Source organism: Roseicella sp. DB1501 (assembly GCF_013112485.1).
Lineage (GTDB): Bacteria > Pseudomonadota > Alphaproteobacteria > Acetobacterales > Acetobacteraceae > Paracraurococcus.
This window is the reverse complement of record NZ_JABFHG010000019.1, coordinates 1-55,414: the sequence shown is the minus strand read 5'-3', so window position 1 is coordinate 55,414 and position 55,414 is coordinate 1. Positions and strand designations below refer to the sequence as shown.

Here is a 55,414-nt window from a genome sequence, read left to right as displayed (position 1 = left end):
CCATCAAGAAGACCTCGATGGAGCTCGGCGGCAACGCTCCCTTCATCGTCTTCGACGATGCCGATCTGGACGCCGCGGTGCAGGGGGCGATGGCCTCGAAGTACCGCAACACCGGCCAGACCTGCGTCTGCGCCAACCGCATCCTGGTCCAGGACGGGGTCTACGACGCCTTCGCCGCCAAGCTGAAGGCGGCGGTCGAGGCGCTGAAGGTCGGCGACGGCATGGAGCCGGGCGTGACCCAGGGGCCGCTGATCAACGCCGATGCGGTGAAGAAGGTGGAGGAGCACGTCTCCGACGCCCTCGCCAAGGGGGCGAGCGTCGTCACGGGTGGCAAGCGGCACCCGCGCGGCGGCAATTTCTACGAGCCGACGGTGCTCGCCAACGTCCCGGACAACGCGCTGATGTTCCGCGAGGAGACCTTCGGCCCGGTCGCGCCACTCTTCCGCTTCAAGACGGAGGAGGAGGCGATCGCGCTGGCCAACGACACGCCCTTCGGCCTCGCCGCCTATTTCTACGCCCGCGATGTCGGCCGCATCTTCCGGGTGGCCGAGGCGCTGGAGAGCGGCATCATCGGCATCAATGAGGGGCTGATCAGCACCGAGGTGGCGCCCTTCGGCGGCGTGAAGGAGAGCGGCCTCGGCCGCGAGGGCAGCCATTACGGCATCGACGAGTATCTCGAGGTGAAGTACCTCGCCCTCGGCGGCATCGGCACTTGACGTTCATGGCCCCCAGGCGCCGGGCGCGAACCTTCGGTTCGCTTGGCTACGCGACGTAAGTCGCGGGTCCCGCTCGGGGCCTCGGACCGGTCAGGAGACCGGTCCGCTGGCATAGCGATAATCCGATATGGGGGCGTGGTTCACAGCCATGCTCCCAATCGATGTCGGGGTTACGCCTGACGCGCGTGGTTCTGCGGTGAAACGCGCGGTCCGGCGGCGTACATGACCGATCCAGCACTGCCGGCCCACCGGCACACCCCTCGGATCGGGAGACGTCTCCGGCATGTCCGCCACCACCCTCACCGCCTTGCCCGCCGTCGCACGGGCCGGCGGCATCCAGCGTCCGGCCGCGCTCGGGGCCGCGGCCCTGCTCGCGCTCGGCGCCCTCGGCATCGGCCAGGCGGTGGGGTCGCGCCAGGCCGCGCTCTACCTGCTCGGCGCGGCGCTCGGCCTTGTCCTCTACCATGCCGCCTTCGGCTTCACCTCGGCCTGGCGGGTCTTCATCGCCGACCGGCGCGGCGAGGGGCTGCGCGCCCAGATGGCGATGCTCGCCATCGCCGTGCTGCTCTTCTTCCCGGCGCTCGCCGCCGGGCAGTTCTTCGGCCAGCCGGTCGCCGGCAATGTCTCGCCCATCGGCGTCTCGCTGCTGGTCGGCGCCTTCCTCTTCGGCATCGGCATGCAGATCGGCGGCGGCTGCGCCTCCGGCACGCTCTACACGGTGGGCGGCGGCTCGGTGCGGATGCTGCTGACGCTGGCCGCCTTCATCGCCGGCTCGGCCATCGGCGCGGCGCATTTCCACTGGTGGCAGGCGCAGTGGCACCTGGCGCCGGTTTCCTTGGTGAAGGCCTGGGGCGTCGGCCCGGCCCTCGCGGCCAATCTCGCCCTGTTCGGCCTGATCGCCGGCGGCACGCTCTGGCTGGAGCGGCGGCGGCATGGCGCAGCGGCTCCTGCCCGGCCGGTGCCCCCCTTGGCGCCACGGCAGGGCCTGGCGCGGCTGCTGTGCGGCCCCTGGCCGGTGCTCGCCGGGGCGGTGGCGCTGGCGCTGCTGAACTTCGCCACCCTGGCGCTGGCGGGAAAGCCCTGGGGCATCACCTCCGCCTTCGCCCTCTGGGGCTCCAAGGCGGCGCTGGCGCTCGGCATCGATGCCGCCGCCTGGCCCTACTGGCAGGCCCCGGCGGCCCGGGCGGCGCTCGAGGGCAGCGTGCTGCGCGACGTCACCTCGGTGATGGATGTCGGCATCGTCCTCGGCGCCCTGCTCGCCGCCGCCCTGGCCGGCCGCTTCTCCCCCGGCCTGCGGGTGCCGCTGCGCTCGGCGCTGGCGGCGGTGATCGGCGGTCTGATGCTCGGCTACGGCGCCCGGCTGGCCTATGGCTGCAACATCGGCGCCTATTTCTCCGGCATCGCCTCGGGCAGCCTGCATGGCTGGGTCTGGATGGCCATGGCCTTCGCCGGCAGCGTCATCGGCACCCGGCTGCGGCCGCTCTTCGGCCTCGAGGTCGAGCGGACGCCGCGCCAGACCGGGTGCTGAGGCCGGCTGCCGGAGAAGGACTGCCGAGCGCCGGCCGCATCGCTGCCGGGACGCCGGACGGGTACCCATCCGCCTGGCCGCGTCGCATATAGGGTGCAACGGGCCGGCACCGGCCGGCCGATGAAAGGGGCACCCCGCATGGCCAGCAGCCTCCATCCCCGCGCCCTCGCCACCCCGATCGCCGGGGCGCGCGGCCGATGAGCGCCTCCATGAGCCGCTACGACTTCGATCTCTTCGTCATCGGCGGCGGCTCGGGCGGCGTGCGCTGCGCCCGCATCGCCGCGACGCATGGCGCCCGGGTCGGCATCGCGGAGGAGCGCTTCTGGGGCGGCACCTGCGTCAATGTCGGCTGCGTGCCGAAGAAGATCATGGTGAACGCCGCCGAATACGGGCAATGGGCGGAGGACGCGGCCGCCTTCGGCTGGAGCATCGAGACCCGCGGCTTCGACCTCGCCACGCTGGCCGCGGCGCGGGATGCCGAGGTGGCGCGCCTCAACGGCATCTACGGCCGGCTGCTGAGCGGCGCCGGCTGCACCATCTTCGAGGCCCGCGCCACCTTCATCGACGCCCACACCCTCGATGTCGGCGGCCGGCGGGTGACGGCCGAGCGGATCGTCGTCGCCACCGGCGGCCGGCCGGTGCGGCCGGAGATCCCGGGCGCCGAGCTCGGCATGCTCTCGGACGACGTCTTCGGGCTGAAGGCGCTGCCGCGCCGCGTCACCGTGGTCGGCAGCGGCTATATCGGGCTGGAATTCGCCTGCATCCTGCGCGGCCTCGGCGCCGAGGTGGATCTCGTCTACCGCGCCGACCTGCCGTTGCGCGGCTTCGACCAGGACATCCGCGTCGCGGTGAAGGAGGCGATGGAGCAGCAGGGCATCCGCCAGCATTGCGGCCACCATCCGGGACGGCTGGACCGGCTGGGCGACCATCTCTGCCTCAACCTTCGCGGCGGCGAGGCGATCGAGACGGATGCCGTGCTCTTCGCCACCGGCCGGGTGCCCAACACCGCCGGGCTGCATCTCGATGCCGCGGGCATCGCCTGCACCGCCAAGGGCGCGATCGAGGTGGATGAGGAGCACCGCACCACGGCGCCGAACATCTACGCCATCGGCGACGTGCTGGACCGGATGAACCTGACGCCGGTGGCGACCGCGGTCGGCCATGCCCTGGCCGATACCCTGTTCGGCAACAACCCGCGCCGCGTCAGCTACCGCAACATCCCGACCGCGGTCTTCACCTCGCCGCCGATCGGCACGGTCGGGCTGACCGAGGCGGATGCGGCGGCGCTCGGGCCGGTCGATGTCTATCTCGCCCGCTTCACCCCGATGCGCCACACGATCAGCGGCCGGCCGGGGCGCAAGACGCTGATGAAGCTCATCGTCTGCCAGGAGACGCGCAAGGTGCTCGGCGCCCATATGCTGGGCGAGGATGCCGGCGAGATCATGCAAGGCATCGGCATCGCGGTCGCGGCCGGCCTGACCAAGGAGGATTTCGACCGCACCATCGGCATCCACCCGACCGCGGCGGAGGAGTTCGTGACGCTGCGGACCCGGACGCGGGAGGCGGGGGTGCAGGCGGCGGCCGCGGAATAGGGTGCGTCCTGGCGGGTTCACCCGCCCCGCGCCCTCGGCTATGGTCCGCGATCCGGGCAACCGTCCCGGAACAGGAAGGAACGTCCCGCCCGGTTCGTCGGCAGGGTGTGCCCAGCGGGGCGTACAAGGAGAATGCAGTGATGTCCGTGCGCGGGTGGCACCCCGGAAGCTGGCGGGACATGCCGATCCGGCAGGTGCCCGACTATCCCGACCAGGCCAAGCTGGCCGAGGCGGAGGCGCGCCTGGCCCAATGGCCGCCCCTGGTCTTCGCCGGCGAGGCGCGGCGCCTGCAGGCGGCGCTGGCCAAGGCGGGGGAGGGACAGGCCTTCATCCTGCAGGGCGGCGACTGCGCCGAGAGCTTCTCCGACTTCACCGCCAACATCATCCGCGACACCTTCCGCGTGCTGCTGCAGATGGCAGTGGTGCTGACCTTCGGCGGCGGCACGCCGGTGGTGAAGCTCGGCCGCATGGCCGGGCAATTCGCCAAGCCGCGCAGCAGCGATGTCGAGACGAAGGACGGCGTGACCCTGCCCTCCTATCGCGGCGACATCATCAACGGGCCGGAATTCACCCCCGAGGCGCGCATCCCCGATCCGTCGCGGATGGATTTCGCCTATATGCAATCGGCTGGCACGCTGAACCTGCTGCGCGCCTTCGCAACGGGCGGTTATGCCGACCTGCACCAGGTGCATCGCTGGAATCTTGGCTTCGTCGCCCGCAGCCCGCTCGCCGACCGCTACCAGGACCTGGCGCACCGGATCGACGAGACCCTCTCCTTCATGCAGGCCTGCGGCATGTCCGACCTGCCGCAGGTGCGGGAGACGGATTTCTACACCAGCCACGAGGCGCTGCTGCTGCCCTATGAGCAGGCGCTGACCCGGGTCGATTCCACGACCGGCGACCACTATGCCTGCTCGGCGCATTTCCTCTGGATCGGCGACCGCACGCGCCAGCCCGAGGGCGCGCATGTCGAGTTCATGCGCGGCGTCCGCAACCCGATCGGCATGAAGGTCGGCCCGTCCATGGACCCGGACGAGCTGGTCCGGCTGACCGAGATCCTGAACCCGGCCAACGAGATGGGGCGGCTGACCCTGATCTCCCGCATGGGGGCGGACAAGGTCGAGGCGAAGCTGCCGCCGCTGCTGCGGGCGGTGAAGCGCGCCGGCCGCCGGGTGGTCTGGCTGTCCGACCCGATGCACGGCAACACCACCACCGCTGGCGGCTACAAGACCCGCCCCTTCGATGCGGTGCTGACCGAGGTGCGGCGCTTCTTCGACTGCCACGCGGCGGAGGGCACCCAGCCCGGCGGCGTGCATGTCGAGATGACCGGCCAGGAGGTGACGGAATGCCTCGGCGGCGCGCATCGCCTGGGCGAGGCGGATCTCGGGCTGCGCTACCAGACCTTCTGCGACCCGCGGCTGAATGCCGAGCAGTCGCTGGAGCTGGCCTTCCTGATCGCGGAGGAGCTGAAGGCCCGCCGCGGCGGCGCCGCGGCATCGCCGGCGCGCGCCGCGGAATAGAATAAGAAAAACGGCGCGACAGGAGGAAACAGCGCATGGACGGATCGCCGCCGATCGAGCCGGAGGACGCGGCGATCTCCGCCCGCACCGACGCCTATTTCAACCGCACGCGAGCCATCGTGCAGCGCTTCGGCGACTGCCAGGTCACCTATGCCGTCTTCCTGCGCCGCCCGGTGGTGAGCGCGCCGCGGCTGGCGGTGGCGTGGCTGGAACGGGTGGCGCAGGAGCGCGGCACCCGCTTCGACATCGACCTGCTGCATGCCGAGGGCACCTGGGTCGGCGCGGGCGACCCGCTGCTGACCATCACCGGCTCCTTCGCCGAGCTGGCCGATCTCGAGACGCTCTACCTGCAGAAGCTCGGCCCGCCCTGCGTCGCCGCGCACAATGCCTACCAAATGTGCCTCGAACTGCCGGAGGTCGCCTTCCTGGCGATGGATGCGCGGCACTGCGCCGGCTTCGAGATGCAGGACATGATGGCCTATGCCGCCAGCGTCGGCAGCGCCGCCGCGCGCAAGGAGGGGGCGAAGGGCTTCATCGGCAACGCCACCGACGCGACCGCCCACTGGTTCGGCGCGGCGCGCGGCTTCGGCACCATGCCGCATGCGCTGATCGGCTATGCCGGCAGCACGCTGCGCGCCGCCGAGATGTTCCAGGAGGCCTTCCCGGAGGAGAACCTCACCGTCCTGACCGATTACTTCGGCCGCGAGGTGACGGACGGGCTGGCGGTGTGCCGCCGCTATCCCGAGCTCGCCGCGGCCGGCAAGATGGCGGTGCGGCTCGACACCCATGGCGGCCGCTTCCTCGAAGGCCTCGACCCGGCCGAGAGCTACGCCGTGCTGGAGCGGCACGCGCCGGGCGCGATCCGCCGCTACCGCTCGGAGACCGAGCTGCGCCACCTCGTCGGCACCGGCGTCTCCGCCGCCGCCATCTGGCGCATGCGCGAGGCGCTGGACGAGGCCGGCTTCCCGAAGGTGCGCATCGTCGCCTCCTCCGGCTTCAATGTCGGCAAGTGCCGCGTCATGGCCGATGCCAAGGCGCCGATCGACGTGGTCGGCACCGGCAGCTTCATCCCCGACCTCTGGTCGGAGACCTACGCGACCGCCGACATCATCGCCTATGACGGCGTGCCGCGGGTGAAGATCGGGCGCGAATTCCTGCTGCAGCGGAATGGCGGCCGCAAGCGGGGCGGCCCCGGCGCCTGATGCCGCGGCGCCCGGGGCGGCGGCCTTGCCGCCCCGAGCTTGTCACCCCGGCCTTGCCACCCCGGCCTTTCCCTGGCCCTGCCTCCCGGCCGGGCCGTCGCGCCGGCGGGCGATCCGCTGTAGAAGCCCGTCCTCGATCGGCGTGCCCTTCCGGCCCGGCCGGCGTTGGTCCAGGCAGATCGCCACCGCGGATCGGCCAGGGACCAACCAGGGAAGCAGCCAAGGGGTCAGGCAGCATGAATGCATTCGATACCGGCCTGTTCGGCCAGAAGGGCGGCTATGCCGTCCGCATCCTCGACCTCTCCGGCGGCAACGGCGCCGATCCGGTCGAGACGATCCGCGGCTTCCAGACCCTGGAGCATGCCAACGCCTTCGCCCGTCGCTACGTCCGCGACAGCCTCGAGCGCTGCCGCAGCCGTGGCATGGCGCCCGCCGATGTGGTGACCGCCTGGTTCGCCTTCGGCGAGGATGCCGAGGTGGTCGGCGGTGCCGAGCAGGCCTGGCGCAGCGCCGCCGAGCTGAAGGATTTCGCCGCCCGCCCGCCCGGCGATGCCGAGGAGCGCAACTGGCGCGCCCTCGACCCCCGGCGCGACGAGGACGAGGCGGAGGAGGAGGAATGAGCCGGGCCGCTATCATCCCCCCCATCGCCAGTCCCGCGACGCGCCGGCCAGCCGCCGATGACGCCGCGCCGGAGCCCGGTTCGTGAAACTCCGCTTCGCCCCCTCGCCGACCGGCTACCTGCATGTCGGCAATGCCCGCGCCGCCCTGGTCAACTGGCTGCTCGCCCGCCAGCGCGGCGGCAGCGTGCTGCTGCGCCTCGACGACACCGATACCGAGCGCAGCCGCGCCGATTATGCCGAGGCGCTGGAGGAGGACCTCCGCTGGCTCGGCCTCGACTGGGACGAGCAGTTCCGCCAGTCCGACCGGCTGCCGCTCTACCAGGCGGCGGCGGAGCGGCTGAAGGGGGCCGGCCGGCTCTATCCCTGCTTCGAATCCGAGGAGGAGCTGCGCTACAAGCGCGAGCAGCAGCTCCGCCAGAAGCGGCCGCCCATCTACGACCGCGGCGCGCTGCGCATGACGCCCGAGCAGTACGAGCGGGCGCTGGCCAACGGCAAGGTGCCCTATTGGCGCTTCCTGCTCGAGACCCGCGAGGTCACCTGGCAGGACGGCGTGCTCGGCCCGCGCCGGGTGAAGCTGCCGAGCCTCTCCGACCCGGTGCTGATCCGCGCCGACGGCACGCCGCTCTACACCTTCACCAGCGTGGTGGACGACCTCGAGAGCGGCATCACGCATATCGTCCGCGGCGAGGACCATGTGACGAATACCGGCGTGCAGATCGATCTCTGGCAGGCGCTCGGCGGCGATCCGGCGCGGCTCGCCTTCGCGCATCTGCCGCTGTTGACCGATGCGGATGGCGGGCCGCTCTCGAAGCGCCTCGGCTCGCTCTCGCTGCGCCAGCTCCGCCGCGACGGGATCGAGCCGGCGGCGCTCGCGGGCTATCTCGCGGCGCTCGGGACGGCGCAGGACCCGGTGCCTGGCCTGCCGCGCGACCTGGTCGCCGGCTTCCGGCTGGAGGCGATCTCGAAATCCCCGGCGCGCTTCGATATCGGCCAGCTCCTGGCGCTCAACCGGCGGCACCTGCACGGCGCCTCCTTCGAGAGCGTGCGGGCGCAGCTTCCGGAGGGCGCGGACGAGGCCTTCTGGCACGCCATCCGCGGCAATCTCGACCTGCTCTCCGAGGCGCGGGGCTGGTTCGAGGTGGTGCGCGGCACCGTCGTGCCGCCGCCGCAGCCGGGGGAGGAGGGGTATCTCCGCGACGCCCTCGCCGCCCTGCCGCCCGCCCCCTGGGACGCGACGAGCTGGGGCGCCTGGACCGGCGCGCTCAAGGCCTCGACCGGCCGCAAGGGCAGGGCGCTCTTCCTGCCGCTCCGCCTCGCCCTCACCGGCGAGGAGCACGGGCCGGAGATGCAGGCGCTGCTGCCGCTGATCGGGCCGGAGCGCGCGGCGCAGCGGCTGCGGATCGCTGCTGGAAATTAAACTCGGTACCGGCGATCCCGGCTATGCTGTGGCACGCTGTCCTGGTGCCACCGCATGTCCTGGCCCTGCCTGTCCGCCCTGCTGCTCGCCGGCGCCCTCGCCGCCTGCGCGCCGCGCCCGGCCTTCGTCTGGGACGGCCGCCGCGGCTATGACGGCAACGGCGATTACGGCTACGACCTCGACGTCTCCCGCGCCGAGGCGCGCGTCTACCGCGCCCGCAGCGCTACGGCCTATGCGGTGCCCGGCCCGCCGGGCGATCCCTGGGGGCCGCATATCCGCGAGGCGGCGAACCGCTTCGGCGTGCCGGAAGGCTGGATCCGCGCGGTGATGCGGCAGGAGAGCGGCGGGCGGCTCTATGACGGCAGCGGCCGGCCGATCACCTCGCCGGTCGGCGCCATGGGGCTGATGCAGGTGATGCCGCGCACCTACGACGCGCTGGCGGCGCGCCACGGACTCGGGCCCGACCCCTATGAGCCGCGCGACAACATCCTGGCCGGGGCCGCCTATATCCGGGCGATGTACGACCGTTTCGGCGCGCCAGGCTTCCTCGCCGCCTATAATGCCGGGCCGGAGCGGGTGGAGGCGGTGTTGGACGGCGCCACCGTCCTGCCGGACGAGACGCTGAACTACCTGGCCAGCGTGGCGCCCCGGCTCGGCGGCGCCGTGGCCCTGACCGGGCCCTTCGCCACCTATGCTGCCGCCCCGGCCGGCCGCGCGGTCGAGACCGCCGATCTGGCTTATGCCGGGGGCGGGATGCGCGGCAGCGACTATTACCAGCCGGTGGCGGACGACCCGTCCCGGCGCGCCTTCGATGGCGGCGGGCTGGTCACCCGGGATGCGCCGACCGGCGTGCTGACCTCGCGCATCCGGTACTGAGCGGCAGGCGGGGAGGCGGCCGGGCGCGTCCGCCTGGACCTCCCCGCCGCTCGGTCATACCTGGCGCGCGCAGTAACGACTACGGCCCGCAGGGCCGAGCGCCCGAAGGAGCGCCGCTGCTTATGCAGCGAAGCCAAGCAAACCGGAGGTTTGCGCCCGGCGTTTGAGGGGCGCGAAGGTTTCACCTTCGCGCACGTAGTATCAGCGGGTGGTCGTCGATCCGTTCATATCCTTGTGCTGGCCGGTATGCTTGCCCTCGCGCGCCCGCTCGCGGCTGGCCGGGGTGCTGCGGCTCGGATTGGCGCCGCTGATGTTGGAGCCGGTCGCCCTGTCCACGGCGCGGCCCGCGGCGGTGCCGGGCGGGTTGCCGGGGGTGCCGTCGGCCGGCGTCGGCGCGGCGCCGGTGGCGCGGTCAAGCCCGCGCTGGACGGCGGTGCTCGGCGGATTGCCGGGGGTGCCGTCGCGCTGGGCGAGGGCCGGGGCGATGGCGAGGGTGGCGGCGAGGCCGATGGCAAGGCTGCGGAGCATGGCGTGTTCTCTCCTACCGTGAGCAGCCCCTAACGTCCCCCCGTCGCCCGGTTCCCCGCTCGGCCCATCGCGGCTGGGTGAGGCGCCCGGCATGACGCATCTCATCGCGCGTCCCATCGCGCATCCCGGCGAATCGCTGCCCGCCGGGTGGTGCGTTCTGGCCGCGACCGCATTATGGATGCGCCGTGATGACCACCGACCTCCTGCTGCACAACAGCCTGACCCGCGCGAAGGACCGCTTCGCGCCGATCGACCCCGGTCATGTCCGGCTCTATGTCTGCGGGCCGACGGTCTACGACCTGGCGCATCTCGGCAATGCCCGCCCCGTCGTGGTCTTCGACCTGCTGGCGCGGCTGCTGCGGCGGCTCTTTCCGCGCGTGACCTATGTCCGCAACATCACCGATGTCGAGGACAAGATCACCGCCCGCAGCCTGGAGACGGGCGAGCCCATCGCCGCCATCACCGCCCGCACCACGGCGGATTTCCACCGCGACATGGCGGCCCTCGGCGCCCTGCCGCCGGATGAGGAGCCGCGGGCGACCGACTCCATCGCGCCGATGATCCAGCTCATCGAGCGGCTGATCGCCAACGGCCATGCCTATGCCGCCGAGGGGCATGTGCTGTTCAGCGTCCCCTCCTTCCCCGATTACGGCCAGCTCTCGGGCCGCAGCACGGAGGAGATGCTGGCTGGGGCGCGGATCGAGGTGGCGCCCTACAAGCGCGACCCGGGCGATTTCGTGCTGTGGAAGCCGAGCACGCCGGAGCAGCCGGGCTGGGACAGCCCCTGGGGCCGCGGCCGGCCGGGCTGGCACATCGAGTGCTCGGCCATGTCCTGGCGGGCGCTGGGCGAGGTCTTCGACATCCATGGAGGCGGGCACGACCTGATCTTCCCGCACCACGAGAACGAGCTGGCGCAGAGCCGCTGCGCCTTCGGCACGCCGCGCATGGCCAATATCTGGCTGCACAACGGCATGCTGCGTGTCGATGGCGAAAAGATGTCGAAGTCGCTCGGCAATTTCCTCACCGTGCGCGACATCCTGGCGCGCGGCGCCTGGGCCGGCGAGGCCTTCCGGCTGCTGCTGCTGCGCACGCATTACCGCGCCGATCTCGACTTCACCTTCGCCGGGCTGGAGGAGGCGAAGGCGGAGCTCGACGACCACTACGCCATGCTGGCGCGCGCCGTGGAGCCGGCCGACGGGCATGAGACGGTGCTGGCCGAGATGGCGGACTGGGCGCTGGCGCCGCTGCTGGACGACCTCAACACGCCGCTGGCGCTGGCCCGGCTGCGCGACCTGCGGACGATCGAGAACGTCGCCTCGGTCGGCGGCAGCGCGACCGCGGTGCTGCACCGGATCGGCAAGTCCTGGCCGGTGGTGGCCGGCCTCGCCGCCGCCGCCTTCCGGGAGGCGGCCGGGGTGCTGGGGCTGTGCAGATCGGAACCGCGAGAGTGGCTTAGGGGGCGTCCATCTGCGGGCTCTGCTACGGTAGACGGCCAAACCTTAACGACCACATGGCACCTCGACACAGCGTCTCCAGCAGCTTTCGCAAGCGAGGACGCAGAAATTGATCGCGCAGTTGACCAGCGTTTGGCGGCCCGCAAGGCACGCAATTTCGCCGAGGCCGACCGCATCCGCGACGAGTTGAAGGCGAAAGGCATCGTCCTCGAGGACGGGCCGCAAGGCACCAGTTGGCGACGGGCGTGAGCGGCGCACCCTCGCCGGAGGACTGGCTCGACGCCATCAAGCGCATCGCGCTGACGGATGCGAAGCGCGCCTGGCTGCGGGCGCATCTGGAGGCGCCGGACTGCACCGCGACGGAGGCCGCGCTCGCCGCCGGTGCCGGCCAGGAGATCGGCGCCTATCGGGCGCTGGCCGGCGAGCTGGCGGCGGCGCTGGAGGCCGATCCGCCCTCCGATCCGCTGGCCCTGCTGGCCGAGCCGGACGGGCAGGGGGCGTGGCGGCTACGCCCGGCGCTGGCCTTCGCCCTCGGCGCCCACCGGCTGATGCCGGAGGCCTGGACGCGCGGCGGCAAGCCCGCCGCCGATCTGCACCCGCCCCCGGGCGAGAGCCCCATCGTTGTCCTGGTGCGGCCGCAGCTCGCCGAGAATATCGGCGCCGTGGCCCGCGCCATGGCCAATGGCGGGCTGTTCCACCTGCGGCTGGTGGCGCCGCGCGACGGCTGGCCGCAGGACCGCGCCTGGCGCACGGCCTCGGGCGCCGACCCGATCCTGGAGGCAGCGCAGCTCTTCCCCGACACGGCCAGCGCCGTCGCCGATTGCCAGCGGGTCTTCGCCACCTGCCCGCGGCCGCGCCACATCGTCGTGCCGCTGCGCACCGCCCGCGCCGCCGCCGAGGACCTGTGGGAGATCAACGCGCGCGGGCTGCGCGCCGCCGTGCTGTTCGGCCCGGAGCGGGCGGGGCTCGAGAATGACGACGTCGCCTGCGCCGACACGCTGGTGCGCTACCCGCTGAACCCGGCGCATATGTCGCTGAACCTGGGGCAGGCGGTGATGATCCTCGCCTATGAATGGTGGACGGCGGCCGAGCCAACGCCGCCGCGCCAGCTCCAGACGCATGAGACGCAGGTGGCGACCAAGGGCCAGCTCGAGGGCTTCCTCGGCCGGCTGGTGGCGGAGCTGGATGCCAGCGGCTTCCTCGACAACCAGCCGAAGCGTCCCGGCATGGTGCGCAACCTCCGCCACTGGTTCGAGCGGGGCGAGGTGACGGAGCAGGAGCTGCGCACCCTGCATGGGGTGGTGACGGAGCTCTCGCGCGGCCGGATGCGGCGCGGGCGGCCCGATCCGGAGGATGCGGAAGGGGGCTAGACCAGGGAGGGGCTAGTGTCCTGATCTCGAAATCCTGCAGACTTCGAGATCAGGACACTAGCCTTTGTTTTCAGTGGCCTGCTGGTCCGCGAGGTCCGTGGGTGAACCCACGAACTTCGCGGGCAGGACACTAGACCAGTCTGGGTGCCGCCCTCAGAGCCGCGTCGCCGGCAGCCGCTTCGCCAGCCGCCGCGCCAGCAGGTAGCCGAGGATGCCCGCCACCGGCGCCGCCGGCAGCGCCAGCAGCCAGCCGATATGCGCCCCGTTCACGGCGAGGCCGAGCCCGACCCCGAGCATCAGCCCGCCCACCAGGGCGCCCATCACGCCGGCCGTCAGGCCGAGCACCAGGATCTCTTCGCGTGTCACGCCCATGCGGGCGATTAAGCGGTGCCGCCCGGGTTTGACAAGCGGGGCCGCCGCCGCCTATAGGCCGCACCTCTTCCTGGGAACGTGGACGTACCTTCGGGGTGCGCGCCCGCCCTGACCCATGCCGGGCCGGGGCCTACCGGGACAACACAGCGAAGAAGGGCCGCCCGCAACGGGGTGGCGAAGCACGCCGCATGACCAAGCGCGTCGAAGCCAAGTACAAGATCAACCGCCGCCTCGGCGTCAACCTCTGGGGCCGCGCCAAGTCTCCGATCAACAAGCGCGAGACGATCCCGGGCCAGCACGGCGCCCGCCGCAAGCAGAAGCCGACCGACTTCGGCGTGCAGCTGATGGCGAAGCAGAAGCTGAAAGGCTACTACGGCAACATCGGCGAGAAGCAGTTCCGCAAGTATTACGAGGAGGCCGTGCGCCGCAAGGGCGACACCTCCGAGAACCTGATCGAGCTGCTGGAGCGCCGGCTGGACGCCGTTATCTACCGCATGAAGCTGGCGCTGACGCCCTTCGCGGCGCGGCAGTTCGTCAACCACGGCCATGTGCTGGTGAACGGCAAGCGGCTCAACATCCCCTCCTACCAGGTGCGCGACAACGACCTGATCGAGGTGAAGGAGCGCTCGAAGCAGCTCACCTCCGTGCTCGACGCGGCGCAGAATGGCGAGCGCGACGTGCCGGAATATATCGAGATCGACCACCGCGCCATGCGCGGCCGCTTCGTTCGTGCGCCGAAGCTCTCCGACGTGCCCTATCCGGTGCAGATGGAGCCGAACCTGGTCGTCGAGTTCTACTCGCGCTGATCGGCCGATCCCGGACGGGATGGCAAGGAGGCCGGGCCCGCGAGGGTCCGGCCTTTTTTCATGCCTGGGCGATCGCCTATCCCGGATAGGCCACGAAGGGTCCGTGCAGCGCCCGCGGCAGCATCGGCAGGGCATGCGCCGCCGCCAGCAGCAGCGCCCGCCGCGGGGTTGGCGCCTGCGCCACCGAGGCCCGCAGCCGCTCCAGCCCGGCGGCCCGCTGGCCGTCGCGGATCAACTCCTGGCCGATGGTCCAGGCGGCCTCTGCCTCCGCCCGCCGCTGCAGGGTGAGGAAGCGCGCCCGGCCGAGCCGCGCCTCGAGCGCCGGATTGCCCCAGATCGCCAGCATGGCGGGCGCGATGGAGGCGGGGTCGCGCGGCATGCGGTGCCCCGCCCGGCCGGCGCGCCGGCGCAGATGCAGCACCGGACCCCCGCCGGGCACCGCCGCCCAGGGGCCGAGCAGGGAGAGCCGGATCCAGTATTCCCAATCCTCGCCGAGCCGCAGATGCGGCAGGAAGGGCCCGGCCTGCCGCACCGCCTCCCGCCGCAGCAGGAGCTGGCCGCCATCGGCGAAGGGATTGCCGACCAATAGCTGCTCCAGCAGGTCGCCATGGGGCAGGGCGGGCTGCCTTCCTCGCAGCGGCCGGTCGCCGGGCCGCGCCGTCTCGGCCATCACCGCGCAGCCGCCATGCGCACCGACCGCCTCGGGCGCCGCGGCGAGGGCCTCGGCGAGGCGGGCAAGGGCGCCGGGCGCCAGCCAGTCGCGGGTGTCGAGGAGGAGCATGCCCTCGCCGCGGGACTCGGCCATGGCCCGGCTTCGGGCGACGGCGGCGCCGGCCCCCTCCAGCCGCAGCAGGCGGAGGCGCGGATCGCGGCGCCGGGCGAGGGCGGCGGCGAAGGCCGCGCTCGCCGCCGCGGCCTCGCCAATATCGATCAGGATCAGCTCCCAGTCCCGCATGTCCTGGGCCAGCACGCTGTCCAGCGCCGCATCCACCGGATGGGCGGCATCGCGGACCAGGGCGAGGATGGAGATGGCCGGGGCCGGGGTGGCGAACTCGCGCAGCATGACCCTGCCTGCCACGAACGCCGGCTTTCCGGGGTCAAACAGGCGAGACATGACTTCAAAAGAACGAAAAAGCTGATCAGACCCGCATGCCCGCAGCCAAGCCGGGATCAGGCATAGACGGCCTTCATCGCTCCCGGCGGGTAGCGCAGGCCGGCGGCGGCGCCGGCCGGCATCGCGGCGCTGATCCGCCCGACCTCCTCCGCCGTCAGCGTCACGGCGAGCGCGCCAATATTCTCCTCGATCCGGTCGAGGCGGCGGGTGCCAGGGATGGCGACCACATCCTCGCCCTGGGCCAGCAGCCAGGCGAGGGCGAGCTGCGACGGGGTGCAGCCCTTCTCCGCCGCGATCGCCTCAAGCTTGGCGACGAGGGCGCGGTTGGCGGCGAAATTCGCCTCCTGGAAGCGCGGATGCGCGGCGCGACGGCCATCGATCTGGGCGAAGTCCCGGATCGCCCCGGTCAGGAAGCCGCGGCCGAGCGGGCTGTAGGCGACGAAGCCGATGCCGAGGTCGCGCGTCGTCGCCCGCGTCTCCTCCGCCTCCTGCCGGTAGAGTAGCGAATACTCGGTCTGCACGGCGGCGATGGGATGCACGGCATGGGCGCGGCGGATGGTCTCGGGCCGTGCCTCCGAGAGGCCGAGGAAGCGCACCTTGCCCTGCTCGACGAGGCGCTGCATGGCGCCGACCGTCTCCTCGATTGGGACGTTGGGATCGACGCGGTGCTGGTAGTAGAGGTCGATCACCTCGACGCCGAGGCGCATGAGCGAGGCCTCGCAGGCCTGCTGGACATAGTCGGGCGAGCCGTTGACGCCGTTCGGTGCGCCGGGATTCTGGGTCTGGCCGAATTTCGTGGCGAGCACCACGCGGTCGCGCACCCCCTTCAGGGCGGCGCGCAGCACCTCCTCGTTATGGCCCCAGCCATACATGTCGGAGGTGTCGAAATGATCGATGCCGCGATCGATGGCGGCGCGGACGAGATCGACGGAGGCGCCGTCCTCCGCCTCGCCATAGGCGCCCGAGAGGGACATGCAGCCGAGGCCGATGGCCGAGACCGAGAGGCCGGTCCGGCCCAGGCTGCGATGCGGCAATGTGGCCATCTGCGGATCCCCCGTCCTCGCCCGGTCGGGGAAGCCTAGCAGGACCGCGGACCCGCGCCAGGGTGGCGCGAGGGCTCAGCCCTCGGCCGAGACCGGTACGCCCTTCTCCTTCAGCAGGCTCTGCAGCTCGCCCGCCTGGAACATCTCCATGACGATGTCGCAGCCGCCGACGAACTCGCCGTTGACGTAGAGCTGCGGGATGGTCGGCCAGTTGGTGTAGGCCTTGATGCCGTCGCGGATCTCCATGTCGTCGAGGACATTCACGCCCTTGAAGGGCACGCCGAGATGCGAAAGGATCTGCACCACGCGGGCCGAGAAGCCGCATTGCGGGAAGACCGGGGTGCCCTTCATGAAAAGCACCACGGGGTTGGCCTTGATATCGGCCTCGATGCGCTCGAAGGCGGGGTTGGTCATCTGGCTCGTCGTCCCTGCTGGTTCGGTCCGGGGTAGGGTTGCTCAGGCCGGGGCGGTGGTCTGCAGCGCCAGGGCGTGCAGCTCGCCGCCCATCCGGCCGCGCAGCGCGGCATAGACGATCTGGTGCTGCTGCACGCGGCTCTTGCCGCGGAAGGCCTCGGAGACGACGGTGGCGGCGTAGTGGTCGCCATCGCCCGCGAGGTCCTCGATGGTGACCTGGGCATCGGGCAGGGCCGCCTTGATCAGCGCCTCGATCTCCGCCGGCTGCATCGCCATCCGCCACCATCCCCTTCGCACGCCGCCCGGCGCCAGGAATGGCGGCTGGGCACACCCCCGATATGGCGCGTCGCGCCGATGGAACCAAGCCCCCTGATGGGGCCGGCGGGCCGGCGATCAGCCCTGGTCGCGCATCAGCGCGGGCAGCGTCGCCTCATGCGCGGCGGCGAGGGCGGCGACCGGCAGGGTCTCCCCGCCGGGCAGGACGAGGTCGCGCCCGCCCGAGCGGCCGAGGCGCATCGCCGGCACCCCCGCCGCGGCCGCATCGGCGAGGAGCGGCGCGGCATCCGCCACGGCCAGCACGTAGCGGGCCTGGTCCTCGCCGAACCAGAAGGCGTGCGCCGGCAGGCCGGGGGGCGGCGTGGCCAGGGTCGCGCCGGTGCCCGAGGCCATGGCCATCTCCGCGACCGCGACCAGCAGCCCGCCATCGGCGGCGTCGTGGCAGGCGGCGACGCGGCCCTGCCGGATCTGCGACCGCACGAAGTCGCCGTTGCGCCGCTCCGCCGCGAGATCGACCGGCGGCGGCGCGCCCTCCTCGCGGCCGGCGATCTCGCGCAGCCAGAGGCTCTGGCCGAGCCAGCCCCGCGTCTCGCCGATCAGGACCAGGTCAAGCCCCGGCGGCAGGGCGAGCCCCACCGCCTGCGCCACGTCGTCGAGCACGCCGACGCCGCCGATCGCCGGGGTCGGCAGGATGCCGCGCCCCTCGGTCTCGTTGTAGAGCGAGACATTGCCGGAGACGACGGGGAAGTCGAGCGCGGTGCAGGCGGCCGCCATGCCCCGCACCGCGGCGGCGAATTGCCCCATGATCTCCGGCTTCTCGGGATTGCCGAAATTCATGTTGTCGGTGATGGCGAGCGGCAGGCCGCCGGTCGCGGTGATGTTGCGCCAGGCCTCGGCCACCGCCTGCTTGCCGCCCTCCTCCGGATCGGCGAGGCAGTAGCGCGGGGTGCAGTCGGTGGTCATGGCGAGGGCCCGGGCGCCGCCCTGCTCCAGGCTCTCCTCCACTCGGACGATGGCGGCATCGGCCGCGCCGGGGCGCTTCGCGGTCTGGCCGCCGACCATGCTGTCATACTGGTCCCAGATCCAGCGGCGGGAGCAGAGGTCGAGGCTGCCGACCAGCCTCGCCAGGGCCGGCCCGATCCCGACCGGATCGGCGACCGCGCCGGCCTCGATCACCGGCTGCCGCGGCGTTTCGGCGGTCGGGCGGCGATAGAGCGGCGCCTCGGATTCCAGCGGGGCGAGGGGGATGTCGGCCTCGAGCCGCCCCTGGTGCCGCAGCACGATGCGGCCGGTATCGGTGAGATGGCCGATGACCGCGAAATCCAGCTCCCACTTGGTGAAGATCGCCTTGGCCACGGCCTCGCGGCCCGGCTTCAGGATCATCAGCATGCGCTCCTGGCTCTCGGAGAGCATCATCTCGTAGGCGGTCATCCCGGCCTCGCGCTGCGGGACGTGGTCCAGCACCAGCTCGATGCCCATGCCGCCCTTGCCGGCCATCTCGACCGAGGAGGAGGTGAGCCCCGCCGCGCCCATGTCCTGGATGGCGACGATCGCATCGGTCGCCATCAGCTCCAGGCAGGCCTCGATCAGCAGCTTCTCGGCGAAGGGGTCGCCGATCTGCACGGTCGGGCGCTTCTCCTCGCTGTCGGCACTGAACTCGGTGCTGGCCATGGTGGCGCCGTGGATGCCGTCGCGGCCGGTCTTGGAGCCGACATAGACCACCGGATTGCCGATGCCGGTGGCGGCGGCGGTGAAGATCCGGTCGGCGCGGGCGATGCCGACGGTCATGGCATTGACCAGCGGGTTGCCGTTGTAGCGGGGGTGGAAATTCACCTCGCCGCCCACGGTCGGCACGCCGACGCAATTGCCGTAGCCGCCGATGCCGCGCACCACGCCGTCGATCACCTGCTTCATCCGCGGCGCGTCCGGCATGCCGAAGCGGAGGGCATTGAGGTTGGCGATGGGCCGCGCCCCCATGGTGAAGACGTCGCGCAGGATGCCGCCGACCCCGGTCGCCGCGCCCTGATAGGGCTCGATGAAGCTCGGGTGGTTGTGGCTCTCCATCTTGAAGACGGCGGCGAGCCCGTCCCCGATATCGATCACCCCGGCATTCTCCCCCGGCCCCTGGATCACCCAGGGCGCCCTGGTCGGCAGCTCGCGCAGCCAGACCCGGCTCGACTTGTAGGAGCAGTGCTCGGACCACATGACCGAGAAGATGCCGAGCTCGGTCAGCGAGGGCTCGCGGCCGAGGATGGCGAGGACGCGGTCATACTCATCCGGCTTCAGGCCGTATTCCCCGGCGAGTTGGCGGGCGCGGTCCGGGGCGAGGAGGGTCGGGGTCGGGCGGCCAGCGCCAGTGGAGGGTCCAGTGGAGGGGCCAGCGGAGGTGGGGGCAGGGGGATCGATGCTCACGCGGTCAGGATTCCCTTGGGGGCAAGGCCCCGTGGATGGCATCTGTGGCGCTGGCGGCGCCGCCTCAGGCGGCGGCGAGCGCCTCGGCCAGACTCTCGAAGAGCGGCAGCCCGTCCGTGCCGTCGATCTGCGGGTCCACCTGGTTCTCCGGATGCGGCATCAGCCCGAGCACCCGGAGATTGGGCGAGAGGATGCCGGCGATGTTCCGGGCGCTGCCGTTGCGGTTGGCCGCCGCCGTGACCTCGCCCGCCGGCGTCGCGTAGCGCAGCGCCACCAGCCCCTCGCCCTCCAGCCGGTCGAGCGTCGCCTCGTCGGCGAAGTAGTTGCCGTCGCCATGCGCCATGGTGGCGCGGAAGACCGCGCCGCGCTGGAAGCGCCCGGTATAGGGCGTGTCGGCCCGCTCCACCCGCATGTGGCAATCCATGGAGAGGAAGCGCAGCGTGGCGTTGCGCAGCAGGGCGCCGGGCAGCAGCCCCGCCTCGGTCAGCATCTGGAAGCCGTTGCAGACGCCGAGCACATGCCCGCCGCGGCCGGCGAAGTCGGCGACCGCCCGCATGATCGGGCTCTGCGCCGCCATGGCGCCGCAGCGGAGATAGTCGCCATAGGAGAAGCCGCCCGGCAGCACAACGAGGTCGGTGCCCGGCGGCAACGCCGTGTCGCGGTGCCAGAGCATGGCGGGCCGGCGGCCGGTCGCCCGCTGCAGGGCGAGCGCCATGTCGCGCTCGCGGTTGGTGCCGGGAAAGAGGACGATCCCTGCCTGCATCACGCCATCACCCCTGCTGCAACACCCGGAGCCAGTGGAGCCCGCCGAGGACCAGGATGGTCGTCAGCGTCGCCAGGCAGGCGGCGGTCACCCAGCGATTCAGGCTCCGCTTCTGCGCCGCCAGCCAGCCGCCGCGCCGCACCGTGGCGGCGCGGATCGCCACCCGCCGCTCCTCCCGCCAGCGCAGGCCCGTGCCGATCAGCACGGTCAGCACCACCAGGATGACGAGCGAGAGCTTCACCATGCGATCAGGCGAGCTCCACCCGGAAGCTCTCGATCACCGTATTGGCCAGCAGCTTGCGGGCCATCGCCTCGGCGGCGGATTTCGCGCGGCCGGGATCGCTCTCCGCCAGCTCCAGCTCGATCACCTTGCCCGCCCGCACCTCGCCGACGCCCTCGAAGCCGAGGCCGGCGAGTGCGTGCCCGATCGCCTTGCCCTGCGGGTCGAGCACGCCGGCCTTCGGCATCACCGTCACCAGAACCTTCATGTCACCTCACCGCCCAGCAGACGCCGCCCGTAGCGGCCATAGAGGTAGCAGCCATAGCTGGCCAGCACCGCCAGCAGCAGCGACCAGGTGGAGCCGGGGAAGAGGCCGAGCACGGAGCAGACGGCATAGAAGCCGATGACGGCGCAGAGCACCACCACTGCTTCGACGATCCGCGCCACCATCGCCGCGCCTCCGCCCTATTGCATCATCTCCGGGCCCTTGAGGTCCCGGACCCCCGCCTCCGGCAGGATGCCGAGGCGGCGCGCCACTTCCTGGTAGCCTTCCTCGACCTTGCCGAGGTCGCGGCGAAAGCGGTCCTTGTCCATCTTCTCGCCGGTCTTGGAATCCCAGAGCCGGCAATTGTCGGGGCTGATCTCGTCGGCGAGGACGATGCGCATCTCGTCATTGTCGTAGAGCCGGCCGAACTCCACCTTGAAGTCGACCAGCGTGATGCCGACGCCGAGCAGCAGCCCGCTCAGGAAGTCGTTGATCCGCAGCGTCAGCGCGACGATGTCGTCGAGATCCTGCGTGCTGGCCCAGCCGAAGGCGGTGATGTGCTCCTCGCAGACCAGCGGATGGTTGAGCGCCGCGTTCTTGTAGTAATATTCGATGATCGAGCGCGGCAGGCGGGTGCCTTCCTGGATGCCGAGCCGGGTCGAGAGGCTGCCGGCGGCGACGTTGCGCACCACCACCTCGAGCGGGATGATCTCCACCTCGCGGATGAGCTGCTCGCGCATGTTGAGCCGGCGGATGAAATGCGTCGGCACGCCGATATCCATCAGTCGCATCATCAGGTACTCGCTGATGCGGTTGTTCAGCACGCCCTTGCCGGTGATGGTGCCCTTCTTCTGGGCGTTGAAGGCCGAGGCGTCGTCCTTGAAATACTGCACGAGGGTGCCCGGCTCCGGCCCCTCGAAGAGGATCTTGGCCTTGCCCTCGTAGAGCTGACGGCGTCGCGCCATGGTCTCGGTAATCCTTCCAACAGCGGCGCGCAGCCCGCCCGGCGCGAGGCGCCCCGGCGGGCCGGGCACCCCGGCGGCGGTCCTCCGGCACCGCCTCCCGCCGCTCGACCGGCGGGAGGATGCCCCGGGGCATTGATCAGGCGAGCCGATTCACGCCTCCGGGCAGGTCCGCCCCGCGGCGATCGGCTCTTGCGGCGTCCCTATAGCAAGGGGGGCGCCGGGCCGCCACGGGCGGGGGTGAGTCGACCACTGGAAGGAATGCTCAGCGGGAGGCCCGCCTGATGTCGATCGCCTGCCGGCAGGCGCTTCGCAACCGTGGGTTCGCAGACCGGCTGCACCGTTCCGCCTCCTGCTGTGCCATGGCTTGGTTCCCAGCCGCGCGGTGGAGAGCGATCCGTTCCGGGGCTAGCTCGTCAACGGCATCGAAGCGCCGTCCTGCCGTATCCAGCACCGCCAACGCCGCTCGCGGATCGCCGAGTTTGGCCTCGGTATGCGCAAGGAGGAGGAAGGCGATCAGCGGCGCGCGGTTATCGGCCGTCACGCGGCGCAACTCGTCCCGTGCCTGGCGGATCTGGCCTGCCTCGAGCTGGGCGAGAGCGAGCTGCAACCGCGCTGCCGGCAGCCAGGGCGCCGCCGCCATGGCCGAGCGGGCGCGTTCCATGGCCGAGCGTGGATCGCCGCGCGACAAGGCGTCTTGGGAGGCCTCAACCTCTTCCAGGGCCTGCCGCGCATTGCGGATCACGGCCGAGCCGCGGATCTGGGTGAGTTCCCCAGCGGAGTCGGGGCGCAACGGATCGTCGCCGTGGATGCGGTCACGGTAGTCGTCAAGCCAGCGGCGGCGTTCGGCGGGGTCCGGATGCCGCTCGCGCATCCATCCCTTCAGCTCGCGCCCCATGGAGTTGAGCATGGTGGAGGCGCCCTTCATTGCCGCCCGCCAGGCGCCATTGATGTCGCCGCGGCCCAGCTGGGTCCCCAGCTGGCCCTCGACGGCCTCGGCGACGGCCTTCAGCCTGGCCTGCGCCGCCCCCTGGCTGCTCTCCAGCGCGTTCAGGGAGACGATGGCATAGCGTGGGTCGAAGCCGGCGGCAGCCATGATGTCCATGCCGAAGACATCTGCCTCGGCCTCCTGCCGACGCGCCCAGGCCGGCTCCACCAGCGTGTCCAGCCCTTCGCTCAGGACGGTGCCGCCGAGGGCGGCCAAGCTGGCGCGGTTCTGCGACTCCGCACCAAAGCTGAGCTGGCCGCCGCTGCCCATGCGCGCGCTGGATAGGGCGGCGCCGAGGGCGCCAAGCCCTGTCGTCACCTCACGCAGGTTCTCGAGGTCATCATGCTCATCCTCGCGCAAGCCGGTGTGGCGGAGGAAGAGGTGCCCCATCTCATGGCCGATGACGAAGGCCAACTCGTCCTCGGTACCGGCCTGCACCAGCGTGCCGAGATTGAGGCGGATGCTGCCGTCGGTGAGAGCCGCCGCGCCATAGGATCGGTTGGCAACGAGTTGCACGCGCGGCACGACGGGCGGGCGGCCATGCGGCCAGGCACGGGCGAGCCGAGCCGTCAGCCGCTCCAGATAGGCATCCGCGGCACGGTCCGGCACGGTCGTCCGCTCCGCGCCGTAGCGCCGTCGCTCGTCCCGCGCATTGCCGCGGATGCCGCTGCCGGCATAGTCCACGGCTTCGCCGGTGCGGCGAGGGACGAAGCGGACGGCGACCTGCTGCATGATCGATGGTTGGTCGATCAGGCGGCCCTTCAAATCGCCACTGACCCGGCTGGGGTCGGCGGTGCTGCAACCGATGAGGAGGGCCGGCAGCGTGGCGAGGACGCGGCTCAGCATTTCCGTCCCGTCCCCATACCCTGCTCGCTGCGGCCGGCGTCGCGCTGGTTCGTGGCCCTCGGCGTTCCGACTGTCGTTCCGGGGCGACTGGGTGCCTCGGGGCAAACCCCCTTGACCGGGACCGTATCGGTGATGACATCGTCGCGCAGGACATAGCGCCTGCGGCCGTCGCGGCCGTCGAAGCCAAGCACGCCGTCCGGGGTCACCTCCTGCACCTTTGGCCGTACCGGCAGGTCCTGCGCAGCGGTCTGCACCCCAGCGGCGTTCGGGGCAGGGCGGATGCGAACCGGGTCGCGGCGCCATTCCAGGATCGTCTGCGGCTGCTGCTGCGCCGCCGCCAAGCCGGGCCATAGCGCTGTGAGCGCGAGGCAAGTCAGCCATCGGGCCAAGGATCGATGGGCGTCACCTTCTGAGCTTGGCGTCATCGGTGTTTCCTCCTGGGACGGGCCTTAAGCCTATGGCGGGAGACTGCGGGGTGCCGGACCGTGCAACGACGTGACGCTCCGGAGAATGCTCGAGCTTCCCGTGAAGATAATTCATGAATTTCAAAAATTGCTCGCTGATGGAAAGAATAAATAAAGTTATCATAACATCAACGGCACTTATTCTAAGAAGAACAATAAAAATAATAAGAATGAAGGTGACCATCGCCAAGGGCGGCACAGGCCGAAGCCAAGTATGACTCAAAAGGGCTGTTATTACCATGGCGGCGCTGGAAACAATATCGGACCAATCTATCTCAGAAATAATTTTTGTTCTCTTAAATCCCCAATAGTTGTCGGGGCCGAAGCGAAGCAAGTTGTCGAGTGCCATGGCGTGCAGCATCACGCCCGGCACCTCGGCGCCGGACGGCATGTGGACCACATCCGGATCGCCCTCGCCGCGTCCCGAGCCGATCAGCACGATGCGGCCGGCAAATGGGCTGGGGCGCTCGGAATCAGGCCCGCCCATCTCCGCCGTATCCGCCTCAAGCTGAGATGCCGTGATGGAGTCGACCGGCAGGCAGGGCTCGAACGGCACGATCCACTTGGAGGACGGGCTGGCGAAATGCTGCTCCGCCCGTGGGATCAAGGCGCCGAGGATGGCCAGGAAGGGGGGATCGGTTCGGTCGCACGTGCCCTGGATGCGGGCTCGCTCCATCGGCGACCCTCGGGTCTGCCAAGCGACGAGCATCTTGTCGTCTTCGTCGGCCGCGGCGAGGTCGCGCGACGCTCCATGGCCGAAGACGACTCTGTAGAGGGCCGGGGCCGGTGTAAGCACCGCCGCCGGCGGATCGGCACCGTGCTGCGATGACGCTTGCTCGCCGTTCGCAGCGGGCGAGAGGACTGCGAGTGGATAGTGCGAGGCATATTCCTCGGCGTCCCAGCGGATCGACGCCGTATCGCGCGCTGCGCAGGCGATATCCGGATGCGTCCGGCCAACAGGCCGGTCATCCGCAAGTTGCTGCTTCGATCTTGGTTCGGCGCAGGGACGTCGGGTGAGGCCGCTCGGCAGCGGCGGTCTCAGGATCTCACCCAGCAAGATCGGAACCTTCGCTTCCTCGAGTGTTGTCTTGAGGCTGTCGAAGTCCTGATCGCTGCGTGGCGTCTCGAAAACGAAATCAAGGAACACTGCGCGCGGTCCATGCTCCAGCACCTGCCGAAGGAGGTGTGCATGCATGTGCCAAGCGATAGGCCAGAGCCCTTGGCGGTCGCCGCCCTGGACGTAAGCCTCGTCGATGAGCAGGACCGCGACATTCGTCCCTGGGTTCCTGTCGCTTGTGATGCCCAGGCGGGTCGAAAGCCCATAGAGATGCCCGATTGTCCGGCTGACGAATTCACGGCCATGCAGGCGCAACGCACCGTCGATGCCGAAGGGGTCCAAGAGGGCGAAACACAGATACAGGCCGGCATAGAACAGCCAGCGGCGCTTGCGGGAGAGGCCGGTCGATGCGGACGGTGCGCCCATGTCTCTCCACCCCTTGTGGGACGGATTAGCGCATGCGTTATGTTATATTCGCAATTCTAACAAAGTTTAGAGACAAAGCGTTTTCGCAATCGTGATGCTGGCCCAGCCGGAGCGCCAGACAGTGTGTTGAGCGTGGCGCGTTTGTCGGTTGCAGGAAATGGCGGCCCGCCTCAGCGCGCCAGCGCCCCCGGCAGCACCCCCGCGACGACCTCGCTGCCGGCGGCGAGCAGCACCAGGTCCGTCCCGACCGCGCGATACCGGTAGCCGGGAAAATAGGGCAGGCGCATCGCCAGCTCCGGCGGCAGCGGTGCGCCGCCCGCATCCTGCGGCAGGGCCCGGCCGCGCACCAGCGGCCGGGACGGCGGTTCGGGCGGCGTCCAGTCCGGATTGGCCTCGAGCCAGGCGCGGACCTCCTGCCGGTCGACCGGGTTGAGCACCGGTCCCGCCGCCGTCCCGCCGCCCGTCTGGGCCGCCGGCTTCGCCGGGCGCCGTGCGGCGGGCGTCGCCGCATGCGTCGGGGCCTTCGCGCGCGCGGGCTGGCGGCCCGGCCGGGCCGGCTCGGCGCCCGCCGGCGCGCCCGCCAGGGCGGGCAGCAGCAGGGCGAGCGCCAGCAAGGCGCGGCGCCGGCCGCTCATGCCGGCGCCGCCTGCAGCGCCACCGGCCGGAAGGGCGCCAGGCCGGCCGGGCCAGCGGCGAATTCCCAGCGCAGCCCGCCCTTCGCATCGATCGCCAGCAGGCTGGCGCAGACCGTCCCGAAACCGTCCGCCGGCGGCACCCGCAGCGCATCGGCCCGGCTGGCGGCGAGGCTGTCATCGGCGAGCAGCGCCGCCCATCCCGTCCAGTCCCCCTGCTCCGGCATGGGCGGCGGGGCGGCGCGGAAGCGGGGCAGGTGGCGGGCGGTGCGCGGGCTGTCCAGGTCGTTCGGGTCGTGTGCCGTGACCATGGAGATGCCGGAGGGCAGCAACTCGGCCACCGGATGGCCGTGTCCCTCGCCGCGCAGGAAGATCCCGCCCCGCTGGTCGGCGAGCACCATGTTGAAGGGGCGCCACTCGGCGGCCGGCAGGGCGGTGATGGCGCTTGCCGCCGCGGCGGCGCTGTCGGCGGCAAGCGCCAGCAGCGGCAACTCGCCGCGGCTTCGCTTGCCGGGGGCGGGGCCGAGGCTACCTGGGCGGTTCAGCACCGTCGCCACCACCCCGGCGCGGTTCGCGGCCATCCAGGTGCCGCCGCCGCCGCGGTCCCGGCCGCCGACCACCCCCGGCCGGTCCGGCCACCAGGGGCCGGGCGCGTCCCAGGGCCGGCCCAGCATCTCGTCGCGGTTGGCGGCGATCAGCACCGGCCAGGCATGGCCCGGCCGGTGCAGCAGGATCACGGTGCACATGCGGCGGCCCCCCGGTTCGCGGGACGCCGCCCTGCAGTTAGCGGATGTAGAGTCCGAAGCCCGGCGGCGGCGGGGGCGGCGGCGCGTAGTAGCGCGGCGGCGGCGGAAAATAGGCTGGCGGCGGGCCGTAATAGGGCCGCGGCGGCGGCGGCCGGTAATAGACCGGCGGCGGCGGGGGCGGCCGCCAGTAGCGCGGCGGCGGGCGGTAGTAGTAGCCGGGCCCTGGGCCAGGCCCGTACCAATAGGCCTGGGCCTCGGCCGCGGGCGTGAAGGCCATGCCGGCAAGCCCGGCCATGGCAGCCAGCAGGGTCAGTGTCAGGCGGCGCATCGCACCAATGCTCCTCATCTCCCTCCGATATAGGCAGGCGATGGGGCGGAAAGGGGGCGGCGGGACGGCTTGGCCAGGGCAGGGGCATCACGCCGCCGCGAAGACCCGGGCGAAGATCGTGTCGACATGGCGGAAGTCGCGCTGCGGGTCCATCGCCGCCGCCAGCGCCGCGGCGTCCAGCCGGCCGGCGACATCCGGGTTGGCCAGCAGGTTCTCGGCGAAGCTGCGGGCATCCGCCTTGCCGAGGCGGGTCCAGGTCGCCATCGCCGCCTGCTGCACGGCGGCATAGGCCGCCTCGCGGCTCAGCCCGGCCTGGGTCAGCGCCAGCAGCACCTTCTGCGAATGCACGACGCCGCCGAGCCCCTCCAGGTTCTCCTGCATCCGCTCGGGATAGACGGTCAGCTTCTCCATCATGCCGGTGGCGCGGGCGAGGGCGAAGTCGAGGCCGATGGTCGCGTCCGGCGCGATCACCCGCTCGACCGAGGAATGGCTGATGTCCCGCTCATGCCACAGCGCGACATTCTCCAGCGCCGGGACGACATGGCTGCGCACCAGCCGGGCGAGGCCGGTGAGGTTCTCGCTCAGCACCGGGTTGCGCTTGTGCGGCATGGCCGAGGAGCCCTTCTGGCCGGCATGGAAGAACTCCTCCGCCTCGCGCACCTCGCTGCGCTGCAGGTGCCGCACCTCGGTCGCCAGCCGCTCCAGCGAGGCCGCCGTCACCGCCAGTGCCGCGAAGAAGGCGGCGTGCCGGTCGCGCGGGATGACCTGGGTGGAGACCGGCTCCACGGCGAGGCCGAGCCGCTCCGCGACGAAGGCCTCCACCCGGGGATCGACGCTGGCGAAGGTGCCGACCGGGCCGCTGATGGCGCAGGTGGCGATCTCCGCCCGCGCCGCCACCAGCCGGGCCCGGTTGCGGGCGAACTCGGCATGGAAGCCGGCGAGCTTGAGCCCGAAGGTGGTCGGCTCGGCATGGATGCCGTGGCTGCGGCCGATGGTGGGCGTGTACTTGTGCTCCTCGGCCCGCGCCTTCAGGGCGGCCAGGAGCGCATCGACATCGGCGATCAGCAGGTCGGCGGCGCGCACCATCTGCACCGAGAGGCAGGTGTCGAGCACGTCGGAGCTGGTCATGCCCTGGTGCATGAAGCGGGCTTCCGGCCCGATGCCCTCGCCCATCCAGGTGAGGAAGGCGATGACGTCGTGCCGCGTGACCCGCTCGATGGCGTCGATCGCCTCCACCTCGGCCGGGCCGATCGAGGCGGCGCGCGGCATGCCCTTCTCGCGGATCGCCCGGGCGGCCTCGGCCGGGATGGTGCCGAGCATGGCCATCGCCTCGGCGGCGAGCGCCTCGATCTCGAACCAGATCCGGAAGCGCTCCTCGGGGGACCAGATCGCGGCCATCTGCGGGCGGGTGTAGCGGGGGACCATCCGGGGCCTCGGCGTTCGGGCGGCCGCGCCGGGGCGCGGCGGCGATGCGATGCCGCCGGGTTTGAACCGCCCGGCGCCCGCTTGGCAAGGGCGCGGGCGGCGATGGGTCCGGCGGCGCCCGTACCCGGCTCACGCGGCTCCAGGCCGCGGCCCGCAGGGCCGGGCGCCCGAACGGACGCCGCCGGTCGCGTCGTCAGGCGCGCCTGTCGGCGCGACGCGGCGAAGCCAAGCTGCCGGAGGCAGCGCCCGGCGTTTGAGGGGAAGGACGGTGAAACCGCCCTGCGCGCCGCATCACAATAATCCGGCGTCGCGGAAGCTGAACCAGCCGCCATGGCCGATGATGATGTGGTCGTGCAGGGCGATCGAGAAGATGGCGGCGGCCTGCTTGACCTCGCGCGTCATGGCAATGTCGGGGCCGGAGGGCTTGGTGTCGCCCGAGGGGTGGTTGTGCACCATGATCAGCGCGGTGGCGTGCAGCTCGAGCGCCCGCTTGACCACCTCGCGCGGATAGACCGGCGTGTGGTTGACCGTCCCGCGGGCCTGCGCCTCGTCGGCGATCAGCCGGTTGCGGGTGTCGAGGTAGAGGACGCGGAACTGCTCCACCTTCTCCCGCGCGATCGCGGCCGTCAGGTAGTCCATCAGCCGGTCCCAGTTGTTCAGCACCGGCTGCTCCAGCACCTCGGCCCGCATCATGCGCAGCGCCGAGGCCTGGACGAGCTTGAGGGCGGCGACGCTGTGCGGCCCGAGGCCGCGGGTCTCGAGCAGCGTCCTGGTCGGCGTGGCGAGGACGTTGCCGAAGCTGCCGAAGCGGTTGATCAGCGCCTTGGCCAGCGGCTTGGTGTCGCCCTTCGGCATGGCGAGGAAGAGCAGCATCTCCAGCAGCTCGTAATCCGCCAGCGCCTCGGGGCCGCGCTCGAGCAGCTTGTCGCGCATGCGGGCGCGATGGCCGTGCGGGCCGGTGCTCGGGAAGGGCAGGGCGGTCGAGAGGGGCGGCTCCGCCGCGGCCGTGGCCGTCCCCTCGGCCATGGCGGTGGCGGGCGAGGCGCCGGGCCGGCGGAAATCGGCCGGGCAGCTGGTCTCGGCCAAGCCCTGCCCCGGCCGCGGCGATGCGGCCTCGGGGAAGCGTCGCCCGCCGCCTCCCGGCCGCATGACCTCGGCGGTCCCGCCCCGCCCGTCGAACAGCTTCCGCAGCCACACCGTCAGGCCCTCATCCTGCGCCGGCGAAACTTTGCCATAACGCGAAAAATTGCGAAGGGAAAATCCACTATTAGTTAATCTCCCCCCTGGGGTGCCGACTGGCCCGGTGGCCACGCCGCGCCTCCATTCCTGCCGACCAGCGCCGCGCCGGCTTGCCCGCAGTCCGGATTTCGGCCAAATCGCGCAACATTTTTCGATTGGCCGGAGACGTCGCCGCATGGACATGACCTCGCTGATGGCGAGCTGGAACTGGTTCACGCTCACCGAGATCCTCGGCGTGAATATCATCCTGTCGGGCGACAACGCGGTCCTCATCGCCCTCGCCGCCGCCGGCCTGCCGGCCGAGCAACGGCCGCGCGCCATCATGTTCGGCATGGTGCTGGCCGTGGTGCTGCGCATCGTCCTGAGCGTCGCCGCGGTGCAGCTCCTCGCCGTCCCCGGCCTGCTGCTGGTCGGCGGGCTGCTGCTGCTCTGGATCGCCTTCACCTTCTTCCGGGAGCTGCGCGCCGAGGACAAGGAGGAGGAGAGCGGCGACCACAGCCATCACGAGACCAAGACCATGGCGACGGCGCTCCGCCAGATCGTCATCGCCGACGTCTCGATGAGCCTCGACAACGTCCTCGCCGTCGCCGGCGCGGCGCATGGCAACATGCCGATGCTGGTGCTCGGCCTCGTCATCTCCATCCTGCTGATGGGCGTCGCGGCGACGCTGATCTCGAAGCTGCTCGAGCGCTATCGCTGGATCGCCTATCTCGGCGTGGCGCTGATCGTCTGGATCGGCGTGAAGATGATCTGGGAGGACGTGCACCGGCTCGGCCTGCTCGGCGGCGCGGCGCATGCCGCCCTGCAGCAGCGCCCGGCCCTCGTCGCGGCGCCGCCGGCCGCGCCAGGCTTGCCGGGCTGAGGTTGGTCGCCACCGGGCGGCGGGGCATGGCCATCCCGGACGTGACATCGGGTTGGCGCCGCCCCACCTGGAGGGCGGCATGACCCACTCCGAACGCGACCCGATGCGGGTCTTCGACCGGCGGCTGGTGCGGCGCCGCCGCGACCGGGCCGCCGCCACCGTCGCGCAGGTGGCGCCGGTGCTGGAAGCGGCCGCCGACGGCCTGCTGGACCGGCTGGACGACACCACCCGCCGCTTCTCACGCGCTCTCGAGATCGGCGGCCGCGGGGTGATCGCGCCGCGGCTGCGGGCGCGCGGCATCCCCTTCGTCGTCTCCCTCGACCTCTCGCCGCGCATGGCCGCGCTCGCCGGCGGCCGGGCGGTCGCCGGCGACGAGGAATGGCTGCCCTTCGCCGCCGGGAGCTTCGACCTGGTGGTGGCCAGCCTGTCGCTGCACTGGGTCAACGACCTGCCCGGCGCGTTGCTGCAGATCCGCCGTGCCCTGCGGCCGGACGGGCTGTTCCTCGCCTCGCTTCCCGGGCTCGGCACGCTGCAGGAGCTGCGCGAGGCGCTGGCCTCGGCCGAGGGCGAGCTGCGCGACGGCCTCTCGCCGCGCGTCTCGCCCTTCCCCGAGCTGCGCGACCTGGCCGGGCTGCTGCAGCGGGCAGGCTTCGCCCTCCCGGTCGCCGATGCCGAGACGCTGCCGCTGCGCTACCGCAACCCGATGGCGCTCTTCCACGACCTGCGCGCCGCCGGGGAGACCAACGCGGTGCTGGCCCGCGACCCGCGCGTGCCGCCGCGGGCGCTGCTGCCGCTGGCCGCAAGCCGCCTGCCGGAGGATGCCGAGGGCATCCGGGCGAGCCTCCGGCTGCTGGTGATGACCGGCTGGGCGCCGCATGAGAGCCAGAGCCGGCCGGCGCGGCCGGGCAGCGCCACGGTGCGGCTGGCCGAGGCGCTGGGGGTCGAGGAGCGCGGCGCGGGGGAGGCGACCGGCCGGCCGCATTGAGGCCTGCATGGCCCGCAGCCCCGCCGCGCGGCCTGGGTACGGAGCGGCGCTTGCTTCCCGTGCCCCTCGCGCGCATCTTCTCGGCCACCACACTCGCCAGAGACAGTCGCGCACCATGGACCAGCAGGGCGGCGATTCCCGCCGCATCACCCTCCATTCCCCCGAGGATTTCGCCCCCATGCGGCGGGCCGGCCAGCTGGCGGCGGCCGCGCTCGACATGATCACCCCGCATGTGCGGCCGGGCGTCACCACCGAGGAGCTGGACCGGCTCTGCCACGACTTCATCCTGGCGCATGGCGCGACGCCGGCGCCGCTCGGCTATCGCGGCTACCCGAAGTCGATCTGCACCTCGATCAACCACGTGGTCTGCCACGGCATCCCCGGCGAGCGGGTGCTGGCGGATGGCGACATCCTGAACATCGACGTCACCGTCATCCTGGATGGCTGGCACGGCGATTCCAGCCGCATGTACGTGGCCGGCCAAGCCTCGACCAAGGCGCGGCTGCTGCTCGACGTGACCTATGAGTCGCTGATGCGGGGCATCGAGGCGACCCGGCCCGGGGCGACGCTCGGCGATATCGGGCATGCCATCCAGACGGTCGTCGAGCGCCACCGCTTCTCGGTCGTGCGCGACTTCTGCGGCCACGGCATCGGCCGCCGCTTCCACGAGCCGCCGAACGTGCTGCATTTCGGCCGCCCCGGCGAGGGGCCGGTGCTGAAGCCGGGCATGTTCTTCACCATCGAGCCGATGGTGAATGTCGGCCGGCCGGACGTGAAGATCCTCGACGATGGCTGGACCGCGGTGACGCGCGACCGCAGCCTCTCCGCCCAGTTCGAGCACATGGTCGGCGTCACCGAGACCGGCTGCGAGGTCTTCACCTACTCGCCGGCCGGCCTGCACCACCCGCCTTACGAGGGCTGAAGCCCGAAGGGGCCTGGGGGCCTGCCGCCGCGTCTGGCGGTGGGCTGGAGCGTGATCGCTTGAGGTGGAAACATCGGAAAGCGTGACTCACGCGACCGAACAACGGCCTGGACCATGATCCGCGATCCTGTGTGAGCGGGGCATGGTCTAGTTGCGGTGGACTGGCGCCGACATTCCGCTATCATAACGCACATCCCCGACCGGAGGATGCGGCGCAGCATGCCGAAAGCCGATCCCGGCCCCACTGGCAACGCCGTGCCGCAGGCCGAGGCCGGCGCGCCGCCCCATGCCGGGCATGACGAGGCCATGCCGGGCGAGGGTGGCTTTGCCGAAGCCGGACTGGCGCTGCCCTTATCCTTGCCCCTGCCATTGCCGTCCGGCCCGGCGGCCTCGGGGCCGCGGGGCAACGGCCTCCGGCGCCGCGGCGCCGGGCCGTCGCTGCCCGGCCTGACGCCGGCCGCGGAGGCCGCGCCGCCTGGCCATCTCGGCCACCGCGCCCGCATGCGCCAGCGTCTGCTGCAGGCCGGGCCCGAGGCGGTGCTGGACCACGAGCTGCTGGAGATGGTGCTCTTCCTCGCCCTGCCGCGGCGGGACACCAAGCCGCTCGCCCGCGCCCTGCTGGCGCGCTTCGGCAGCTTCGCCGATGCCGTCGCGGCGCCGCCGGCCGAGCTGCGCGCCGTCGAGGGTCTCGGCGAGGCCGGCATGGCGGCGCTGAAGACCGTGCAGGCCGCGGCGCTCCGCCTCGCGCGCGGCGCGCTGCGCCAGGGCGTCCTGCTCGATCGCTGGGACCGGCTGATCGACTACCTGACCATCCAACTGGCGCGCGAGCGGGTGGAGCAGCTGCATGTCCTCTACCTCGACGCCCGCAACCACCTCATCGCCGACGAGGTTGCGGGCCGCGGCACCGTCAACCACACCCCCGTCTATCCGCGCGAGCTGGTGCGGCGCGCGCTCGAATTGCAGGCGACGGCCCTCATCCTGGTCCACAACCACCCGAGCGGCGATCCCACCCCCTCGCGGGCGGATATCGAGATGACCGCCGAGGTGAAGGCCGCGGCGGCGCTGCTCGGCCTGGTGCTGCACGACCATGTCATCATCGGCAACGGCCGGCATGTCTCGCTGCGCCAGGCGGGGCTGCTGTGAGGCATGGGGAGGGGGGCGGGGCTTTTCAGGCGGCGCCGGCGGCGGGACAACCCTCCGAGGGGCGGGCCGCCGGCATCCGGACCGGGCCGCGCCGCAGGAGGAGACCCGCCATGAGCCGAGACCAATCCCGCCGCGCCTCGCATCCCCGCCCGGCGGGCTGAGCGCCATGCGCCGGATCGACGCGCCGGGCCTGAAGGCCTGGATCGGGGACGGGCGGGAGCTCGCCATCCTCGATGCGCGGGAGGATGGCGAGTTCGGCCGCTCGCACCTCTTCTGGGCCAATCCCTGCCCGCTCTCCCGCGCCGAGTTGCGGGCACGGGCGATCCTGCCGCGCCTCGGCGTGCGGATCTGCTGCGTCGATGGCGGGGACGGGGGGCTGGCGGAACGGCTGGCCACCTATCTGGAAGGGATCGGCTGCACCGATGTCGCGGTGCTCGAGGGCGGCACGCCAGCCTGGGCGGCGGCCGGCTACGTGCTGTTCTCCGGCGTCAACGTGCCCTCCAAGGCCTTCGGCGAATGGGTGGAGCACCGCTACCACACGCCCTCGGTCGATCCCGGCGAGCTCAAGGCGATGATGGAGGGCGGCCAGGACATGGTCGTGCTCGACAGCCGCCCGATGGACGAGTTCCGCCGCATGTCCATCCCCGGCGCCATCGACGTGCCGGGCGGCGAGCTGGTCTACCGCATCGGCGAGATCGCGCCGCGGCCGGAGACCACCATCGTGGTGAACTGCGCCGGCCGCACCCGCAGCATCATGGGGGCCGAGAGCCTGCGCAGCGCCGGCGTGCCGAACAAGGTGGTCGCCCTGCGCAACGGCACCATGGGCTGGGAGCTGGCCGGCTTCGCCTGCGATCGCGGCCGCTCGGCGAGCTTCCCGCGCGGCACGCCGGAGAGCCTGCCGACCGCGCTCGCGCGCGCCCGGGCCTTCGCCGATCGCTGGGGCGTGCGCCGGCTCGACCGCGCCGGCCTCGCCGCGCTGCGGGCCGAGGCGGACCGCACGACCTATCTGCTCGACGTGCGGGACCCGGAGGAATACCTGGTCGGCCACCTGCCGGGCAGCCGCATGGCGCCGGGCGGGCAGCTCGTGCAGGGCACCGACAACTGGGTCGCGGTGCGCGGCGCGCGGATCGTGCTGGTGGACGATACCGGGGTGAGGGCGCTGATGACCGGCGGCTGGCTGCGCCAGCTCGGCGGCTGGGAGGTGCATGTGCTGGAGGACGGGCTGGCCGGCCCTCTTGAGATCGGGCCCTGGGTGCCGGACTGCCCCGAGGCGGCGGCGCTCGCGCCCGCCCTGGTGGCGCCGGAGGTGCTGGCCGCCGAGCTCGCGGCCGGCACGGCGCAGGTGGTGCAGGTCACCCGCTCGCTCGATTTCCGCGAGGCGCACCTGCCGGGCGCGCTCTGGGGCGTGCGGACGCGGCTGGCGGCGCTGCGGCCGCGCCTGCAACCGGGCCGGCGCATCGCGGTCGTGGCGCATGACGAGACCTTGGGGCGGCTGGCGGTGCCGGAGCTGGAGGCGCTCGGCCTCGGGCCGGTCGCGCTGCTCGCGGGTGGTCTCGGCGCCTGGCGCGCCGCCGGCCTGCCGCTGCGGGCGGACCGGCGCAACCCCGAGGATGCCGACTGCATCGACGTCTATCTCCGCCCCTATGACCGCAATGACGGGGTCGAGGCGGCGATGCGGGAATACCTCTCCTGGGAGATCGACCTGGTGCATGAGGTCGCCCGCGACGGCGATGCCCGCTTCGGCGAGGCCGCGGCCTGATGCAGCGGGCCGCGGCCGGCCCGGACCCGCGCCCTTCCCTGGGCCCGTCCCTGGCGCGCAGGCTCGGCCCGCCGCTGCGGCGCTGGGGCGAGCTGGCTCTCGATGCCCTGCTGCCGCCGCATTGCCTCACCTGCGACGCCGCGGTGGACGCGCAGGGGCATCTCTGCGCCGGCTGCTTCGGCCGGCTCACCTTCATCACCGCGCCGCTCTGCCGCTGCTGCGGCGTGCCCTTTCCGCATGCCGGCGCCGGCCCGCTCTGCCCGGGCTGCGCGTCCGCCCCGCCGGTCTTCGAGGCCGCCCGCGCGGCGCTGCGCTACGATGCCGGGGCGCAGCGGCTGATCCTGCCCTTCAAGCATGGCGACCGCACCGAATTCGCCGGCCTGCTCGCCCGGCACATGGCCCGGGCCGGGGCGGCGCTGTTGGCGCGGGCCGAGCTGGTGGTCCCGGTGCCGCTGCACTGGCGGCGCCTGCTGGCGCGTCGCTACAACCAATCCGCCCTGCTCGGCGCCAGGCTGGCCCGGCAGGCGGGGCTGCCGCACGCCCCGGACCTGCTGCGGCGCCGGCGGCGGACGCCGCCCCTCGGGGCGCTGGGCGCGGCGGAGCGGGCGGCGGCGCTCGAGGATGCCTTCGCCGTCTCCCGGGGCGGCGCGGCGCGCATCGCCGGGCGGCGGGTGCTGCTGATCGACGATGTCATGACCTCGGGCGCGACGGCCGAGGGCTGCGCCCGGGTGCTGCTGGCGGCCGGAGCGGCGGCGGTGGAGGTGCTGGCGGCGGCGCGGGTTCCGGACCCGCGGCTGGAGCGGGCATAGCCTTGCCCATTGGTCAGCGAAATCGCCAGTAACGCGATATCACTTGCCAGAGATCCATCGTTGCGCACATGATCGCAGCATGGCCCGGTGAACGCTATGTCACCCCGGCGCCATCTCCCCTTGAAGGCATCAGATACGCCGCTGGAGGCCGCATGTCCGAGATCGTGCACGGCACCCCCCCGCTGCCGCGCGACAGGTCCGCGTTTGCCCTGCCGGCCACGCGCCGGCGCATCATCGCCAGGCCGGAGGAGCCGCCGGCCCGCCTGCTTACCATGCTGGCCGTGGCCTTCCTCCTCGCCAGCCCCGTGATCACGGTGTTGCTCGTGGTCCCTTGACGGCGCTTGAACCGGCCATGCCGGCCGCCAAACTGTCAGGCATGGCCAAGGTCGAGATCTACACCACCGTCTTCTGCCCCTATTGCGAGCGCGCCAAGGCGCTGCTCGGCCGCAAGGGCGTCGCTTTCGAGGAAGTGGACGCCCCGAACGGCTCCCAGGCCCGCAAGGACGCCATCGCGCGCTCCGGCGGCCGCACCACGGTGCCGCAGATATTCATCGATGGCGAGGCGATCGGCGGCTCCGACGATCTCCTGGCCCTCGAGCGCGCCGGCAAGCTCGACGCGCTGCTCGGAACCTGACGCAGTTTCCATTCGGCCTGGCAAGGAGTTGGCAGTCGCGCTTCGGGAGTGCCATCCTATATTGATGGGTGACGCGCCCCGGCATCGCCGCGGGCCGGGGAAAGCGACGGGATGATCCACTACGATCTGCAATGCGGCGCCGGCCACGAATTCGACGGCTGGTTCAAGGACAGCAGCGCCTATGAGGCTCAGGCGAGCGCGGGCTTCGTGGAATGCCCGGTCTGCGGCAGCCATGCGGTGTCGAAGCGCCTGATGGCGCCGGCGATCCCGAAGAAGGGCCGCAGCCGAGCCAAGGAAGCGGTGCCGGCCCCGCCGGTCGTGCCGCCGGCACCGCCCGCCGCAGCCGCCGAGGCAGGCCCGGCGGCCGCCGGGCCGGTGCCCGCCCAGGTCCTGGCGCTGCTGCAGCGCATGCGGGCCGAGGTCGAGAAGAACTGCGACTATGTCGGCAAGGATTTCGCCGAGGAGGCGCGGCGGATGCACCGCGGCGAGAGCGACCATCGCGGCATCTACGGCGAGGCCTCGGATGCCGATACCGAGGCGCTGCGGGACGAGGGCATCGAGGTGGCGCGCCTGCCCTGGGTGCCGCGCGCCGACGGATGAGGCGCGGCGCCCGCCTCGCCCTGGCCTTGCTGCTGGGCCCGCCGGGCCTGGCCCTTCTGTCCGGCCCGGCGGCCCTGGCCGAGGAGCCGGGCCGCGAGACGCGCCGCTACCATGACGCCGCCGGCCGCCTGACCGGCCAGGCCGAGAGCCGCGGCGGCGTGACCCGTTACACCGACGGCGCCGGCCGCTTGACGGGCCGGGCCGAGACGCGGGATGGGGTGACCCGGTTCACCGACGCCGCCGGCCGGGTGACGGGCCGCGCGGAGACCCGCGGCGACGTGGCCCGCTACACGGACGGCGCCGGCCGGCTGACGGGCCGGGCCGAGACGCGGCGATAGGGGCCGGTCTCAGCCGGCGACCGCCATCATCAGGTAGTTCACCCCGACATCGCGGCTGACCCGCCAGCGCCCGGTCAGCGGGTCCATGCTCAACCCGGCGATGTCGGCGACGCGCAGCCCCGCCTGGCGCAGCGCCGCGCCGAGTTCGGACGGGCGGACGAAGAGGCGCCAGTCATGCGTGCCGACCGGCAGCAGCCGCAGCAGGTATTCGGCGCCGAGCTTGGCGAAGAGCCAGGAGCGCGGCGTGCGGTTCAGCGTCGAGAGGAACAGCGCGCCGCCGGGCCGCAGCAGCGCCGCGAGGTGCCGGCAGAAGGCCTCGCGGTCGGCGACATGCTCGACCACTTCGAGCGACAGCACGGCATCGAAGCGCCCCCGATGCGTCGCGGCCAAATCCTCCGGCAGGCCCTCGCGGTAGTCGATGGCGAGGCCGCCGGCCGCCGCATGCGTCCGCGCCGCGGCGAGGGCCGCGGCGGCGGCGTCGAGCCCGGTCACCCGCGCCCCGGCCCGGGCGAGCGCCTCCGCGGCGAGGCCGGCGCCGCAGCCGGCATCGAGGATGGCGAGCCCCTCCAGCGGCCGTGGCGCCGCCGGGTCGCGGCCGTGGCGGCGGGCAATCCGGGCGATGATCCAGCCCATCCGCGCCGGGTTCATGGCGTGCAGCGGCCGCATCGGCCCCTCGGGGTTCCACCAATCCGCCGCCAGCCGGTCGAATTTGGCGATCTCCGCCCCGATCGCCGTGCCCTCGCGCGCCATCCCGCCGCCTCCCTCTCCTCGCCGCCGGGCGCGGCAATGTTGCAGCGCGTGGGCCGGCTCTGTATCTGTGCCGGCCTTCCCGCGCGCGCAACCGCGCGGAGAGCTGCCCTCACCGACCGCAATACGCCCGGGAAGCGCCTTCTGATGGCCCGCATCGTGATGAAGTTCGGCGGTACCTCCGTCGCCGATCTCGACCGTATCCGCAACGTCGCCGGCCGCGTGCAGCGGGAGGTGCAGGCGGGGAGCGAGGTCGCCGTCGTCGTCTCCGCCATGTCGGGCGTGACCAACCAGCTGGTGAAGTGGTGCCAGGAGCTCTCGCCGCTGCACGATGCGCGCGAGTACGACACGGTGGTGGCGACCGGCGAGCAGGTGACGATCGGCCTGCTGGCGATCGCGCTGCAGAGCCTCGGCGTCGATGCCCGCTCCTGGCAGGGCTGGCAGGTCCCGATCCTGACCGATGGCGCGCATGGCAAGGCGCGGGTCGAGCGGATCGAGGGCGCGACGCTGATCGAGCGGATGCGGGCCGGGCAGGTGCCGGTGGTGGCCGGCTTCCAGGGCGTCGAGCCGGTGCGCAACCGGGTGACGACGCTCGGCCGCGGCGGCTCCGACCTCTCGGCGGTCGCGCTCGCCGCCGCGGTCAGGGCGGATCGTTGCGACATCTACACCGATGTCGACGGCATCTACACCACCGACCCGCGCATCGTGCCGCGCGCCCGCAAGCTCGAGCGCATTTCCTACGAGGAGATGCTGGAACTCGCCTCGGTCGGCGCCAAGGTGCTGCAGACCCGCTCGGTCGAGCTCGCCATGAAGCAGCGGGTGCGGGTGCAGGTGCTCTCCAGCTTCGAGGACAAGCCAGGCTCCCTGGTCGTGGATGAGGAAGAGATCGTGGAACAGCCGATCGTCACCGGCATCGCCTATTCGCGGGACGACGCCAAGCTCACCCTGCGGCGGGTGCCGGACCGGCCGGGCGTCGCCGCCGGCGTCTTCGGCGCCATGGCCGCCGCGAACGTCAATGTCGACATGATCGTGCAGAATCTCGGCGCCGACGGCACCACCGACATGACCTTCACCGTCGGCAAGGCCGATCTCGCCCGCGCCCAGGACGCGCTCGAGAAGGCGCGCGGCGAGCTTGGCTTCGAGAGCGTCCTCGCCGATCCCGAGGTGGCGAAGATCAGCGTCGTCGGCGTCGGCATGCGCAGCCATGCCGGCGTCGCCAACACCATGTTTAGCGCCCTGGCCGAGAAGGGCATCAACATCCAGGTCATCTCGACCAGCGAGATCAAGGTGAGCGTGCTGGTCGGCGCCGAATACACCGAGCTCGCGGTGCGCGCCCTGCACACCGCCTATGGCCTCGACGGCCCGGCCGGCTGATGCCGATGGACAGCCTCGCCCCCGCCACACCGACGCCCCAGCCAACGCCCGGCCCCGCCCTGCAGCGGCTGATGGCGCGCGGCGCCGCCTTCCTCGGCAGCCGCGTCGCCCTGATGGGCGGGGCGATGAGCTGGGTGAGCGAGCGGCACCTGGTCGCCGCCCTCTCCAATGCCGGCGCCTTCGGCACCATCGCCTGCGGCGCGATGGAGCCGGACCGGCTGGCCGAGGAGATCGCCGGCACCCAGGCGCTGACCGACCGGCCCTTCGGCGTCAACCTCATCACCATGCATCCGCGGCTGCAGCCGCTGGTCGAGACCTGCCTCGCCGCGAAGGTGAGCCACATTGTCTTCGCCGGCGGCATCCCGCCCGGCGCCGCCATCCGCGCGGCGAAGGAGGGGGGCGCCAAGGTGGTCTGCTTCGCCCCGGCGCTGGCGCTGGCGAAGAAGCTGGTCCGCTCCGGCGCCGATGCGCTGGTGATCGAGGGCTCCGAGGCGGGCGGGCATATCGGCCCGGTCTCGCTCAACGTCCTGGCGCAGGAGATCCTGCCGGCGCTGGCGGAGGAGGTGCCGATCTTCGTCGCCGGCGGCATCGGCCGCGGCGAGGCGATCCTCTCCTATCTCGAGATGGGTGCGGCCGGCGCCCAGCTCGGCACCCGCTTCGTCTGCGCCGCCGAGAGCATCGCGCATCCCCGCTTCAAGCAGGCCTTCCTCCGCGGCGCGGCGCGCGACGCGGTGCCGACGGTGCAACTCGATGCGCGCTTCCCGGTGATCCCGGTGCGGGCGCTGCAGAACGAGGGCACCAAGCGCTTCATGGAGCACCAGGCGACGGTGCTGGCGCGCTTCCAGTCGGGCGCCCTGGGCAAGGAGGAGGCGCAGCTCGAGATCGAGCATTTCTGGGCCGGCGCCCTGCGGCGCGCGGTGATCGAGGGCGATGTCGAGCAGGGCAGCCTGATGGCTGGCCAGAGCATCGGCATGGTGACCGCGATCCAGCCCGCGGCGGAGATCATCGCCGAGCTGCTCGCCCAGGCCGAGGCGGCGCTCGCCCGGCGGCAGGGGGCCGGCGCCGCTGGCTGACCCGGGCGGCCCGGCCGCCGTAGGGAGGCCGGGGAGGGGGAGAAGCCAGGGGGACACGCATGTCCTTGGCATGACATTGCATGATGCAAACGCGAAATCAGTTTGCCCTCATGCCACCTCTGGGCTACAGCGCAAGGCGTGCCGGACGCCATGAAGCGCCACGCCCCCGCTGCCGCATCCGCCCCCGAGCCGGCCCGGCTGGGAGCCGAGCTGCGCGATGCGCGCCTCGCCCTCGGCCTGTCGGTCGAGGATCTGGCCCGTTCGCTCCGCATCCGTCGGGCCTATCTGGAAGCGTTGGAGGAGGGGCGGCTGGCCGGGCTGCCGGTCCCTGCCTACGCCACTGGCTTCGTGCGCGCCTATGCCCGCGCCCTCGGCCTCGACGAGGCGGAGACGGTGCGCCGCTTCCGCGCGGCGGTCGGCCCGCAGGCGGCGCGCCCGGGCGACCTGGTCTTCCCCGAGCCGGTGCCGGATCGCGGCGCGCCGACGGGGGCGACGATCCTGCTTGGCGCGCTGCTCGCGCTCGGCGCCTATATCGGCTGGTATGCCTGGTCCGGGACGGGCGAGCGGCTGGTGGATGCCGTGCCGCCACCGCCCGCGATCGGCGAGGCGGCCGCGCTCGCGCCGCCCAATCCGGCCAACGCGCAGGCGTCTCCGGCGCCCGCCCCGGCGCTCCCGCAGGCGCCAGGGCCGGACGCCATGCCCGCGGCGCAGCCGGCGCCGCCCGCCATCGCCGCGCCCGACTCCCCGGCACCGCCGGATGCCGGTCGGATCGTGCTGCGGGCCCGCAGCGAGGCCTGGATCCAGGTGCGGGACCGGCAGGGCGGCCCGGTGCTGGTCAACCGGCTGCTGCGCCCGGGCGAGAGCTGGCAGGCGCCGAAGGAGGGGCTGCTGCTCACCACCGGCAATGCCGACGGGCTGGAGGTGCTGGTGGATGGCGAGGCCGTCGCCGGCCTCGGACCGGGCCGGACGGTCCGCCGCGACCTGCTGCTCGACCCCGAGCGGCTGAAAGCCGGCCTGCCGCCCCTCGCCGCCGCGGGCCGCGCCGCGCCGCCGTGACCGCCGCAGCAGCGTAACCGTTTGATGACATTCCTGCCGCGGCGCGGCGGCGATGCAGAGCAGATCGCGGGAGGGGGAGACCGCCCGGAGGCGAGACTCTGCCCTGAAAACAACAGGCTACATCGGAGCAGCGTTCAATCTTGAACGCAATCCGCTGTCGTCCCGCGGCGATCGGGCCTATGGGATTGGGCTCGGCGCTGCCATATTGCGCCGGACTGGGTATCGGCAGTGTGGCGTGCCGAGGGGTATGCCAGCGCCGCCCCGCCCACAGCCCCTGCCGCCGGCCTGTTTCGGAAGATCCGGGATTTCGCATGAGCTACCGCCCCTATCAGCAGATCACCCGCCGCAAGTCCCGCCAGATCATGGTGGGCAAGGTGCCGGTCGGGGGCGATGCGCCGATCACCGTCCAGACCATGACCAACACGCCGACCGAGGATGCGGCGGCGACCATCGCCCAGATCCGCCGCGCCGAGGTGGCGGGCGTCGACATCGTCCGCGTCTCCTGCCCGACGCCGGAGAGCACGGCGGCGCTGGCCGAGATCGTGCGCGAGGTGAACGTCCCGATCGTCGCCGACATCCACTTCCATTACCGCCGCGCCATCGAGGCGGCGAAGGCCGGCGCCGCCTGCCTGCGCATCAACCCGGGCAATATCGGCAGCGCCGAGCGGGTGAAGGAGGTGGTGAAGGCCGCCCGCGACCATGGCTGCTCCATCCGCATCGGCGTCAATGGCGGCAGCCTGGAGAAGCACCTGCTGGAGAAATACGGCGAGCCGAACCCGGAAGCGCTGGTCGAGAGCGCGCTCTGGCACGCCGCGCACCTGCAGGACAACGACTTCCACGAATTCAAGATCAGCGTGAAGGCGAGCGACGTCTTCCTGGCCGTCGCCGCCTACAGCCAGCTCGCCGAGGTCTGCGACCACCCGCTGCATATCGGCATCACCGAGGCGGGCGGGCGCCGTACCGGCACGGTGAAGAGCGCCATCGGGCTCGGCAACCTGCTCTGGTCCGGCATCGGCGACACCCTGCGCGTCTCCCTCTCCGCCGAGCCGGAGGAGGAGGTGCATGTCGGCTGGGAGATGCTGAAGTCGCTCGGCCTGCGGCATCGCGGGGTGAAGATCATCTCCTGCCCCTCCTGCGCCCGGCAGGGCTTCAACGTCATCCGGACGGTGGAGACGCTGGAGGAGCGGCTGGCGCATATCGAGGTGCCGATCACCCTCTCCATCATCGGCTGCGTGGTGAACGGGCCGGGCGAGGCGCTGATGACCGATATCGGCCTCACCGGCGGCGGCGCCGGCCGGCACATGGTCTATGCCGCCGGCAAGACCGACCACACGGTGGACGAGGCGGCGATGATCGACCACCTGGTCGGGCTGGTGGAGACGAAGGCCGCCGCCATCAAGGCGGAGGAGGCGGCGCGGAAGGCCGCCGAGGCCGCGGCCCAGCTGGCGGCCCCAGTGGCGGCGGCCCAGGCGGCCGAGTAGGGCGGCCGGATGAACGGCTTCGGCTTCTCGGCGCTGCTGGTCGGAATGCTCCGGCGGCATCCCATCCCGGGGCTCGACGAGGACCTGGCGCGCCGGGACGCGGCGCTGCGGCGGCTCGGGCTGCTGGCGAGCCTGCACCTGGCGCTGCTGCTGGCGCTGACCCTGATGGCGCGCTGAGCCCGCTGGCGCCCGGGGCCGGGGGCGGGTCCCGGGATACTCCTGGACAGCCCCTCATCACCCGCGACCCCCGTCGCTACCGCAGCTATGTCCCCGGCCTGCGCCTGATCTGCCCCTGAACCCTTGCCCGTTGCCCCGCCGCGCGGCAAACCGCGGCCATGGCCCAAGCCCCGCTCCAGCCCGCCCGCGGCACGCATGACCTGATCGGCGCCGAGTTCCGCCGGCATCACCATGTCATCGAGGTGGCGCGGCGCATCGCCGCCCTCTACGGCTTCGAGGAATGGGCCACGCCGATCTTCGAGGATACCAGGGTCTTCGCCCGCGGCCTCGGCGACACCTCGGACGTCGTCTCGAAGGAGATGTATTCCTTCGCCGACCGCGGCGGCGAGAGCATCACCCTGCGGCCGGAGAACACGGCCGGGGTGTGCCGGGCGCTGGTCTCGAACGGCCTGACGCAGTCGAACCTGCCGCGCAAGGTCTTCTATGCCGGGCCGATGTTCCGCTACGAGCGGCCGCAGAAGGGGCGCTACCGGCAGTTCCACCAGATCGGCATCGAGGTGCTCGGCGCCGCCGAGCCGCTGGCCGATGCCGAGGTGATCGCCTGCGGCTGGCACATCCAGCAGGAGCTCGGCATCGACGAGGGCACGGTGCTGGAGATCAACACGCTCGGCGATGCGGCGAGCCGCGAGGCCTACCGGGCGGCGCTGATCGCCTATTTCGCGGCGCACCGGGACGCCCTCTCCGAGGACAGCCGGACGCGGCTGGAGAAGAACCCGCTTCGCATCCTCGACAGCAAGGACCCGAAGGACAAGGCGCTGGTCGCCGGCGCGCCCACCATCCACGACCACCTGACCGCGGAGGCCGCCGGCTTCTACGCCGCGGTCAAGCGCCACTTGGACGCCTTCGAGGTGCCCTTCCGGGAGAATCCGCGGATCGTCCGCGGGCTCGACTATTACAGCCATACCGCCTTCGAATTCGTCACCGACCGGCTCGGCGCCCAGGGCACGGTGATGGGTGGCGGCCGCTACAACGGGTTGGTCGAGGAGATGGGCGGCCCGCCAACCCCCTCCGTCGGCTGGGCCGCCGGGGTGGAGCGGCTCTCGCTGCTGCTCGAGGCGGCCGGGCTGACCCCCGCGGCGCCGCGCCCGGTTGCGATCATCCCGATCGGCGAGGCGGCGGAGCCGGCGGCGATCGACGTGCTGCAATCGCTCCGCGACTACGGCGTGGTGGCCGAGATCGCCTATCGCGGCAATATGAAACGCCGGCTGGAGCGGGCCAACCGCATCGGCGCCGGCGCCGCGGTCATCCTCGGCGAGGAGGAGCTGGCCGCCGGCATGGCGGTGGTGCGCAACCTCGATGCCGGTTCGCAGGAGCGGGTGGCGCTGCCCGACCTGCTGCGCGCTCTGGCCGAGACCGGCGTGGTCGAGAGCGCCGCCCAGGCCATGCTGAACAGCATCCTCGAGGAGGAGCTCGGCGACGACCCGGAGGACACGGACGCGGACACGGACGAGGACGGAGACGAGGGCCGGGCGTGAGCATCGCGGAGAAGCTCGGCCGGGTCCTGACGCGGGCGGAGGAGCTGAAGCACCTCCTCTCCAGCGCCGAGGGCAGCCAGTTCGGCGTCCTTTCCAAGGAGCTCGCCGAGATCGAGCCGGTGGTCGAGAAGGTCGAGGCGCTGCGCGCCGCCGAGCGGGCGCGCGACGAGGCCGAGGCGATGCTGGCCGATCCCGAGCTGCGCGAGCTCGCCGAGGACGAGTACCTGGCCCAGAAGGAGGCGGTGCCGCGGCTCGAGCGCGAGCTGCAGCTCATGCTGCTGCCGAAGGATGCGGCGGATGAGCGCAGCGCCATCCTCGAGATCCGCCCTGCCGCCGGCGGCGACGAGGCCGCCCTCTTCGCCGCCGAGCTGTTCCGCGCCTATCAGCGCTATGCCGAGGCCCGCCGCTGGCGCTTCGAGGTGATGGAATACGACGAGAGCGACCTCGGCGGCGTCAAGGGCGCGGTGGCCGAGATCGCCGGCCGCGGCGTCTTCGCCCGGCTGAAATACGAGAGCGGCGTGCACCGCGTGCAGCGGGTGCCGGCGACCGAGACGCAGGGCCGCATCCACACCTCGACCGTCACCGTCGCCGTGCTGCCGGAGGCGGAGGAGGTCGATGTGCAGGTCAATGAGGGCGATCTCCGCATCGACACCTATCGCGCCAGCGGCGCCGGCGGCCAGCACGTGAACAAGACCGACAGCGCCGTCCGCATCACCCATCTGCCCTCCGGCATCGTGGTGGCGATGCAGGAGGAGAAGTCGCAGCACAAGAACCGCGCCAAGGCGATGAAGGTGCTACGCGCCCGGCTGTACGAGGCCGAGCGCTCCCGCCTCGCCGCGACGCGCGCCGCCGACCGCAGGGGCCAGGTGGGCACCGGCGACCGCAGCGAGCGCATCCGCACCTACAATTTCCCGCAGGGCCGCGTCACCGACCATCGCATCGGCCTCACCCTGCACAAGATCGAGCGCGTCATGCTCGGCGAGTTCGACGAGATCGTCGATGCGCTGACCGCCGAGGACGAGGCGGCGCGCCTGGCGGCCGAGGGCGCATGAGCGGCTGCGCCGACCCGGCCAGCGCCATGACGGGGACCGTCGGCGCCTTCCTCTGCCGGGCCGGGCAGCATCTGCGGGCGGCGGCGATCGAGGCGCCGCGGCTGGAGGCGCGGCTGCTGCTGGCCCATGCCATGGGCTGCCGGCAGGAGGACCTGCTGCGCGAGCCGCGCGCCCCGGTGCCGCCCGCCGCCGCCGTCGCCTTCGCCGGGTTGCTGCAGCGCCGCCTGCAGCACGCGCCGGTCGCGCATCTGCTGGGCGAGCAGGAATTCTGGTCGCTGCCCTTCGCCGTCTCGGCTGCGACATTGGTGCCGCGGGCCGATTCGGAGACGCTGGTCGAGGCGGCGATCGCCGCCTTCCCGGCGCGCGAGCGGGTCCGTCGCATCCTCGATCTCGGCACCGGCACCGGCTGCCTGCTGCTGGCGGCGCTGACCGAGTTTCCGGCGGCGACCGGAGTTGGGCTCGACCGGGTGCCGGCGGCGGCGGCGCTGGCGCGGGCCAATGCCGGGCGGCTCGGTCTCGGCGGGCGGGCCCGCTTCCTCGTCGCCGATTGGGCGGCGCCGCTCGCCGGGCGCTTCGACCTGGTGCTGAGCAACCCGCCCTATATTGAATCGGGCGCGCTTCCCGGCCTGATGCCCGAGGTGGCGCGGCACGAGCCGGCGACGGCGCTGGATGGCGGGTCGGACGGGCTAGTGGCCTACCGCGCCCTCTGCGCTGCCCTGCCGGGGCTGCTGGCGCCGGGTGGCCGCGCTGTGCTGGAGCTCGGCCAGGGGCAGCGGCCGGCGGTCGAGGCGATCGCCGTCGCGCATGGGCTTGATCCGCTGGCCTGCCGACCCGATCTGGGGGGCGTGTCGCGGGCCTTGGTGCTCGGACACCGCTGATCGGGGGCGTCGCGTCAGGCGCCGCGAAAAAAAACCGATTGGCGGGCCGCCGCGCTGCGGCTAGCTTGCGGCAGGCCCTCGCGGGCGGATGGGCAAGCCCACCGCCCTGGCGTTTGGGGCCGAGCAGCGGACGGGCTGTGGGCATTCACGCCGGCCGCAACGCCTTTTGGAGACATCGACCGCTTGTGCCGCAGGTGCCGGGGCTTGCCCCGGGGCAGGCGGAGCGGCCCAGCTGCGAGACGGCAGACGCAATACCGATGAACATGAAACGTATGCGCGGCCGCAACCACCGGCATGGTGGTGGCGGAGGGGGTGGCGGTGGCGGCGGGCAGTTTCGCCAGTCCGGCCACCAGCCTATGAATCGCAACCATGTCTTCGACTCGAACGGGCCGGACATGCGGCTCCGCGGCACGGCCCAGCAGCTCTTCGAGAAGTACCTGCAGCTTGGGCGCGACGCGACCAGTTCCGGCGACCGGGTGATGGCCGAGGGCTATTTCCAGCACGCCGAGCACTATTTCCGCATCCTCAACGCCATGAGCCAGGCGCAGCAGCAGCGCGAGGGCCAGCACCAGCCGCGCCGCTTCCAGTCGAATGCCGAGTCCGGCGAGGCGGGCGAGGGGCAGGAGGCGCCGGGCGAGATGAACGGTCAGGTCAACGGCCATGCCCTCGAGGGCGAGCCCGAATATGACGGGCCGCAGCCGGAGACGCGCGAGCCGGTATGATATCGGCGTGCATTGATGTTGCCGCATCAATGCCGTCGATTGCCGGCGTCACCTCCGGTGGTTTGGCTTCGCGGCATGAGCCGCGGCGTCCGTTCGGGCGTTCAGCCGGCTGCGAGTCGGGATTCATGCGACCCGGTATGAACAGGCTCGGCACGTCGCCCGGCACGTCGCATTGACAGGCGGCCTGTGCCGGTCGCAGGGTCAGGCTGTTCCAAGGGGGGCTCCGCATGGGGCTGAGATACGGCTAAGGCGCCGTGACCCTTTGAACCTGATCCGGGTCATACCGGCGTAGGGAGAGGAACGATTGGACGTCATCCGCAAAGGGACGTCCGCCCCGCGCAACCGATGTTCCCGGATCTCCATCTCTCGAGGAGGTCCATATGCCTGATTCCCTTCCTCCCGACCTGCCGCAGGTGACGACCGGCGCCTTGCCGGCCTCGCGCAAGCTGTACGTGCCCGGGCAATTGCATCCCGGGCTGCGGGTGGCGATGCGCGAGATCGCGGTGGGCGGCGGCGAGCCGCCGCTGCGGGTCTACGACCCCTCCGGCCCCTACACCGACGAGGCCCACCGCGCCGATATCCGCCGCGGCCTGCCCGGGCTGCGCCAGGCCTGGATCGAGGGGCGGGGCGATGTCGAGGCCTATGACGGGCGTGACCCGAAGCCCGAGGATGACGGGCTGAAGGCCGGCGAGCAGCGCAAGGTCCCGGTCTTCGACCGCGCCGGGCGCCGGCCGCTGCGCGCGAAGCCGGGCGCCGCCCCGACCCAGCTCGCCTATGCCCGCGCCGGCATCGTCACGCCGGAGATGGAATACGTCGCCATCCGCGAGAACCTCGGCCGCGAGCGGGCGCGCGAGGCGGCGGCGCGGGACGGAGAGAGCTTCGGCGCCGCCATGCCCGATTTCGTCACGCCGGAGTTCGTCCGCGACGAGGTGGCCCGCGGCCGCGCCATCATCCCGGCCAACATCAACCACCCGGAATCCGAGCCGATGGCGATCGGGCGGAATTTCCTGGTCAAGATCAACGCCAATATCGGCAACAGCGCCGTCTGGTCCTCGGTGGGCGAGGAGGTGGACAAGCTGGTCTGGGCCATCCGCTGGGGCGCCGACACGGTGATGGACCTCAGCACCGGGCGGAACATCCACACCACCCGCGAATGGATCATCCGCAACAGCCCGGTGCCCATCGGCACGGTGCCGATCTACCAGGCGCTGGAGAAGGTGGGCGGCAAGGCGGAGGAACTCACCTGGGAGATCTTCCGCGACACGCTGATCGAGCAGGCGGAGCAGGGCGTCGACTACTTCACCATCCATGCCGGGGTGCGGCTGCCCTATATCCCCCTGACGGCCAGGCGCGTCACCGGCATCGTCTCGCGCGGCGGCTCGATCATGGCCAAGTGGTGCCTGGCGCATCACCGGGAGAGCTTCCTCTACGAGCGCTTCGACGAGATCTGCGAGATCATGCGGGCCTATGACGTCAGCTTCTCGCTCGGCGACGGACTCCGGCCAGGCTCCATCGCCGATGCCAACGACGCGGCGCAATTCGCCGAGCTCGAGACGTTGGGTGAGCTGACCCAGGTGGCCTGGAAGCACGACTGCCAGGTGATGATCGAGGGGCCGGGCCATGTGCCCATGCACAAGATCAAGGAGAACATGGACAAGCAGCTCCGCGAATGCGGGGAGGCGCCCTTCTACACCCTCGGCCCGCTCACCACGGACATCGCGCCAGGCTACGACCACATCACCTCCGGCATCGGCGCGGCGATGATCGGCTGGTTCGGCACGGCGATGCTCTGCTACGTCACGCCGAAGGAGCATCTCGGCCTGCCGGACCGGGACGACGTGAAGACCGGCGTCATCACCTACAAGATCGCGGCGCATGCGGCGGATCTCGCCAAGGGCCATCCGGCGGCGAAGCTGCGGGACGATGCGCTGAGCCGGGCGCGCTTCGAGTTCCGCTGGCGCGACCAGTTCAACCTCTCCCTGGACCCGGAGACGGCGGAGCGCTTCCACGACCAGACCCTGCCGGCCGAGGGCGCCAAGCTGGCGCATTTCTGCTCCATGTGCGGGCCGAAATTCTGCTCCATGAAGATCAGCCAGGACATCCGCGCCGCGGCCGAGAAGGGCATGGAGGAGATGGCCGAGCGCTTCCGCAACGATGGCGGGCGGATCTACGCCGCGCCGCGGCCGGCGGCGGAGTGATTCTTCTCCACGACGCCGCGCAGCGGCGTCGTGGGGGCCCCGTGATGCACCTCATGCCCTGAGCGCGTCACAGCCTGCCGCGGCCAAGCCGCGGCAGGGCAACGGGCAGCGACCAGGCTCGACAGGCACCAGGTGCCCCGGCGCGCGCGAGGCCGGGCGGCATCAATGCAGCAGATCGCCCTCCAGCGGCTCCAGCGCGTCGCCGACCGCGATCCGGCCGCCCTCGATGACCTCGGCATAGACGCCGAGATCGGCATGGCCGAAATGCTGCCGCAGCCATTTCGGCGGCTGCGCGTCCCGTTCGGCGGTCTCCGGGTTCACCTCGGTCGCCGGGCAGCGGACAATGCGCTTGAAGACCCGGAGCCGGGCGGCGCCAAGCTGGATCTCCTGGCCGAGCAGGTCGAACTCCGCCCAGGGCCGCGCCCCCGAGACGTAGATATTGGCCCGGAAGCGCAGCGGATCGAGAGGCATTCCCGCCTTCTCCTCCAGCGCGTGCAGGCTGGAGAGACCGATGATGGAGACGCATTTCGCCGCCACATCGGTGAAGTTGTGCCCCGGCGCCTCCAGGAAGCGCGGCGTGCCGCGCGCCTCTTCGCCGAGGATGCCGGCGAGGAAGGCGGCGATCTCGGCGCGCCCCGCCTCCGTCCGGGTGCTGGCGAGCAGCGGCGGCGCCTCGGGCGCCCGGATCGCCAGCAAGCCGGTCTTCGGATCGAAGGCGGTGTGCAGCAGGGCGAGCCGGGCATTGGCCATCAGGCAGCCGAAATGCCGCTTTGACAGCCAGGCCGGCGCGGCCGGATCGAAGGGCGCATCGCCCTGGGCGAGGGCGAAGCGGCGGTCATGCGGCAGGCACTGGCCGGGCGTGAGCAGCACCTCCTCCAGCGCCTCGGCGGTCAGGCCCTTCACCGGGTAGCGGTAGATCTGCTCGATGCGCATCGGACCATTTTCCCTCCCGCGGACCTTGACCCAAGCCAAGGCGAAATACCACATCCCCGGTGAACTTGGCGCCCGCCACTGCCTCTTGAGGGGTGGCGGGGCCGGTCGCCGGAGACTCGGCGGGCCGAGCGGAACCCCGGGCGCGCGAGCGCTGCCGGTCCGCGGTCCGCAGATGAGGGACGCAGAGAATGGACATCGAGAAATTCACCGACCGCGCGAAGGGCTTCCTGCAGGCCGCGCAGACCATCGCCATCCGCGACTACCACCAACGGGTCACGCCCGAGCACCTGCTGAAGGCGCTGCTCGATGACGAGCAGGGTGCGGCCGCCGGGCTGATCAAGGCCGCCGGAGGCGATCCCGCGCGCGCCAAGCAGGCCGTCGATGCCGAGGTCGGCCGCCAGCCCAAGGTCACCGGCGGCGGTGCCGGCCAGCCGCAATTCACCCCCGACATCGTCCGCGTGCTGGATGCGGCGCAGAGCCAGGCGCAGAGGGCCGGCGACAGCTTCGTCGCCCAGGACCGGCTGCTGGTCGCGCTCGCCGCCTCGGACGGCCCCGCCGGCCGCATCCTGAAGCAGGCCGGGGCGGATGCGCAGCGGCTCGAGGCCGCCGTCGCCGATCTGCGCAAGGGCCGCAAGGTCGACAGCCAGAACGCCGAGGAGCAGTTCGACGCGCTGAAGAAATACGCCCGCGACATCACCGAGGCGGCGCGCGAGGGCAAGCTCGACCCGGTGATCGGCCGGGACGAGGAGATCCGCCGCGCCATCCAGGTGCTGGCGCGCCGCACCAAGAACAACCCGGTGCTGATCGGCGAGCCCGGCGTCGGCAAGACGGCGATCGTCGAGGGGCTGGCGCTGCGCATCATCAAGGGCGACGTGCCGGAGGCGCTGAAGGACAAGCGCGTCATGGCGCTCGACCTCGGCGCCATGGTGGCCGGCGCCAAGTATCGCGGCGAGTTCGAGGAGCGGCTGAAGGGCGTGCTGCAGGAGGTCGAGCAGGCCGCCGGCGACATCATCCTCTTCATCGACGAGATGCACACCCTGGTCGGCGCCGGCAAGGCGGATGGCGCGATGGACGCCTCGAACCTGCTGAAGCCGGCGCTCGCCCGCGGCGAGCTGCACTGCATCGGCGCGACCACGCTCGACGAGTACCGCAAGCATGTCGAGAAGGACGCGGCGCTGGCCCGGCGCTTCCAGCCGGTCTTCGTCGGCGAGCCCTCGGTCGAGGACACGATCAGCATCCTGCGCGGCATCAAGGACAAGTACGAGACGCATCACGGCGTCCGCATCACCGACAGCGCGCTGGTCGCCGCGGCGACGCTCTCCAACCGCTACATCACCGACCGCTTCCTGCCCGACAAGGCGATCGACCTGGTGGACGAGGCCGCCTCGCGGCTGCGCATGCAGGTCGACAGCAAGCCGGAGGAGCTCGACGAGCTCGACCGGCGGCTGATGATGCTGAAGATCGAGCGCGAGGCGCTGAAGAAGGAGGAGGACGCCGCCTCCAAGGACCGGCTGCAGCGGCTGGAGAAGGAGCTCGCCGATCTCGAGGAGCGCTCGCGCGAGATGACGCAGCGCTGGGAATCGGAGAAGGGCAAGGTCGTCGCCACCAAGAAGGCGAAGGAGGAGCTGGACAAGGCCCGCACCGAGCTCGAGCTGGCCGAGCGCAAGGGCGATTTCGGCCGTGCCGGCGAGCTGAAATACGGCATCATCCCGGGCCTCGAGAAGCAGATCGCCTCGGCCGGGGATGGCGACGGGCGGCTGGTGAACGAGGCGGTGACCGAGGAAGGCATCGCCGCGGTGGTCAGCCGCTGGACCGGCATCCCGGTCGAGAAGATGCTGGAGGGCGAGCGGGCCAAGCTGATCCGCATGGAGGACCAGCTGCGCAAGCGCGTGGTCGGCCAGGAAGAGGCGTTGGAAGCGGTCGCGAAGGCGGTGCGGCGCGCCCGCGCCGGGCTGCAGGACCCGAACCGGCCGATCGGCAGCTTCCTCTTTCTCGGCCCGACCGGCGTCGGCAAGACCGAACTGGTGAAGGCGCTGGCGAGCTTCCTCTTCGACGACGAGCGGGCGATGACCCGCATCGACATGTCGGAATACATGGAGAAGCACTCCGTCTCGCGGCTGGTCGGCGCGCCCCCGGGCTATGTCGGCTATGACGAGGGCGGCGCCCTGACCGAGGCGGTGCGGCGGCGGCCCTACCAGGTCATCCTCTTCGACGAGGTCGAGAAGGCGCATGAGGATGTCTTCAACATCCTGCTCCAGGTGCTCGACGACGGCCGGCTGACGGACGGCCAGGGGCGGACGGTCGATTTCCGCAACACCATCATCGTGCTGACCAGCAACCTCGGCAGCCAGGCGATCGCGGAGCTGCCGGAGAATGCCGATATCGAGGCGGCGCGGCCGGCGGTGATGCGGGCGGTGCGCGACCGCTTCCGGCCGGAATTCCTCAACCGGCTGGACGAGATCGTGCTGTTCCGGCGCCTGGCGCGCGGCGACATGGCGGCGATCGTCGACATCCAGCTCGATCGGCTGCGCAGGCTGCTGGCGGATCGCAAGATCGCGCTGGAGCTGGACGAGCCGGCGCGCGAGTGGCTGGCCGAGGCGGGCTACGACCCGACCTATGGCGCGCGGCCGCTGAAGCGGGTGATCCAGCGCAGCCTGCAGGACAAGCTGGCGAACATGCTGCTCGAGGGCAGCATCCACGACGGCGAGACGCTGCAGGTGACCGCGGGCCCCGACGGGCTCGAGGTGGCGCCGGCGCCGCTCGCCGCGGCCGCCTGACGCCGCAGCCAGGAAAAACGGCGCGTCCCGGCTTCGAGGCGCGCCGTTCGCGTCTTGGGGGGGAAGGGGGAGGGTGGCGGCGCGTCAGTCCTCGGCCGCGGCGACTTCCTGCATCGGCTGCAGACGCGCGAGCTGCGTGACCAGCGCCTGCCGGCTGGCCTGGAAGGCCGCCAGCTCGGCGCCCTCCAGCACCTCGGCCGGATGCGTCCGGGCCTTGGCGGGATCGATCTGCATGCCGGCCTCGGCGAGCTCGAAATGCAGGTGGTTGCCGGTGGCGACGCCGGTGCGGCCGACCCGGCCGACGAGCTCGCCCTGCCGCAGGCGGTCGCCCACCTTCAGGCCCGGCGCGAAGGCGGAGAGATGCGCGTAGCGCGTCGTTCGGTCTTCGGCATGCTGCAGCGTGATGACGCGCCCATAGCCGCGCATCCAGCCGATCTGGATGACCTCGCCATCGGCGGCGGCCAGCACCGGCGTGCCGCGCGGCGCGGCGAAGTCGATGCCCTGGTGCTTGCGCGTGTAGCCCAGCACCGGATGCGAGCGCATGCCGAAGCCGGAGGTCACCCGCGCGCCGTCGAGCGGCGTGCGCAGGAAGGCGCGGCGCAGGCTGCGGCCCTCGTCGTCGAACCAATCGGGCCCGGCCGCCGTGTCGTAGCGCCAGAGCGAAAGATGGCGGCCGCCGATGGCGAAGGCGGCGTGCAGCATGCGGCCCTCATGCAGCAGGTCGCCGGCGGGATCGCGGTAGCGCTCGAACAGGATCTCGAACTGGTCGCCGGGACGGATGTCGCGCTGGAAATCGACCTCATGCGCGAGGCCCTGCACCAACTCGCGGCCGAGGCCGTCCGGCAGGCCGGCGGCCCGCAGGTCGTCCAGCAGGTTCTCATGGATGCCGCCGCGGGCCAGCACCAGATGCCGCCGCTGGCCCTCCATGGCCTCATGCGCGATCCAGCCGGTCGGCGTGCGGGTGACGGTCACGGTGCGGCCCGGCTGCGCCTGCAGCGAGACGGCAATCAGCGCATCATCCCCCGGCGCCTGACGCAGCGTCAGCGCATGGCCGGCCGGCAGCGCCGCCTTGGGTGGCAGCAGGGGGGCGAGGGCGGATACGGCCGGTTCCACCTCGCGCCGTTCGACGCCGGCCGCGGCCAGGACCTGTGCGACGGTCTGGCCGCGGCGGGCGACCACGGTGCGGATGGTGGCGCCGCCGCCGGCGGCCGGGGCGGCATTGGTCGCAAGCACGGTCCGCAGCCCGGACGAGGCCGGTTCGGCGAAGGCAGGGCAGGCGGCGGCGCCGAAAGCCAGGCACAGATAGGACAGCCAGCGCCGACGGCGCCGGATGCGATGCAGCATGGAAGACCCCCTCCCAGGGCTGAAATCTGCCGTAACCCTTCCAATGAGAATCACGCCAAGTCAACAGCTTGAACGGTGCGGTTGCAGTATGAGATGAGCCATTAAGGCGAATGTGGCGTGACGGCGAGAAAGGGGTTTGACAGGCCGCGGGAAGGGCCATAGAAGCCGGCCTCCCGACGCGGGGCCGGTTGGCCGGACGACGGGACGGAAGGTCGATCCTCGGTGACGAGGCCGGCTTTCAGCAACGGCAGGAAGCCTGCCGGGCTATGTTCTTTGACATTTGCATCTGGTTTTGGAAGTACGCGTTGAGAGATGTGTATTGCTGCTTGGTGGTCCTAGTTTGGGCTGTCTGGGTGGTATGGTTCTGCTGTGTATTCTGTGACTTGTTCTCTGT

55 protein-coding genes and 1 riboswitch (1 of these 56 cut by a window edge) are annotated in these 55,414 nt (G+C 71.8%); of the genes, 32 read left to right on the top strand and 23 right to left on the bottom strand.

The window, feature by feature from the left end:
* The 8 genes from HJG45_RS25955 to HJG45_RS25920 form a co-directional block, all read left to right on the top strand.
* A protein-coding gene (locus HJG45_RS25955) for an NAD-dependent succinate-semialdehyde dehydrogenase (protein ID WP_171616549.1) crosses the window boundary here: on the top strand, positions 1-716 show its final stretch. Its footprint begins 763 nt before the window's first position; only the last 716 of its 1,479 coding nucleotides appear in the window; the start codon falls outside the window, past its left edge; the stop codon is at positions 714-716.
* A 283-nt stretch (positions 717-999) separates the two neighbouring features.
* Positions 1,000-2,244 carry a YeeE/YedE family protein gene (locus HJG45_RS25950; RefSeq protein ID WP_171616547.1) on the top strand — a complete coding sequence of 415 codons (1,245 nt, stop codon included), beginning with the start codon at positions 1,000-1,002 and terminating at the stop codon, positions 2,242-2,244.
* Positions 2,245-2,453: 209 nt separating this feature from the next.
* Positions 2,454-3,836, top strand: coding sequence for a glutathione-disulfide reductase (gene gorA / locus HJG45_RS25945; protein ID WP_171616545.1), 1,383 nt, complete (start codon positions 2,454-2,456; stop codon positions 3,834-3,836).
* 140 nt (positions 3,837-3,976) lie between these two features.
* Positions 3,977-5,356 (top strand): class II 3-deoxy-7-phosphoheptulonate synthase, encoded by a 1,380-nt coding sequence (locus HJG45_RS25940; protein WP_171616543.1) that lies wholly within the window; start codon positions 3,977-3,979, stop codon positions 5,354-5,356.
* A gap of 35 nt (positions 5,357-5,391) precedes the next feature.
* Positions 5,392-6,558, top strand: coding sequence for a nicotinate phosphoribosyltransferase (locus tag HJG45_RS25935; RefSeq protein WP_171616541.1), 1,167 nt, complete (start codon positions 5,392-5,394; stop codon positions 6,556-6,558).
* A gap of 236 nt (positions 6,559-6,794) precedes the next feature.
* Positions 6,795-7,178 (top strand): hypothetical protein, encoded by a 384-nt coding sequence (locus tag HJG45_RS25930; protein ID WP_171616539.1) that lies wholly within the window; start codon positions 6,795-6,797, stop codon positions 7,176-7,178.
* Between the two features lie 82 nt (positions 7,179-7,260).
* A complete protein-coding gene (gltX, locus tag HJG45_RS25925) occupies positions 7,261-8,595 on the top strand; it encodes a glutamate--tRNA ligase (RefSeq protein ID WP_171616537.1) in 1,335 nt (444 codons plus the stop codon).
* Between the two features lie 54 nt (positions 8,596-8,649).
* Positions 8,650-9,471 carry a lytic transglycosylase domain-containing protein gene (locus HJG45_RS25920; protein WP_171616535.1) on the top strand — a complete coding sequence of 274 codons (822 nt, stop codon included), beginning with the start codon at positions 8,650-8,652 and terminating at the stop codon, positions 9,469-9,471.
* Positions 9,472-9,672: 201 nt separating this feature from the next.
* Here HJG45_RS25920 and HJG45_RS25915 read toward each other — a convergent pair whose 3' ends face one another.
* Entirely contained in the window at positions 9,673-9,999 is a 327-nt protein-coding gene (locus tag HJG45_RS25915) for a hypothetical protein (protein WP_171616533.1), read from the bottom strand.
* A 188-nt stretch (positions 10,000-10,187) separates the two neighbouring features.
* On the opposite strand from HJG45_RS25915, the gene cysS reads away from it, so the two are divergent.
* Positions 10,188-11,702, top strand: a complete 1,515-nt coding sequence (gene cysS, locus HJG45_RS25910; protein WP_171616531.1) for a cysteine--tRNA ligase — start codon at positions 10,188-10,190, stop codon at positions 11,700-11,702.
* A gap of 299 nt (positions 11,703-12,001) precedes the next feature.
* The gene (locus HJG45_RS25905) at positions 12,002-12,823 is read left to right on the top strand and encodes an RNA methyltransferase (RefSeq protein ID WP_171616585.1); all 822 of its coding nucleotides are present in this window, start codon (positions 12,002-12,004) and stop codon (positions 12,821-12,823) included.
* Positions 12,824-12,976: 153 nt separating this feature from the next.
* On the opposite strand, the gene HJG45_RS25900 is transcribed toward HJG45_RS25905, so the two are convergent.
* Entirely contained in the window at positions 12,977-13,195 is a 219-nt protein-coding gene (locus tag HJG45_RS25900) for a hypothetical protein (RefSeq protein WP_171616529.1), read from the bottom strand.
* A 188-nt stretch (positions 13,196-13,383) separates the two neighbouring features.
* On the opposite strand from HJG45_RS25900, the gene rpsD reads away from it, so the two are divergent.
* Positions 13,384-14,001 (top strand): 30S ribosomal protein S4, encoded by a 618-nt coding sequence (gene rpsD, locus HJG45_RS25895; RefSeq protein ID WP_171616526.1) that lies wholly within the window; start codon positions 13,384-13,386, stop codon positions 13,999-14,001.
* A gap of 76 nt (positions 14,002-14,077) precedes the next feature.
* On the opposite strand, the gene HJG45_RS25890 is transcribed toward rpsD, so the two are convergent.
* From HJG45_RS25890 to radC (HJG45_RS25805), 18 genes are all read right to left on the bottom strand, one after another.
* Entirely contained in the window at positions 14,078-15,079 is a 1,002-nt protein-coding gene (locus tag HJG45_RS25890) for a glycosyltransferase family A protein (RefSeq protein WP_171616524.1), read from the bottom strand.
* A gap of 92 nt (positions 15,080-15,171) precedes the next feature.
* Entirely contained in the window at positions 15,172-16,158 is a 987-nt protein-coding gene (locus HJG45_RS25885) for an aldo/keto reductase (RefSeq protein WP_254452794.1), read from the bottom strand.
* A gap of 75 nt (positions 16,159-16,233) precedes the next feature.
* Positions 16,234-16,572 carry a Grx4 family monothiol glutaredoxin gene (gene grxD, locus HJG45_RS25880; protein WP_171616522.1) on the bottom strand — a complete coding sequence of 113 codons (339 nt, stop codon included), beginning with the start codon at positions 16,570-16,572 and terminating at the stop codon, positions 16,234-16,236.
* Positions 16,573-16,614: 42 nt separating this feature from the next.
* Positions 16,615-16,848: a BolA family protein gene (locus HJG45_RS25875; RefSeq protein ID WP_171616520.1), complete on the bottom strand. Its 234-nt coding sequence runs from the start codon at positions 16,846-16,848 to the stop codon at positions 16,615-16,617.
* 117 nt (positions 16,849-16,965) lie between these two features.
* Entirely contained in the window at positions 16,966-19,302 is a 2,337-nt protein-coding gene (purL, locus tag HJG45_RS25870) for a phosphoribosylformylglycinamidine synthase subunit PurL (protein ID WP_171616518.1), read from the bottom strand.
* Positions 19,303-19,324: 22 nt separating this feature from the next.
* Complete coding sequence (gene purQ, locus HJG45_RS25865; RefSeq protein ID WP_171616517.1) at positions 19,325-20,023, bottom strand: phosphoribosylformylglycinamidine synthase subunit PurQ; 699 nt, start codon at positions 20,021-20,023, stop codon at positions 19,325-19,327.
* Between the two features lie 7 nt (positions 20,024-20,030).
* Positions 20,031-20,267, bottom strand: a complete 237-nt coding sequence (locus HJG45_RS25860; RefSeq protein ID WP_171616515.1) for a hypothetical protein — start codon at positions 20,265-20,267, stop codon at positions 20,031-20,033.
* A gap of 4 nt (positions 20,268-20,271) precedes the next feature.
* Positions 20,272-20,511: a phosphoribosylformylglycinamidine synthase subunit PurS gene (purS, locus tag HJG45_RS25855; protein ID WP_171616513.1), complete on the bottom strand. Its 240-nt coding sequence runs from the start codon at positions 20,509-20,511 to the stop codon at positions 20,272-20,274.
* Positions 20,508-20,693, bottom strand: coding sequence for a hypothetical protein (locus HJG45_RS25850; RefSeq protein WP_171616511.1), 186 nt, complete (start codon positions 20,691-20,693; stop codon positions 20,508-20,510). The genes purS and HJG45_RS25850 overlap by 4 nt, the downstream gene beginning before the upstream one ends.
* A 15-nt stretch (positions 20,694-20,708) precedes the next feature.
* Positions 20,709-21,473, bottom strand: a complete 765-nt coding sequence (purC, locus tag HJG45_RS25845; RefSeq protein WP_171616509.1) for a phosphoribosylaminoimidazolesuccinocarboxamide synthase — start codon at positions 21,471-21,473, stop codon at positions 20,709-20,711.
* 262 nt (positions 21,474-21,735) lie between these two features.
* Positions 21,736-23,304: a M48 family metalloprotease gene (locus tag HJG45_RS25840; RefSeq protein WP_171616507.1), complete on the bottom strand. Its 1,569-nt coding sequence runs from the start codon at positions 23,302-23,304 to the stop codon at positions 21,736-21,738.
* Positions 23,298-23,645, bottom strand: coding sequence for a hypothetical protein (locus HJG45_RS25835; RefSeq protein ID WP_171616505.1), 348 nt, complete (start codon positions 23,643-23,645; stop codon positions 23,298-23,300). The genes HJG45_RS25840 and HJG45_RS25835 overlap by 7 nt, the downstream gene beginning before the upstream one ends.
* A 61-nt stretch (positions 23,646-23,706) precedes the next feature.
* The gene (locus HJG45_RS25830; RefSeq protein ID WP_171616503.1) at positions 23,707-25,251 is read right to left on the bottom strand and encodes a CHASE2 domain-containing protein; all 1,545 of its coding nucleotides are present in this window, start codon (positions 25,249-25,251) and stop codon (positions 23,707-23,709) included.
* A gap of 170 nt (positions 25,252-25,421) precedes the next feature.
* The gene (locus tag HJG45_RS25825; RefSeq protein WP_171616501.1) at positions 25,422-25,886 is read right to left on the bottom strand and encodes a hypothetical protein; all 465 of its coding nucleotides are present in this window, start codon (positions 25,884-25,886) and stop codon (positions 25,422-25,424) included.
* Positions 25,883-26,629, bottom strand: a complete 747-nt coding sequence (locus HJG45_RS25820) for an NRDE family protein (protein ID WP_171616500.1) — start codon at positions 26,627-26,629, stop codon at positions 25,883-25,885. Before HJG45_RS25820 ends, HJG45_RS25825 begins: the two co-directional genes overlap by 4 nt.
* A gap of 37 nt (positions 26,630-26,666) precedes the next feature.
* Positions 26,667-26,957 (bottom strand): hypothetical protein, encoded by a 291-nt coding sequence (locus tag HJG45_RS25815; RefSeq protein WP_171616452.1) that lies wholly within the window; start codon positions 26,955-26,957, stop codon positions 26,667-26,669.
* 87 nt (positions 26,958-27,044) lie between these two features.
* Positions 27,045-28,382 (bottom strand): adenylosuccinate lyase, encoded by a 1,338-nt coding sequence (gene purB, locus HJG45_RS25810; RefSeq protein ID WP_171616498.1) that lies wholly within the window; start codon positions 28,380-28,382, stop codon positions 27,045-27,047.
* 291 nt (positions 28,383-28,673) lie between these two features.
* Positions 28,674-29,579, bottom strand: coding sequence for a DNA repair protein RadC (radC, locus tag HJG45_RS25805; RefSeq protein WP_408902037.1), 906 nt, complete (start codon positions 29,577-29,579; stop codon positions 28,674-28,676).
* Between the two features lie 217 nt (positions 29,580-29,796).
* On the opposite strand from radC (HJG45_RS25805), the gene HJG45_RS25800 reads away from it, so the two are divergent.
* The 10 genes from HJG45_RS25800 (at position 29,797) to HJG45_RS25755 (ending at position 37,673) form a co-directional block, all read left to right on the top strand.
* On the top strand, positions 29,797-30,483 hold the full coding sequence (locus HJG45_RS25800) for a TerC family protein (RefSeq protein ID WP_254452793.1): 687 nt from the start codon (positions 29,797-29,799) through the stop codon (positions 30,481-30,483).
* A gap of 79 nt (positions 30,484-30,562) precedes the next feature.
* Positions 30,563-31,468 (top strand): methyltransferase domain-containing protein, encoded by a 906-nt coding sequence (locus HJG45_RS25795; protein WP_171616496.1) that lies wholly within the window; start codon positions 30,563-30,565, stop codon positions 31,466-31,468.
* Between the two features lie 115 nt (positions 31,469-31,583).
* On the top strand, positions 31,584-32,390 hold the full coding sequence (map, locus tag HJG45_RS25790) for a type I methionyl aminopeptidase (protein ID WP_171616494.1): 807 nt from the start codon (positions 31,584-31,586) through the stop codon (positions 32,388-32,390).
* A 219-nt stretch (positions 32,391-32,609) separates the two neighbouring features.
* Positions 32,610-33,533: a RadC family protein gene (gene radC / locus HJG45_RS25785; RefSeq protein WP_254452792.1), complete on the top strand. Its 924-nt coding sequence runs from the start codon at positions 32,610-32,612 to the stop codon at positions 33,531-33,533.
* Between the two features lie 166 nt (positions 33,534-33,699).
* Positions 33,700-35,292, top strand: coding sequence for a rhodanese-like domain-containing protein (locus HJG45_RS25780; protein WP_171616492.1), 1,593 nt, complete (start codon positions 33,700-33,702; stop codon positions 35,290-35,292).
* Positions 35,292-36,101: a ComF family protein gene (locus tag HJG45_RS25775; RefSeq protein WP_171616490.1), complete on the top strand. Its 810-nt coding sequence runs from the start codon at positions 35,292-35,294 to the stop codon at positions 36,099-36,101. Before HJG45_RS25780 ends, HJG45_RS25775 begins: the two co-directional genes overlap by 1 nt.
* A gap of 152 nt (positions 36,102-36,253) precedes the next feature.
* Complete coding sequence (locus HJG45_RS25770; RefSeq protein ID WP_171616488.1) at positions 36,254-36,436, top strand: hypothetical protein; 183 nt, start codon at positions 36,254-36,256, stop codon at positions 36,434-36,436.
* 41 nt (positions 36,437-36,477) lie between these two features.
* Positions 36,478-36,735 (top strand): glutaredoxin 3, encoded by a 258-nt coding sequence (grxC, locus tag HJG45_RS25765; RefSeq protein ID WP_171616575.1) that lies wholly within the window; start codon positions 36,478-36,480, stop codon positions 36,733-36,735.
* Positions 36,736-36,846: 111 nt separating this feature from the next.
* Complete coding sequence (locus HJG45_RS25760) at positions 36,847-37,335, top strand: DUF1178 family protein (RefSeq protein WP_171616485.1); 489 nt, start codon at positions 36,847-36,849, stop codon at positions 37,333-37,335.
* The gene (locus HJG45_RS25755) at positions 37,332-37,673 is read left to right on the top strand and encodes a hypothetical protein (protein ID WP_171616483.1); all 342 of its coding nucleotides are present in this window, start codon (positions 37,332-37,334) and stop codon (positions 37,671-37,673) included. Before HJG45_RS25760 ends, HJG45_RS25755 begins: the two co-directional genes overlap by 4 nt.
* Before the next feature lie 9 nt (positions 37,674-37,682).
* Here HJG45_RS25755 and ubiG read toward each other — a convergent pair whose 3' ends face one another.
* Positions 37,683-38,423, bottom strand: coding sequence for a bifunctional 2-polyprenyl-6-hydroxyphenol methylase/3-demethylubiquinol 3-O-methyltransferase UbiG (ubiG, locus tag HJG45_RS25750; RefSeq protein WP_171616481.1), 741 nt, complete (start codon positions 38,421-38,423; stop codon positions 37,683-37,685).
* A gap of 144 nt (positions 38,424-38,567) precedes the next feature.
* Here ubiG and HJG45_RS25745 point away from each other — a divergent pair, with 144 nt between their 5' ends.
* The 10 genes from HJG45_RS25745 to thiC all read left to right on the top strand — a co-directional run bounded on the left by HJG45_RS25745 (position 38,568) and on the right by thiC (position 49,966).
* Positions 38,568-39,794: an aspartate kinase gene (locus tag HJG45_RS25745; protein ID WP_171616479.1), complete on the top strand. Its 1,227-nt coding sequence runs from the start codon at positions 38,568-38,570 to the stop codon at positions 39,792-39,794.
* Entirely contained in the window at positions 39,794-40,867 is a 1,074-nt protein-coding gene (locus tag HJG45_RS25740) for an NAD(P)H-dependent flavin oxidoreductase (RefSeq protein WP_408902036.1), read from the top strand. The genes HJG45_RS25745 and HJG45_RS25740 overlap by 1 nt, the downstream gene beginning before the upstream one ends.
* Before the next feature lie 150 nt (positions 40,868-41,017).
* The gene (locus HJG45_RS25735) at positions 41,018-41,923 is read left to right on the top strand and encodes a helix-turn-helix domain-containing protein (RefSeq protein ID WP_171616474.1); all 906 of its coding nucleotides are present in this window, start codon (positions 41,018-41,020) and stop codon (positions 41,921-41,923) included.
* Positions 41,924-42,234: 311 nt separating this feature from the next.
* A complete protein-coding gene (gene ispG / locus HJG45_RS25730) occupies positions 42,235-43,404 on the top strand; it encodes a flavodoxin-dependent (E)-4-hydroxy-3-methylbut-2-enyl-diphosphate synthase (RefSeq protein ID WP_171616472.1) in 1,170 nt (389 codons plus the stop codon).
* A gap of 9 nt (positions 43,405-43,413) precedes the next feature.
* Positions 43,414-43,581: a hypothetical protein gene (locus tag HJG45_RS25725; protein ID WP_171616470.1), complete on the top strand. Its 168-nt coding sequence runs from the start codon at positions 43,414-43,416 to the stop codon at positions 43,579-43,581.
* Between the two features lie 158 nt (positions 43,582-43,739).
* Positions 43,740-45,116, top strand: coding sequence for a histidine--tRNA ligase (gene hisS / locus HJG45_RS25720; RefSeq protein WP_171616468.1), 1,377 nt, complete (start codon positions 43,740-43,742; stop codon positions 45,114-45,116).
* A complete protein-coding gene (gene prfA / locus HJG45_RS25715; RefSeq protein WP_171616465.1) occupies positions 45,113-46,168 on the top strand; it encodes a peptide chain release factor 1 in 1,056 nt (351 codons plus the stop codon). Before hisS ends, prfA begins: the two co-directional genes overlap by 4 nt.
* Positions 46,165-47,046, top strand: a complete 882-nt coding sequence (gene prmC, locus HJG45_RS25710; protein WP_171616463.1) for a peptide chain release factor N(5)-glutamine methyltransferase — start codon at positions 46,165-46,167, stop codon at positions 47,044-47,046. Before prfA ends, prmC begins: the two co-directional genes overlap by 4 nt.
* A gap of 257 nt (positions 47,047-47,303) precedes the next feature.
* The gene (locus HJG45_RS25705; RefSeq protein WP_171616461.1) at positions 47,304-47,768 is read left to right on the top strand and encodes a DUF4167 domain-containing protein; all 465 of its coding nucleotides are present in this window, start codon (positions 47,304-47,306) and stop codon (positions 47,766-47,768) included.
* Positions 47,769-47,972: 204 nt separating this feature from the next.
* Positions 47,973-48,081, top strand: a riboswitch (TPP riboswitch).
* 67 nt (positions 48,082-48,148) lie between these two features.
* The gene (gene thiC, locus HJG45_RS25700) at positions 48,149-49,966 is read left to right on the top strand and encodes a phosphomethylpyrimidine synthase ThiC (protein ID WP_171616459.1); all 1,818 of its coding nucleotides are present in this window, start codon (positions 48,149-48,151) and stop codon (positions 49,964-49,966) included.
* Positions 49,967-50,128: 162 nt separating this feature from the next.
* Here thiC and HJG45_RS25695 read toward each other — a convergent pair whose 3' ends face one another.
* A complete protein-coding gene (locus HJG45_RS25695) occupies positions 50,129-50,899 on the bottom strand; it encodes an MOSC domain-containing protein (protein ID WP_171616458.1) in 771 nt (256 codons plus the stop codon).
* 188 nt (positions 50,900-51,087) lie between these two features.
* Here HJG45_RS25695 and clpB point away from each other — a divergent pair, with 188 nt between their 5' ends.
* Positions 51,088-53,676 (top strand): ATP-dependent chaperone ClpB, encoded by a 2,589-nt coding sequence (gene clpB, locus HJG45_RS25690; RefSeq protein ID WP_171616456.1) that lies wholly within the window; start codon positions 51,088-51,090, stop codon positions 53,674-53,676.
* Positions 53,677-53,760: 84 nt separating this feature from the next.
* Here clpB and HJG45_RS25685 read toward each other — a convergent pair whose 3' ends face one another.
* Positions 53,761-55,020, bottom strand: a complete 1,260-nt coding sequence (locus HJG45_RS25685) for a M23 family metallopeptidase (RefSeq protein WP_171616454.1) — start codon at positions 55,018-55,020, stop codon at positions 53,761-53,763.
* Positions 55,021-55,414 lie beyond the last annotated feature (394 nt).

Coding starts and splice junctions, on each gene's coding strand:
- HJG45_RS25950 (WP_171616547.1), top strand. CDS start 1,000: ATGTCCGCCACCACCCTCACCGCCTTGCCCGCCGTCGCACGGGCCGGC.
- gorA (WP_171616545.1), top strand. CDS start 2,454: ATGAGCCGCTACGACTTCGATCTCTTCGTCATCGGCGGCGGCTCGGGC.
- HJG45_RS25940 (WP_171616543.1), top strand. CDS start 3,977: ATGTCCGTGCGCGGGTGGCACCCCGGAAGCTGGCGGGACATGCCGATC.
- HJG45_RS25935 (WP_171616541.1), top strand. CDS start 5,392: ATGGACGGATCGCCGCCGATCGAGCCGGAGGACGCGGCGATCTCCGCC.
- HJG45_RS25930 (WP_171616539.1), top strand. CDS start 6,795: ATGAATGCATTCGATACCGGCCTGTTCGGCCAGAAGGGCGGCTATGCC.
- HJG45_RS25920 (WP_171616535.1), top strand. CDS start 8,650: ATGTCCTGGCCCTGCCTGTCCGCCCTGCTGCTCGCCGGCGCCCTCGCC.
- HJG45_RS25915 (WP_171616533.1), bottom strand. CDS start 9,999: ATGCTCCGCAGCCTTGCCATCGGCCTCGCCGCCACCCTCGCCATCGCC.
- cysS (WP_171616531.1), top strand. CDS start 10,188: ATGACCACCGACCTCCTGCTGCACAACAGCCTGACCCGCGCGAAGGAC.
- HJG45_RS25905 (WP_171616585.1), top strand. CDS start 12,002: ATGCCGGAGGCCTGGACGCGCGGCGGCAAGCCCGCCGCCGATCTGCAC.
- HJG45_RS25900 (WP_171616529.1), bottom strand. CDS start 13,195: ATGGGCGTGACACGCGAAGAGATCCTGGTGCTCGGCCTGACGGCCGGC.
- rpsD (WP_171616526.1), top strand. CDS start 13,384: ATGACCAAGCGCGTCGAAGCCAAGTACAAGATCAACCGCCGCCTCGGC.
- HJG45_RS25885 (WP_254452794.1), bottom strand. CDS start 16,158: ATGGCCACATTGCCGCATCGCAGCCTGGGCCGGACCGGCCTCTCGGTC.
- grxD (WP_171616522.1), bottom strand. CDS start 16,572: ATGACCAACCCCGCCTTCGAGCGCATCGAGGCCGATATCAAGGCCAAC.
- HJG45_RS25875 (WP_171616520.1), bottom strand. CDS start 16,848: ATGGCGATGCAGCCGGCGGAGATCGAGGCGCTGATCAAGGCGGCCCTG.
- purL (WP_171616518.1), bottom strand. CDS start 19,302: ATGCCATCCACGGGGCCTTGCCCCCAAGGGAATCCTGACCGCGTGAGC.
- purQ (WP_171616517.1), bottom strand. CDS start 20,023: ATGCAGGCAGGGATCGTCCTCTTTCCCGGCACCAACCGCGAGCGCGAC.
- HJG45_RS25860 (WP_171616515.1), bottom strand. CDS start 20,267: ATGGTGAAGCTCTCGCTCGTCATCCTGGTGGTGCTGACCGTGCTGATC.
- purS (WP_171616513.1), bottom strand. CDS start 20,511: ATGAAGGTTCTGGTGACGGTGATGCCGAAGGCCGGCGTGCTCGACCCG.
- HJG45_RS25850 (WP_171616511.1), bottom strand. CDS start 20,693: ATGGTGGCGCGGATCGTCGAAGCAGTGGTGGTGCTCTGCGCCGTCATC.
- purC (WP_171616509.1), bottom strand. CDS start 21,473: ATGGCGCGACGCCGTCAGCTCTACGAGGGCAAGGCCAAGATCCTCTTC.
- HJG45_RS25840 (WP_171616507.1), bottom strand. CDS start 23,304: ATGCTGAGCCGCGTCCTCGCCACGCTGCCGGCCCTCCTCATCGGTTGC.
- HJG45_RS25830 (WP_171616503.1), bottom strand. CDS start 25,251: ATGGGCGCACCGTCCGCATCGACCGGCCTCTCCCGCAAGCGCCGCTGG.
- HJG45_RS25825 (WP_171616501.1), bottom strand. CDS start 25,886: ATGAGCGGCCGGCGCCGCGCCTTGCTGGCGCTCGCCCTGCTGCTGCCC.
- HJG45_RS25820 (WP_171616500.1), bottom strand. CDS start 26,629: ATGTGCACCGTGATCCTGCTGCACCGGCCGGGCCATGCCTGGCCGGTG.
- HJG45_RS25815 (WP_171616452.1), bottom strand. CDS start 26,957: ATGCGCCGCCTGACACTGACCCTGCTGGCTGCCATGGCCGGGCTTGCC.
- purB (WP_171616498.1), bottom strand. CDS start 28,382: ATGGTCCCCCGCTACACCCGCCCGCAGATGGCCGCGATCTGGTCCCCC.
- HJG45_RS25800 (WP_254452793.1), top strand. CDS start 29,797: ATGGACATGACCTCGCTGATGGCGAGCTGGAACTGGTTCACGCTCACC.
- HJG45_RS25795 (WP_171616496.1), top strand. CDS start 30,563: ATGACCCACTCCGAACGCGACCCGATGCGGGTCTTCGACCGGCGGCTG.
- map (WP_171616494.1), top strand. CDS start 31,584: ATGGACCAGCAGGGCGGCGATTCCCGCCGCATCACCCTCCATTCCCCC.
- radC (WP_254452792.1), top strand. CDS start 32,610: ATGCCGAAAGCCGATCCCGGCCCCACTGGCAACGCCGTGCCGCAGGCC.
- HJG45_RS25780 (WP_171616492.1), top strand. CDS start 33,700: ATGCGCCGGATCGACGCGCCGGGCCTGAAGGCCTGGATCGGGGACGGG.
- HJG45_RS25775 (WP_171616490.1), top strand. CDS start 35,292: ATGCAGCGGGCCGCGGCCGGCCCGGACCCGCGCCCTTCCCTGGGCCCG.
- HJG45_RS25770 (WP_171616488.1), top strand. CDS start 36,254: ATGTCCGAGATCGTGCACGGCACCCCCCCGCTGCCGCGCGACAGGTCC.
- grxC (WP_171616575.1), top strand. CDS start 36,478: ATGGCCAAGGTCGAGATCTACACCACCGTCTTCTGCCCCTATTGCGAG.
- HJG45_RS25760 (WP_171616485.1), top strand. CDS start 36,847: ATGATCCACTACGATCTGCAATGCGGCGCCGGCCACGAATTCGACGGC.
- HJG45_RS25755 (WP_171616483.1), top strand. CDS start 37,332: ATGAGGCGCGGCGCCCGCCTCGCCCTGGCCTTGCTGCTGGGCCCGCCG.
- ubiG (WP_171616481.1), bottom strand. CDS start 38,423: ATGGCGCGCGAGGGCACGGCGATCGGGGCGGAGATCGCCAAATTCGAC.
- HJG45_RS25745 (WP_171616479.1), top strand. CDS start 38,568: ATGGCCCGCATCGTGATGAAGTTCGGCGGTACCTCCGTCGCCGATCTC.
- HJG45_RS25740 (WP_408902036.1), top strand. CDS start 39,794: ATGCCGATGGACAGCCTCGCCCCCGCCACACCGACGCCCCAGCCAACG.
- HJG45_RS25735 (WP_171616474.1), top strand. CDS start 41,018: ATGAAGCGCCACGCCCCCGCTGCCGCATCCGCCCCCGAGCCGGCCCGG.
- ispG (WP_171616472.1), top strand. CDS start 42,235: ATGAGCTACCGCCCCTATCAGCAGATCACCCGCCGCAAGTCCCGCCAG.
- HJG45_RS25725 (WP_171616470.1), top strand. CDS start 43,414: ATGAACGGCTTCGGCTTCTCGGCGCTGCTGGTCGGAATGCTCCGGCGG.
- hisS (WP_171616468.1), top strand. CDS start 43,740: ATGGCCCAAGCCCCGCTCCAGCCCGCCCGCGGCACGCATGACCTGATC.
- prmC (WP_171616463.1), top strand. CDS start 46,165: ATGAGCGGCTGCGCCGACCCGGCCAGCGCCATGACGGGGACCGTCGGC.
- HJG45_RS25705 (WP_171616461.1), top strand. CDS start 47,304: ATGAACATGAAACGTATGCGCGGCCGCAACCACCGGCATGGTGGTGGC.
- thiC (WP_171616459.1), top strand. CDS start 48,149: ATGCCTGATTCCCTTCCTCCCGACCTGCCGCAGGTGACGACCGGCGCC.
- HJG45_RS25695 (WP_171616458.1), bottom strand. CDS start 50,899: ATGCGCATCGAGCAGATCTACCGCTACCCGGTGAAGGGCCTGACCGCC.
- clpB (WP_171616456.1), top strand. CDS start 51,088: ATGGACATCGAGAAATTCACCGACCGCGCGAAGGGCTTCCTGCAGGCC.
- HJG45_RS25685 (WP_171616454.1), bottom strand. CDS start 55,020: ATGCTGCATCGCATCCGGCGCCGTCGGCGCTGGCTGTCCTATCTGTGC.